Below are 42,129 nucleotides of genomic sequence, written 5' to 3'. Positions count from 1 at the left end.
CGGGTCAACGGGGGCGGGGCGCCGCAGATCGTCGCGGGGCCCACCGCGGCCCAGCGCGTGGCCGGGCGGCTGCGGGGCGGTCTGCGGGCCGCGACCGACGAGCTGGGGCCGGACGCGCGGGCGTTGCTCCCGGGGCTTGTCGTGGGGGACACCTCACGGGTGTCGCCGGATCTCGAAGAGGCGTTCCGGGCCGCGGACATGACGCATCTGCTGGCGGTCAGCGGAAGCAACCTGTCCGTGATCCTCGTGCTGCTCATCGGACCGCCCCACCTCGCCGCCAGGGCCGAGCGGCGCGGTCTCGCCGCCCGGCTGGGCATCCCGCTGCGGATGACCGCGTTGCTCGGCGGCGGGCTCACGCTCGGCTTCGTCATCGTCTGCAGACCCGACCCCAGCGTGCTGCGCGCCGCCGCGTGCGGGCTGATCACCCTGCTGGCCATTGCCACCGGCCGCCGCCGGTCCCTGCTGCCCGCCTTGGCCGCCGCCGTTCTGGTACTGGTCCTCTACGACCCCTGGTTGGCGCGGAGCTACGGATTCCTGCTCTCCGTGCTGGCCACGGGCGCGCTGCTCACCCTCGCTCCGGGTCTCGGCGCCGCGCTGCGGCGGCGCGGGCTGCCGCCGCGGCCCGCCGAGATGCTGGCCGCGGCCGTAGCGGCCCAGGCGGTGTGCGCGCCGGTGGTCGTGGTGCTGGCCGGGCGGGTGAGCCTGGTGGCGATCCCCTGCAATCTGATCGCCGAGCTCGCGGTCGCCCCCGCCACGATTCTCGGCTTCGCCGCTCTCGCGGCGGCCCCGTTCGCGTTCCCGGCCGCCGAGTGCCTGGCCTGGCTGGCGGGTTGGCCGGCCGGGTGGATCGCTTCCGTGGCCCGCGCGGGCGCGGGGCTGCCCGGGGCGGAGCTGGCCTGGCCGGGTGGCTGGACCGGCGGGCTGCTGCTGGCCGCCGTCACCGCCGTCGCCGTGCTCACCGGCCGCCGCCTGCTGAGGCACCGGCTGCTGTGCGCGCTCTGCGCGCTGTTCCTGCTGCTCGTACTCATCCGCCCGGCCCCACTGGCGCGCGTCATCTCCGGCTGGCCGCCGCCCGGTTGGCGCCTGGTGGTCTGCGATGTCGGCCAGGGCGACGCGCTGGTCCTGTCGGCCGGCCCCGGCGCGGCCGTCGTCGTGGACACCGGTCCGGAGCCGCGCGCCGTGGACCGCTGTCTGCGGAGACTGGGCGTGGTCCGTATTCCGCTGCTCGTTCTCACCCACTTCCACGCCGACCATGTGGCCGGGCTGAGCGGCGCGTTGCGCGGCAGGGCGGTGGGCGCGATTGAGACGACGCCCCTGCGGGACCCGCCGGATCAGGCCGAGTCCGTGCGCCGCCGGGCCGGGGCGGCGCATATCCCGGTGATCACCGCCGCACCGGGGGAGCGCCGCCGGGTCGGCTCCCTGTCCTGGGAGGTGCTGTGGCCACCGCCCACGGCCGTGCGCTCTGCGGAGAGGCAAGGCGCGGCCGTGCCGCCCGTGGAGGGGCCGAATGACGCGAGCGTCACTCTCCTGGTCCGCACGGCGGGCCTGACCTTCCTCCTCCTGGGCGATCTCGAACCGCCCGCACAGAGCGCTTTGCTGGCCGCCCACCCCACGCTGTCCGAGGTGGACGTCCTCAAGGTCGCCCACCACGGTTCCGCCTACCAGGACCCGGGCCTGCTCCGCCGCGTGAGCCCGCGCCTCGCGCTGATCAGCTGTGGTGCGGACAACCCGTATGGCCACCCATCACCCCGAACCGTCGCCGCGCTCCGCGCCCAGGGTGCCGCCGTGCTGCGTACCGACTCGGCCGGTCCGATCGCGATCACCGGCCCGGACCTGAGGGCGGCCGTCAGATGACATACGCCCCCGGGGCTATTCGGCCTCCAGCCACCCCTCGTACTCGGCCGCGTACGCGTCCAGCGCCGCCGGGTCCAGGGCCTTGGCCGGGTCCTCCACGACCACCAGCCACTGCGCGTCCTCCGCGTCGTCCTCGCCCGCCAGCGCGTCCCGGATCAGATGGGGTTCCTCGGCGATCCCGAAGCGGTCGGCCAGGCCCTCGGCCACCTCCTCGGCCGTGTCGCGGTCGGGCAGTACGAGGACATGGCGTACGGGGTCGAGTCGTGCATCGGTCACCGGATCATTGTCGGGCATCCGGGGAGCGGGGCTGTCGGGGTTGTCGGCGGGTCGTGGGATGCTGGACGGCGATGGCCAGGAAGACGACGACCGACGATCCGCTCGCCCCCGTGACTCTCGCCGTGGGCCAGGAGGACCTGCTGCTCGACCGTGCCGTGCAGCAGGTCGTGGCGGCGGCCCGGGCCGCCGACCCGGACACCGATGTGCGCGACCTCATGCCGGACGCGCTGCAGCCCGGCACGCTCGCCGAGTTGACGAGCCCTTCCCTGTTCGCCGAGCGCAAGGTCGTGGTGGTGCGCAACGCACAGGATCTGTCGGCGGACACGATCAAGGACGTGAAGGGGTATCTGAGCGCCCCCGCCGAGGAGATCACCCTGGTGCTCCTGCATGCCGGCGGTGCCAAGGGCAAGGGGCTGCTGGACGCCGCCCGCAAGGCGGGGGCGCGCGAGGTCGCGTGTCCGAAGATGACCAAGCCGGCCGACCGGCTGGCCTTTGTGCGGGCGGAGTTCCGGGCCACCGGGCGGTCCGCGACGCCGGAGGCGTGCCAGGCGCTGGTCGACGCCATCGGAAGCGATCTGCGCGAATTGGCGAGCGCTTGCGCGCAGCTTGTCGCCGATGTGGAGGGCACGATCGACGAGGCCGTCGTCGCCCGCTACTACACGGGCCGCGCCGAGGCGTCGAGCTTCACCGTCGCCGACCGCGCGGTCGAAGGGCGCACCGCCGAGGCTCTGGAGGCGCTGCGCTGGGCGGTGGCCACAGGCGTGGCTCCGGTGCTGATCACCAGCGCTCTCGCCCAGGGCGTGCGCGCCATCGGCAAGCTCGCCTCAGCGCCACGTGGTGCGCGCCCCGGCGATCTGGCGCGTGAGCTCGGCATGCCGCCGTGGAAGATCGACCGGGTGCGGCAGCAGATGCGCGGCTGGTCGGCGGATGGCGTGGCGGTGGCGCTGCGCGCCGTGGCCGAGGCCGACGCGGGGGTCAAGGGTGGCGGCGACGATCCGGAGTATGCGCTGGAGAAGGCGGTGGTCACCGTCGCCCGTGCCGCCCGAGCGGGCCGCTAGGCCCTTCTCCCACGGAGATCCGGCGCAGATCCGGCGGAGATCTGGCGCAGATCCATTGGAGGCCGGACAGAGGTCCGGCAGAGATCCGGCAGAAAAGCCCCGGACCCGCCCGGGGCGACCGGACGGGTCCGACGGTGACAGCCCCGCGCGGGAGCCGCTTCGGGCCGGCTGGCCAACTGGCCGATTACTTCTGCAGCTTCTCCAGCGTGCCCTTGGCGCTCGCCTTGAGCATTTCGGTGATCTCGGCATTGCTCTTGACCGGGTTGTCCGATGAGCTCGACGCGTACTGCGACCACGTCGTCTGGTACGTCATCCAGCCGTCGCGCACCCCGAGGATCACATAGGCGCTGGTGTTGCTGGTGCTCTCGTACTCCTGGGCCACCACATACGCCTCGTCGCCGACGCCGCTGACCTCGGACACCTTGTAGTGGGTGGTGGAGGTCTTCTGGTTCTTGTACGACATGTAGGTCGCCTTGAACTCGGGCGTGGGGTCCGTCTTCCGGTGCAGATACGCCGTCGTGTAGAGCCAGGCGGAGGAGTAGTCGCTGCTGGACGAGGAGCTGGGCTCGTAGTCGACGTTGCACGTCATCGAGTCCATGGCCGGGTCCTCCGAGCTGCTGTGCTGCGGATTGGTCCCGCTGGTCGACTCCTTCTCCTTGAAGGAGGCGTTCTCGATGGGGGTCAAGTCGCTGGAGGAGCACAGGTTGCCGGCGTACTGGTAGGTCCCCAGGTCGGCCTTCTTCTCGTTGCTCCCGAAGCCGCCGGTCGAGAACACGACCCCGGCCCACACCGCCGAGGCCACGACCGCCCCGCCCAGGGCCCACAGCCAGCCCTTGCCCCGGCCGCCGGGGTTGCCGGGCCCGGCGGGCGGCATGGGCGGCTGGACGCCCATCGGGCCGTACCCGGCCCCGGCCGCCGTCTCGGGTGTGGACCAGCCACCGGCACCGGGAGGCGCGGGAGGACCAGGGGGACCAGGGGGACCCGGAGGCATCGCGGTGACGGCGGGCATGGCGGGCATCGTCGGCTGCGCGTACGGATACGGCGACTGCTGCTGGGGCGACTGTCCCTGCTGCGGGCCCTGCGCGTAGGGGTTCGGCTGTGGGGCGGGTGCGCCTGGCTGAGGTGGCTGGGGCTGCTGCGGCGGCCCGTACGGGTTGGGAGACTCCCCCGGTATCGACATGACGTGAACATACCCGATAAAGGCCAAAAGCCCCACGCTGCCCTGGGGAAAGGGCAAGCGTGAGGCTTTCGGTCAAAGCTTGGTGCGCCGCACCCGCGTGGCGAACGCAGGCCGCGTGCGGCGCGGTGCCGCAGTTGTTGCTGTCGGCTGCCGGGGCGGAGCGGGTGAGAGGGACCGCTTGTGTCCGTACCGGCGGGGTGGGGCGGTAGCCCTGGGGTCAGCGCAGTGGCCCCGAGGGTCAGCCCTGGAGGCCGGCGACCTGGGTGGCCAGGGCCGACTTCTTGTTGGCGGCGCTGTTCTTGTGGATGACGCCCTTGCTGACGGCCTTGTCCAGCTTCCGGGACGCGACGCGGGCGGCGGCGGTGGCCTTCTCGGCGTCACCGGCGGCGACGGCCTCGCGGGTCCGACGGATCGCGGTCTTCAGCTCGGACTTGACGGACTTGTTGCGCAGGCGCGCCTTCTCGTTCGTCTTGTTCCGCTTGATCTGGGACTTGATGTTCGCCACGTAAAGAGCCTTCGCAGGTTCGTTGGATTTCGCTGTTTCGTTTCGCATCCGGTGCCGCGCGCGAGAGAGGCGCGAGACACAGTCGTCCAGGCTACCAGCAGGCTTCGCGGCCTCCCAAACGACGCCGAATCCGTACCGAACCCGGGCGTGGTCGCCAGTCGTGGGACCATGGACTGACTGACATCACTGACTGACAACACCGAGTCCCGCCTAGACACAGGACCCTGCGTGCCCGCGACCCCTACCAATGTGCCGGAGCCGAGCCGTACCGACCCGGCTCTCATCCGTAACTTCTGCATCATCGCGCACATCGACCACGGCAAGTCGACGCTCGCCGACCGGATGCTCCAGCTGACCGGTGTGGTCGATCAGCGGCAGATGCGTGCGCAGTACCTCGACCGCATGGATATCGAGCGCGAGCGCGGCATCACGATCAAGTCCCAGGCGGTCCGGCTGCCCTGGGCGCCCACCCAGGGCGGGGATCAGGGCGGGGATGCGGGCGCCACCCACATCCTCAACATGATCGACACCCCCGGCCACGTGGACTTCACCTACGAGGTCTCGCGCTCCCTCGCGGCCTGCGAGGGCTGCATCCTGCTGGTCGACGCGGCCCAGGGCATCGAGGCGCAGACCCTGGCCAACCTCTACCTGGCCCTGGAGAACGACCTCACGATCATCCCGGTCCTCAACAAGATCGACCTCCCGGCCGCCCAGCCCGAGAAGTACGCCGCCGAGCTGGCCCACATCATCGGCTGCGACCCCTCCGATGTGCTCAAGGTCTCCGCCAAGACCGGTGAGGGCGTGGCCGAGCTGCTGGATGAGGTCGTCAAGCTGGTCCCGGCTCCGGTGGGCGTCAAGGACGCCCCGGCCCGAGCCATGATCTTCGACTCGGTCTATGACGCGTACCGGGGGGTCGTGACCTACGTCAAGGTCGTCGACGGCACGCTGGGCAAGCGTGAGCGCATCAAGATGATGTCCACCGGCGCCGCCCACGAGCTGCTGGAGATCGGCACCAACTCGCCCGAGATGACCCCTGCCGACGGGCTGTCCGTCGGTGAGGTGGGCTATCTGATCACCGGCGTGAAGGACGTCCGCCAGTCCAAGGTCGGCGACACGATCACCCAGTTCAGCAGGGGCGCCACCGAGGCGCTGGGTGGCTACAAGGACCCCAAGCCCATGGTCTTCTCCGGGCTGTATCCGCTGGACGGCTCGGACTATCCGGAGCTGCGCGAGGCCCTGGACAAGCTCCAGCTCAACGATGCCGCGCTGGTCTACGAGCCGGAGACCTCGGCGGCCCTCGGCTTCGGCTTCCGCGTCGGCTTCCTCGGCCTGCTGCATCTGGAGGTCATCCGTGAGCGCCTGGAGCGCGAATTCGGTCTCGATCTGATCGCCACCGCGCCCAATGTGATCTACCGCGTGGACATGGAGGACGGCTCCGAGCACACGGTGACCAACCCCAGCGAGTTCCCCGTGGGCAAGATCGACAAGGTGCACGAGCCGGTCGTACGGTCCACCATCCTGGCCCCGAGCGAGTTCATCGGCGCGATCATGGAGCTCTGCCAGAACCGTCGCGGTGTGATGCTCGGCATGGACTACCTCTCCGAGGACCGGGTCGAGATCCGCTACACCCTTCCGCTCGCCGAGGTGGTCTTCGACTTCTTCGACCAGCTGAAGTCCAAGACCCGCGGCTATGCGTCGCTCGACTACGAGCCCACTGGTGAGCAGGTATCCGACCTGGTCAAGGTCGACATCCTGCTGCACGGCGACAAGGTCGACGCCTTCTCCGCGATCACCCACAAGGACAAGGCGTACGCGTACGGCGTCCGGCTGGTCGCCAAACTGCGCGAGCTGATCCCCCGGCAGAATTTCGAGGTGCCGATCCAGGCCGCCATCGGCAGCCGGGTGATCGCCCGCGAGACGGTCCGCGCCATCCGCAAGGACGTGCTGGCCAAGTGCTACGGCGGTGACATCTCCCGGAAGCGGAAGCTGCTGGAGAAGCAGAAGGAAGGCAAGAAGCGGATGAAGATGGTCGGCAGCGTGGAGGTCCCGCAGGAGGCCTTTATCGCGGTGCTGTCCTCCGACTCCGAGAGCGATGCGAAAGCGAAGAAGTAGGGCGGGCTGAAGGGCAGCGGGTCCGGCGCGCGGCGCGCCCGACCCACTGCCCTCTTTACGCGACTGCCGCCCCACGCTTCCGCACCGACGCGCCCCGAGTTTCAACAAGGTGGCCGAAGCCCCCTTACGCGGTACGGTTCCGGCCCTTACCCTGATCACTGCTCAAAGGTTACTCGCGAGTCAATAAGCGCGAGGCAAGCACTGAGGCGGGCTCCGGAGGATGCCGTGACCGACACAAAGACCTTGCTCGAGAACCGCCCGCCGTCCCTGGCGACGCACTTCCTCCAGCGCGTCGAGGCGACGCCGGACGCCGAGGCCTACCGCTATCCGGTCCCGCCCGCCTCGGGCGAGGGCCCCGACGACTGGCAGCCCCTGACCTGGCGCGAGACCGCGGACCGGGTCTTCGCCATCGCCGCCGGCCTGATCGGCCTCGGCGTCCGCCCCGAGGAGCGGGTGGCGCTGGCCTGCTCCACGCGCATCGAGTGGATCCTGACCGACCTCGGGGTGCTGTGCGCGGGCGCGGCGACCACCACGGTCTACCCGAACACCAACGCCGAGGAGACGGCCTTCATCCTCTCCGACTCCGGCAGCCGGGTGCTGATCGCCGAGGACGCGGCGCAGCTGGCCAAGGCGCGGGAGCAGCGCGAGGAACTTCCCGGGCTGGCCCATGTCGTGGTGATCAAGGCCGAGGACGCGATCCCCGCCGAGGGCGACCCCGAGGGCTGGGTGCTCTCGCTCGCCGAGCTGGAGAAGCGCGGCACGGCCCATCTCGACGACCACCCGGACGCGGTGCGCGAGTGCATGGACGCGCTCCGCGCCGACCAGCTGGCCACCCTCATCTACACCTCCGGTACCACCGGACGCCCCAAGGGCGTACGTCTGGCGCATGACACCTGGTCGTACATGGCCATCGTGATCGGCAATCTCGACGGGATCCTTTTCGCCGACGATGTGCAGTATTTGTGGCTGCCGCTGTCGCATGTCTTCGGCAAGGTGCTGACGGCGGGGCAGGTGTACGTCGGGCACACGACGGCCGTGGACGGCCGGCAGGACAAGATCATCGAAAATCTGCCGGTGGTCAGGCCCACCTACATGTGCGCCGTGCCGCGGATCTTCGAGAAGGTCTACAACGGCGTGGCGCAGCGGGCCCGCGTGGGCGGCGGCGCCAAGTACAAGATCTTCCAGTGGGCGGCCGAGGTCGCCCGCGAGTACGCCAAGACCTCCCAGGACAACTTCCGCCACACCGGAACGGCCTCGGTGCCCATGGGCCTCAAGGCCAAGCACGCCGTCGCCGACAAGCTGGTCTACGCCAAGCTGCGCGAGGCGTTCGGCGGCCGGCTGCGGGCCGCGGTGTCCGGCGCCGCCGCGCTCGCGCCCGAGATCGGCTACTTCTTCGCCGGCGCCGGCATCAACATCCTGGAGGGCTACGGACTCACCGAGACCAGCGGCCCCGGCTTCCTCAACCCCGTGGAGTACCGCACCGGCACGGTGGGCAAGGCGTTCGCGGGCCTGGAGGTGCGGGTGGCCGAGGACGGCGAGATCCTGATGCGCGGACCGTCCATCATGCAGGGCTACCACGAGCTGCCGGAGCTGACCGAGCAGGTGCTGGAGTCCGACGGCTGGTTCCACACCGGCGACATCGGCGAGCTTTCGCCGGACGGCTATCTCACCATCACCGACCGCAAGAAGGACCTGATCAAGACGTCGGGCGGGAAGTACGTCGCGCCGGCCGAGGTCGAGGGCCAGTTCAAGGCGGTGTGCCCGTTCGTCTCCAACATCCTGGTGCACGGCGCGGACCGCAACTACTGCACCGCGCTGATCTCCCTCGACGAGCCCACGCTCATGGACTGGGCGCGGGAGCACGGTCTGGAGGGCAAGCCGTACGCCGAGTTGGTGGCCACGGACGAGGTGCGGGAGCTGATCGACGGCTATGTGCGGCGGCTCAACGAGAGGTTGCAGCGCTGGCAGACGATCAAGAAGTTCCGGCTGCTGCCGCGCGATCTGGACGTCGAGCACGGTGAGCTCACGCCGAGCCTGAAACTCAAGCGACCGGTGGTCGAGCGGGAATACAAGGACCTGCTGGAGGATATGTACGCAGGCACGAGGGAGAACTGAGCGGACGTGTGCGGCCGGCATCCCGGGCGGGGGTGTCGGGTGAGTGTCGGGTGGGGCTGATGCGCCACCCGAGGCGTAACATCCGCACAGGTGCCGCAGCTCCGACACACTGTTCACCTGATTTTTCCCCTCATCGCGGCTCACTTGCGTAACTCGGCGCATATGAGGGCGGCATGTCTGCCACTCTGTCGGTGTCGGACTACGGCTTTAGGCCGGGACTGCTCAGGAGCCGCACAGTGGGGACGCCTTCTTCTGCCACACCTGCTTCTGTCACACCTGATCCGGCGCCGGGGGCGGTGCCGGGCGTAGTGCCGCGCCCCCGGCCCGGATCCGGGCCGGGGCCGGCGCTCGTGGCCGTGCCCGGGGCCGTACCGGCGGCCCGGATCGTCGCCGCGCGCACCAGCCTGCCCGGCAATCCGCTGGCGGCCTCCGCCGCGCGCCGGTTCGCGCGCACGGCCCTCGCGGACTGGACCTCGCTCGACTTCCCTGCCGTCGGCCGGATCCCCGACCAGGTCGCGGACGAGGTCGTGCTGCTGGTGAGCGAGTTGGTCACCAACGCCGTGGTGCACGCCGGGACGGCGGTCGAGGTGAGCTGTGCGCTGGACGTCTTAACCGGGGACGGCCAAGTGCCCTCCGTGGTCGTAGAGGTGACGGACCATCACCCCACCCGTTTCCTGCGCGGTGAGCCACCCGATGAGGGCGAGGACCCGGTGAGCGCCGGACACGGGCTGCGGCTGGTCGCCGAGCTCGCAGAATGCTGGGGCACGGCCTATCGCCGGGACAGCAAGACGGTGTGGTTCCAACTGCCCGTCACCACGGTCGAGGCCGTCGCCCTTCCGGGGGAACCACTTTCAGACGGCTCATTGCCAACCGATCTGCCCACCGCCTCGGGCGACGCCCTGGGTGACTCCCCCAATGACGGCCCCCTAAAGGACGGCTCCCTCAACGGCGCCTCCCTGAAGGACGATCCGCCGAGTGGCGACACACTGAACGGCGACTCGCGCGGCGACGCGTACGCCGTCGAGCTCCTGGCCCCCGACCCCCGGCGCGTCGGCGGCCGCCACGCCGACGCCGACTGGGTCCGCGAGGGGGCGCTGTCCTTCCTCGCCGAGGCGTCCGAGTTGCTGGCCGGACAGTTCGACGAGGACATGGTGACCTCGCTGGCCGCCCAGCTGCTCGTACCGCGGTTCGCCGACTGGAGCGCGGTGTGGCTCGACACGGAAGGCGGCCCGCCGCGGCTCGCCCAGGTGTGGCACGCGAGCGAGAGCCGGATCGAAACCCTCCGCCAGCTGCTCGAGAAGGAGCCGCTGGAACTGCCCGCCACCGCGCGCGGCCGGGCCGTGCCCTGGCAGTGGCCCAGCGACCCCTCCGCGTACGGCCCCGGTGGCGCGGCCCTGGCCTGCCGACTGATCGCGGGCGGGCGCACCGTCGGCACGCTGCTGCTCGGCCGGGCCGGGCTGATGCGGGTGCCGGGCGAGGTGGCCGGACTGGTCGAGGACTTCGCCCGCCGGGTCGCGCTGGCGCTCGCCTCCGCCCGGCAGTACACGCGCCAGGAGACGATCAGCCGGGTGCTCCAGCGCGGCCTGCTGCCGTCCCGTATAGCCCGGATCCCGGGCGTGGAGTCGGCGGTGGTGTACGAGCCGACCGGCGGCACCTCGGCCGGGGGCGACTTCTACGACATCTTCCCCGCGGGGAACGGCCGTTGGGTCTTCGTCCTGGGCGACGTCTGCGGCAACGGGCCGGAGGCAGCCGTGGTGACCGGGCTCGTACGGCCCTGGCTGCGGCTGCTGGCGCGCGAGGGGTACGACGTCGGGGCGGTCCTGGAACGACTCAACCGGATGCTCGGGGAGGAGGCCGTCGAGGCCGCCGTCGAGGGCGCGGCGGAGGCCGTGGCCGCGGGCGTGGGGCTGCCGGTGGGCGGCGGGGTGTCGCGGTTCCTGTCGCTGCTGTACGGGGAGCTGGTGCCGCTGGGCGAGGAGGGCGAGGACGGCATCCGCTGCACCCTCGCCAGCGCGGGCCATCCGCTGCCCCTGGTCCTCCGGCCCGACGGGTCGGTGCGCACCGTCGCCGAGCCGCAGATCCTGCTGGGCGTCGTGGACGACGTCGCGTACCAGAGCGAGACCTTCGAGCTGGCGCCCGGGGAGACGCTGGTGTGCGTGACGGACGGGGTGACGGAGCACAGATCCGGCGCCCGGCAGTTCGACGACGGGGACGGGCTGGCATCGCTGCTCGGCGACTGCGTGGGGCTGGACGCGGGGGATGTGGCGGAGCGGATCCGCCAGGCGGTGCACGCGTTCGCGGTCGAGCCGCCCGACGACGATCTGGCGATGCTGGTGCTGCGGGCGCGGTAGGAAGCGTCCGGGCGCGCGGGCCCCTCGGCCAAGGCACGGGCCGGCCCCGGCCGCCGTGCGGGCCTCCCGGCAGCGCCCCGGCCGGCCCGGTGCGCCGATGACGGACAATGGGCGCATGCCTTCCGTACTGCCCGATGGCGAGCCCATGCCCGAGGACGGCGCGCTGCCCGTGAGCGCCGTGGCCGGGGCGGCGAACCGGCCGCTCGGGTTCTATCTGCATGTGCCCTACTGCGCGACGCGCTGCGGCTACTGCGACTTCAACACCTACACCGCCACTGAGCTGCGCGGATCCGGTGGCGTGCTCGCCTCCCGCGACAACTACGCCGACATGGTCGTCGAGGAGGTCCGCCTCGCCCGCAAAGTGCTGGGGGACGACCCCCGGCCGGTCGAGACCGTATTCGTCGGCGGCGGCACCCCGACCCTGCTGGCGGCCGCCGACCTCGGGCGGATGCTCGGCGCCATCCGGGACGAGTTCGGGCTGGCGGAGGGGGCCGAGGTCACCACCGAGGCCAACCCGGAGTCGGTCGATCCGCGGTATCTGGAGCAGCTGCGGGCGGCCGGGTTCAACCGGGTGTCGTTCGGGATGCAGAGCGCCCGGCAGCACGTCCTGCGGGTATTGGACCGCACCCACACCCCGGGCCGTCCCGAGGCGTGCGTGGCCGAGGCGCGGGCGGCCGGATTCGACCATGTGAACCTGGACCTGATCTACGGCACGCCGGGGGAGAGCGACGAGGACTGGCGCGCCTCGCTGGAGGCCGCGCTGGGCGCCGGGCCCGACCATGTGTCGGCGTACGCGCTGATCGTCGAGGAGGGCACCCAGCTCGCCCGGCGGATCCGGCGCGGCGAGGTGCCGATGACCGACGACGACGTGCACGCCGATCGCTATCTCATCGCGGAGGAGATGCTGTCGGCGGCCGGGTTCCGCTGGTACGAGGTGTCGAACTGGGCCACGTCGGACGCCGGCCGGTGCCGCCACAACGAGCTGTACTGGCGCGGTGCGGACTGGTGGGGCGCAGGCCCCGGCGCGCACAGCCATGTGGGCGGTGTGCGCTGGTGGAACGTGAAGCACCCCGGCGCCTACGCGCAGGCCCTGAGCGAGGGCCGGTCCCCGGGGGCGGGCCGCGAGGTGCTGACCGGCGAGGAGCGCCGGGTGGAGCGGATCCTGCTGGAGCTGCGGCTCGCGGAGGGCTGCCCGCTGGACCTGCTGGCCCCGGCGGGTGCCGCGGCGGCGGCCCGGGCCGTGGCGGACGGCCTGCTGGAGCCGGAGCCGTACGGCGCGGGCCGGGCGGTGCTCACCCTGCGGGGGCGGCTGCTGGCCGACGCGGTGGTGCGCGATCTGGTGGACTGACACCCCGACAGGCCCGCAGGCCCCCTACGGCCTGGCCGGGCCGCCCACGGTCACATGGTCGATCAGCTCTTCCACCCGTCCCAGCAGGGCCGGCTCCAGGTCCTTGTACGAGCGGACCGAGGACAGGATCCGCTGCCAGGCCGCCCCCGTGTTCTCGGGCCACCCCAGCGCCCGGCAGATCCCCGTCTTCCAGTCCTGGCCGCGCGGCACCGTCGGCCAGGCCGGAATGCCGACCGAGGAGGGCTTCACGGCCTCCCATACGTCGATGTAGGGGTGTCCGACGATCAGTACGTGCTCGCCGGTGACCTCGGCCGCGATACGGGACTCCTTGGTGCCCGGGATCAGGTGGTCGACCAGCACGCCGAGGCGGGCGTCGGGGCCGGGGGAGAAGTCGCGGACGATCGCGGGCAGGTCGTCGATCCCCTCCAGGTACTCCACGACCACGCCCTCGATGCGCAGATCGTCCCCCCACACCCGCTCGACGAGCTCCGCGTCATGGCGCCCCTCCACGTAGATGCGCCCCGCGCGGGCGACGCGCGCGCGGGCCTGGGGGAGGGCGAGGGAGCCGGAGGCCGTGCGGCGCGGGCCCGTGGGGGCGGCGGCGCGGGGGCGTACCAGGGTGACGACGCGGCCCTCCAGAAGGAAGCCACGCGGGTCCATGGGGAAGACCCGATGTTTACCGAAACGGTCCTCCAGAGTCACCGTGGGGCCCTGCGCGGTCTTCTCGCAGCGGATCACGGCGCCGCAGAACCCGGTGGTGACCTCCTCGACGACCAGGTCGGGCTCGGCGGGCACCTCGGGCGCGGGCGCCTGGCGCTTCCAGGGCGGGGTCAGGTCCGGGTCGTACTGTCGCATCCGCATGACCCTAGTGCCGTGGCGCCGACCTCAGGAGGACATGCCGAAACGAGCCGCGAGTTCATCGGCCGAAACGAGCCGCGAGTTCATCGCGCTGCGCCCGGACGAAACGGGCGTCCACGGCGGCGCCGTGTCCCGGGACGTACACCGCGTCCTCGCCGCCGAGGGCGAGCAGCCGGTCCAGGGCGGCGGGCCACTGGCCGGGCATCGCGTCGGCGCCCGCCTGAGGCGGCCCCGACTCCTCGACCAGATCGCCGCAGAAGACCACCTCGGGCTCGCCCGGGGCCCGGCCGGGCACGAGGACGGCCAGGTCGTGGGCGGTGTGGCCGGGGCCCACGTTCGCCAGCAGGACCGGCCGGTCGCCCAGGTCCAGAGTGAGCTCCCCGCACACCAGGTGGTGCGGGCGTACGAGATGGTCGGCGGCCCCGGTCGCGGCGCCGGGGTCCGCGCCGTGCCGCACCGCGTCGTCGCGCAGCGCGTCCCGTTCGCGGCGCAGCAGCTCGTCGAGCCCGGCCGCCCCGTACACCTCGCAGCCCGCGAAGGCGGCGGTGCCGAAGACATGGTCGAAGTGGGGGTGGGTGAGGGCGATGTGGGTGGGCCGGCGGCCGAAGAGCCGGGTGACCTCGCGCCGCACCCAGGCGCCCTCTGCCAGGTCGGCGCCGGTGTCGACGACCAGGACGCCGGTCCGGCCGGCGATCGCGCCGACGGTCGCGTCCCAGCCGGGCAGCCGGCACCGGACGACGGACGGCGCGAGATCTTCCCAGCGCGCCTCTTCCCAACGGGTGTCCATACGGAGACGCTAGCTCCAGCGGTGGCAAAGCGGCGGCTCTTGCCCCGGCCACGGCACCCCGCCGTACACTGGCTGAGGGGTTCTGGCACTCGTGACCATTGAGTGCCAGGGGGAAGACCTGATGAGACGGCTGGACTGGAGGTGCGCGCGGTGCTCAGCGAACGCAGACTCGAGGTACTGCGTGCGATCGTCCAGGACTATGTGGGCACGGAGGAGCCGGTCGGCTCCAAGGCGCTCACCGAGCGGCACCGGCTGGGCGTCTCCCCGGCCACGGTGCGCAACGACATGGCGGTCCTGGAGGACGAGGGCTATATCGCCCAGCCGCACACCAGCGCCGGGCGTATTCCCACGGACAAGGGCTACCGGCTGTTCGTCGACAGGCTGGCCGGGGTGAAGCCCCTGTCCACGCCGGAGCGGCGGGCCATCCAGAACTTTCTGGACAGCGCCGTGGACCTCGACGACGTGGTGGGCCGTACGGTCCGGCTGCTCGCGCAGCTGACCCGGCAGGTGGCGGTGGTGCAGTACCCCTCGCTGACCCGCTCGACGGTCCGCCATGTGGAGCTGCTGGCGATGAGCCCGGCGCGGGTGATGCTGGTGCTGATCACCGACACCGGGCGGGTCGAGCAGCGCATGGTGGACTGTCCGGCGCCCGTGAGCGAGGAATCGCTCGCGGACCTGCGGGCCAGGCTGAACAGCCGGGTCGTGGGCCGGCGGTTCGCGGATGTGCCGCAGCTGGTGCAGGATCTGCCCGAGTCCTTCGAGCAGGAGGACCGGGGTGCCGTCTCGACGGTCCTGGCCACCCTGCTGGAGACGCTGGTCGAAGAGACCGAGGAGCGGCTGATGATCGGCGGCACCGCCAATCTCACCCGCTTCGCGCATGATTTCCCCCTGACGATCCGGCCCGTGCTCGAAGCGCTTGAGGAGCAGGTCGTGCTGCTCAAGTTGCTGGGCGAGGCGAAGGACTCGGGCATGACCGTACGGATCGGTCATGAGAATGCTCACGAGGGCCTGAATTCCACTTCGGTCGTGGCAGTCGGCTACGGTTCGGGCGACGAGGCGGTCGCCAAACTCGGCGTGGTCGGACCGACCCGCATGGACTACCCCGGAACGATGGGAGCGGTACGCGCAGTGGCACGTTACGTCGGACAGATCCTGGCGGAGTCGTAAGTGGCGACGGACTACTACGCAGTCCTGGGCGTGCGGCGTGATGCCTCACAGGACGAGATCAAGAAGGCATTTCGCCGGCTCGCCCGTGAGCTGCATCCGGATGTGAATCCGGATCCCAAGACCCAGGAGCGGTTCAAGGAGATCAACGCCGCCTACGAGGTCTTGTCCGATCCCCAGAAGAAGCAGGTCTACGACCTGGGCGGGGACCCGTTGTCCGCCGCGGGCGGCGGGGGCGGCGCGGGCGGCTTCGGCGCCGGCTTCGGCAACTTCTCCGACATCATGGACGCCTTCTTCGGCACCGCGTCCCAGCGCGGCCCGCGGTCCAGGACCCGGCGCGGCCAGGACGCCATGATCCGCCTCGATATCGAGCTGACCGAGGCGGCCTTCGGGACCACCAAGGACATCCAGGTCGACACCGCGGTCGTCTGCACGACGTGCAGCGGCGAGGGCGCGGCGCCCGGCACCACGGCGCAGACCTGTGACATGTGCCGTGGCCGGGGCGAGGTGTCCCAGGTGACGCGGTCCTTCCTCGGCCAGGTCATGACCTCCCGGCCGTGCCCGCAGTGCCAGGGCTTTGGCACCGTGGTGCCGACCCCGTGCCCGGAGTGCGCGGGCGACGGGCGGATCCGCTCGCGCCGGACGCTGACCGTGAAGATCCCGGCCGGTGTGGACAACGGCACCCGGATCCAGCTCGCCGGCGAGGGCGAGGTCGGCCCGGGCGGTGGCCCGGCGGGCGATCTGTATGTGGAGATCCACGAACTGCCGCATCCGGTCTTCCAGCGCCGGGGCGACGATCTGCACTGCACGGTGACCATCCCGATGACGGCGGCGTCCCTGGGCACGAAGGTGCCCCTGGACACGCTCGACGGCCGGGAGGAGGTCGACATCCGGCCCGGCACCCAGTCCGGCCAGTCGATCCCGCTCCACCAGCGCGGCGTCACCCACCTGCGCGGCGGCGGCCGAGGCGATCTGATCGTCCACGTCGAGGTGCAGACCCCGTCCAAGCTCGACCCGGAGCAGGAGGAGCTGCTGCGGCGGCTGGCCAAGCTGCGGGGCGAGGAGCGGCCGACGGGCGAATTCAAGCCAGGGCAGCAGGGGTTGTTCTCCCGGCTGAAGGATGCGTTCAACGGACGGTAGGCGCCCGGCCCGCCCCCGAGCCGGGTACGGATTCACGCGGAGGACATGACACGATGTCGCCATGTCCTCCGCGTTGACCGATCTCTTTCGGTACCCGATCGTGCAGGCCCCGATGGCGGGTGGGGCCTCCTGCCCGCAGTTGGCCGCCACCGTCTCCGAGGCCGGTGGCCTCGGGTTCCTCGCCGCCGGTTACAAGACGCCGGAGGCGATGTACGAGGAGATCAAGCAGCTGCGGGGGCAGACCGCCCGGCCCTTCGGCGTGAACCTGTTCATGCCGCAGCCGCTCACCGCCGACCCCGCCGCCGTGGAGGTCTACCGGGAGCAGCTGGCCGGGGAGGCGGCCTGGTACGACACCCCGCTGGGCGACCCCGACGCGGGCTCCGACGACGCGTACGACGCCAAGCTGGCGATACTCCTCGACGACCCGGTCCCGGTCGTCTCGTTCACCTTCGGCTGCCCCGCCCGCGCCGTCCTCGACGCCTTCGGGAAGGTCGGGACGCGGACGGTGGTGACCGTGACCTCGCCCGCCGAGGCGCAGGCCGCCCAGTGGGCGGGCGCCGACGCCCTATGCGTGCAGGGTGTCGAGGCGGGCGGCCACCAGGGCACTCACCGCGACGATCCGCGCGCCGACGGGACGGGCGCCGGGCTCGGTCTGCTGTCGCTGCTCGCGCTGGTCCGGGAGGTCGTGCAGATCCCGGTCATCGCGGCGGGCGGGCTGATGCGCGGCTCGCAGATCGCCGGGGTGCTGGCGGCGGGCGCGGTCGCGGCCCAGCTGGGGACCGCGTTCCTGGTCTGCCCCGAGTCGGGGGCCAACACCCTGCACAAGCGGGCCATGACCGACCCGGTCTTCGGCCGTACGGAGCTGACCCGCGCCTTCTCCGGGCGCCCCGCGCGCGGGCTGGTCAACCGCTTTATGCGCGAGCACGGCCGGTACGCCCCGGCCGCCTACCCCCAGGTGCACCACCTCACCTCGGGGCTGCGGAAGGCGGCGGCGAAGGCCGGCGATCCGCAGGGCATGGCGCTGTGGGCGGGGCAGGGGCACCGGCTGGCCCGGGAGCTGCCCGCCGCGCGGCTGGTGGAGGTGCTGGCGGCCGAACTGGACGCGGCACGTGAGGGTTTGGGCGTTAGGTGGGACAGAGGGGCCGTGTCGTGACCGCACCTGTCTTCCTGGCCGACTCCCTCGCGGGGGCGGCCGTAGGGGCGCGGCTGGCGCTCGAGGGGCCGGAGGGGCGGCATGCCGTGTCGGTGCGCCGGCTGCGCGTGGGCGAGCCGGTGGTGCTGACGGACGGGGCCGGTACGGGCGCCTTCGGCGCCGTGGCGGCCGTCGAGGGCAAGGACCGGCTGCTGGTCGAGGTGGCCGAGGTGCGCCATGAGGCGCCGCCGAGCCCGCGGATCACCGTCGTCCAGGCGCTGCCGAAGGGGGACCGCGGCGAACTGGCCGTGGAGACCATGACGGAGACCGGCGTGGACGCCATCGTGCCCTGGGCGGCGGCGCGTTGTGTCACCCAGTGGAAGGGTGAGCGCGGCCTGAAGGCGCTGGGAAAGTGGCGTGCGACGGCCCGGGAGGCGGGCAAGCAGTCGCGCCGGCTCCTCTTTCCCGAGGTGATGGACGCGATGACGACCCGCCAGGTTGCTCGGCTTCTGGCCGAATCCGACTTCGCGGCTGTGCTGCACGAGGAGGGCGCCGAGCCGCTTGCGACCGCGCCGCTGCCCGCGGAGGGCAGCGTTGTGCTGGTGGTCGGCCCTGAAGGGGGCGTATCGCCCGAGGAGTTGGCGGCGTTCGCCGAGGCGGGGGCGCGTCCGTACCGCCTGGGCCCGACCGTGCTGCGTACCTCCACGGCCGGAACGGCGGCGGCCGCGCTGCTGTTGGGCCGTACGGGCCGCTGGGGCTGACCCGCCCCGGCCCCGGATGCCCGGCGGATCATGTGGCCGAGGTTGCTCTTCCGGTTCCCCCCGCTCCGGTGGGAACCTTTTCTTATGGGGGCAATGAGGCATCAAAGGAACGCGCTCTTCGCGGTGGTGGCGGCGGCTGTGACGATCGGCGCCGTGGCGGCGTGCGAGCCCAGGGACAACACCGGGCTCAACGCCATCGGGGTGGCGGTCACCACGGACCGGGTCAGCACGCGCGCGCTCGAAAAGGGCGGTATCGACGTGCGGTGGATGACATGCAACGCGGATGTGAAGGGCAAGCACACGTCCGGCCCGTCGCAGGACGCTAAGGCATCCGTCCACTGCCGGGGCGAGACCAAGGACGACCGCACCATCAAGGTCAGCGGCACCGTCACCTACGAGCGCAAGAACGTCTGCGTTCGGGGCGATCTGACCGCCAAGGTGGACGGCCACCAGGTCTTCCAGGCCAATGTGATCGGCGACTGCAACGCACGGAAGACGGCGCATCCCAAGCCGTCCCGGAACACCACCCACCCGTGGGACCGGCGGACCACGGCGGGCAGCGCCAAGTAGGCGGGACGAGTAGGCGGGACAATCAGGCGGCAAGGGCGACAAGGGCACCGTGCGGTTCCGGCGCGCGCCCTCCGGGCGTCCCGGTAGCATCCGGTTCCGTACCAGCCGACGTTGCGTAAGGAGCCACCGGTGGCGGGAGAACCGCAGGCCGACTGCCTGTTCTGCAAAATCGTCTCGAAGGAGGTGCCCGCGACCGTTGTCCGCGAGACCGAGACGACCCTCGCCTTCCGGGACATCAACCCCCAGGCGCCGACCCACGTCCTGGTGATCCCCAAGGTGCACTACCCGGACGCCGCCTCCCTCGCGAACGCGGAGCCGCAGATCGCCGCCGACATACTGCGTGAAGCGGGTGCGGTCGCCGCCGACGAGGAGATCGACGGCGCCGGCTTCCGCGTCATCTTCAACACCGGCGCGGGCGCGGGCCAGACCGTCTTCCACGCGCACGCCCACATCCTGGGCGGCCGCGGCTTCAACTGGCCCCCCGGGTAATCCCGTTGTCCGTACGCGAACTGGTCGTCCTGGGCACCGCGAGCCAGGTGCCGACCCGGCACCGCAACCACAACGGCTATCTGCTGCGCTGGGACGGCGAGGGCATCCTCTTCGACCCCGGCGAGGGCACCCAGCGCCAGATGGTGCGGGCGGGGGTCGCGGCCCATGACATCAACCGGATCTGTGTCACCCACTTCCACGGTGACCACTCGCTGGGCCTGGCCGGGGTCGTCCAGCGGATCAACCTGGACCGGGTGCCGCACCCGGTGACCGCGCACTACCCGGCGAGCGGACAGCGCTTCTTCGAGCGGCTGCGGTACGCGACCGCGTACCGCGAAACCGTGCAACTGGCCGAGGCGCCGGTGGCGGGCGAGGGCGGGGTCCTGGCGCGGACCGCCGGGTACACACTGGAGGCGCGCAGGCTCTCCCACCCGGTCGAGTCCTACGGCTACCGGCTGACCGAGCCCGACGGCCGCCGCATGCTGCCCGAGCGGCTCGCGGCGCACGGCATCCGCGGGCCGGAGATCGGCCGGCTGCAGCGGGAGGGGGCGCTGGAGCGGGAGGGGCACACGGTCACGCTGGAGGAGGTCAGCGAGGCACGGCGCGGACAGCGCTTCGCCTTCGTCATGGACACCCGGCTGTGCGAGGGCGCCCATGACCTCGCCCAGGGCTGTGACCTGCTGGTGATCGAGTCCACTTTCCTGGACGAGGACGAGCCGCTGGCGGTCGAGTACGGGCATCTCACCGCCGGGCAGGCGGCGCGGCTGGCCGCGGAGGCGGGGGTGCGGCATCTGGTGCTGACCCACTTCTCACAGCGTTACGGCGACCCCACCGACTTCGAGCGCCAGGCGCGGGCGGCAGGCTTCGAGGGGGAGCTCACGGTGGCGCAGGACCTGATGAGCGTGGCGCTGCCCAAGCGGCGCTGACCTCGGCGCTGACCTCGGCGCTGACCGCTCAGGCCCCCGCCGCTGTCAGTGCCGTCGTGCACACTGGCCGCAGCCGTAAAAACAGCCCCACTGAAGAACCACTGAAGAACATTCGCTGAACGAGATCCACTGAACGAGATCGATTGAACGGGACCGGCAACGAGGCCGGTCCGATCTGGGAGCGCACGGTGACCACAGACCACGGCCAGCCGCTCGCGGCGGTGTACCCGGCGGAGTACCCCCTGCTCGACCCGCTCGCGGCCGTCCGCAGACCCGGTGACCCGGCCTGTGACGTCTATCTCACCGGCACGGTCTTCTTGGACATCATCTTCACCGGCCTGGACTCCGCCCCCGTGCGCGGCACCGAGTCCTGGGCCCGCGGTATGGGCTCAAGCCCCGGCGGGGTGGCCAATATGGCCACCGCCCTGGCCCGCCTGGGCCTGCGCACCTCCCTCGCCGCCGCCTTCGGCGACGACATGTACGGGGACTACTGCCGCGACGCCCTGGACCGCGGCGAGGGCATCGACCTGTCGCTGTCCCGTACGGTGCGCGGCTGGCACTCCCCGGTGACCGTGTCCATGGCCTACGAGGGCGAGCGCACGATGGTCTCCCACGGCCACGAGGCGCCGCCGCCCGAGGAGCCCGCCCCCAGCTGCCCGCCCCCGGCCCGCGCCGCCATCGCCTCCCTGGTCCCGGGGAGCCGCGAGGAGTGGGTCACCCAGGCCGTCGGCCACGGCAGCATGGTCTTCGCGGACGTCGGCTGGGACGACACCGGCCGCTGGGACCCGGCCGACCTCGCCGATCTCGAGCACTGCGAGGCGTTCCTGCCCAACGCGGCCGAGGCGATGCGCTACACCCGCACCGAATGCCCGCGCGCCGCGGCCCGCGCGCTCGCCGACAAGGTGCCGCTCGCGGTGGTCACTCTCGGCGCCGAGGGGGCGTACGCGGTGGACGGGCGCACCGGCGAGACCGCCGAGGTGCCCGCGATCGCCGTGGAGGCCCTGGACCCGACCGGCGCGGGCGATGTGTTCGTCGCGGGCTTTGTCACCGGCACCCTCGCCCAGTGGCCGCTCGCCGACCGGCTGGCCTTCGCGGGTCTGAGCGCCGCGCTGTCGGTGCAGGAGTTCGGCGGCTCGCTGTCGGCGCCGGGCTGGGTGGAGATCGCCGCCTGGTGGCAGCACGCCAAGTCGTACGACGACCAGGACCCCTCCGCGCTGCGCCGCTACGCCTTCCTGGACCGGATCCTCCCGGCGGCCGCCCGCCCCTGGCCGCTGCGCCGGGCCGTGCCCACGATCGGCTTCCGGCAGGCGTGAAGCGGGAGTGAAGCAGGGGAGTGGCAGGGGAATGGCAGGGGGGACGGGTGTGGATCCGGAGTGGAGTAAAAGCACTCGGGTCTTGTCAGTGCTCCGTCGTACCCTTGTACTCAAGGTTGTCGAGCAACGAGAACCCCGTAACAGGAGGTAGGAGCAGGCCTCAGAGCCGGCCCATGACGCAACCAACCACAGCACGCCAGGCGCATGCGCAGTTCACGGTCCCGACCAAGCACCCGATGGTCATGGTGCTGGGATCGGGCGATTCGCTGCTGCGCGTCATCGAGAAGGCCTTCCCGGCGACCGACATCCATGTGCGGGGCAATGAGGTCAGCGCGACCGGGGACCCCGCGGAAGTCGCCCTCATCCAGCGCCTGTTCGACGAGATGATGCTGGTGCTCCGCACCGGTCAACCGATGACAGAGGACGCGGTGGAGCGCTCGATCTCCATGCTGCGCGCCGCGGAGAACGGCGAGACCGGGGTGGAGACCCCCGCCGAGGTGCTCACACAGAACATCCTCTCCAACCGTGGGCGCACCATCCGCCCCAAGACCCTCAACCAGAAGCGCTACGTCGACGCCATCGACAAGCACACCGTCGTCTTCGGTATCGGCCCGGCCGGTACCGGCAAGACCTATCTGGCCATGGCCAAGGCGGTCCAGGCCCTGCAGTCCAAGCAGGTCACCCGGATCATCCTGACCCGGCCGGCGGTCGAGGCGGGCGAGCGGCTCGGCTTCCTGCCCGGCACGCTCTACGAGAAGATCGACCCGTATCTGCGTCCGCTGTACGACGCGCTGCACGACATGCTCGACCCCGACTCCATCCCGCGTCTGATGGCCGCGGGCACGATCGAGGTCGCGCCGCTGGCGTATATGCGCGGTCGCACGCTCAACGATGCGTTCATCATTCTCGACGAGGCCCAGAACACGAACCCCGAGCAGATGAAGATGTTCCTCACCCGGCTCGGTTTCGACTCCAAGATAGTGATCACGGGTGATATCACCCAGGTCGACCTCCCGGGCGGGACCAAGAGCGGTCTGCGCCAGGTGCGGGAAATCCTGGAGGGCGTCGACGACGTCCACTTCTCCATGCTCACCAGCACCGACGTGGTCCGCCACAAGCTGGTCGGCCGTATTGTCGACGCGTACGAGCTGTACGACAGCCGGAACGGAAAGTAAAACAACACTCTCATGGCGATCGACGTCAACAACGAATCCGGCACGGAGATCGACGAGCGGGCGGTGCTGGACGTCGCCCGCTACGCGTTGGCCCGGATGCGTATCCACCCGCTCTCCGAGCTCTCGGTGATCGTCGTCGACGCCGACGCCATGGAGCAGCTTCATATCCAGTGGATGGACCTGCCGGGGCCCACCGACGTCATGTCCTTCCCGATGGACGAGCTGCGCCCGCCCGCGAAGGACGACGAGGAGCCCCCGCAGGGCCTCCTCGGGGATATCGTGCTCTGCCCCGAGGTGGCCAAGAAGCAGGGGGAGGAGGCGCCGACCGGACACTCCATGGACGAGGAGCTTCAGCTCCTGACCGTCCACGGCGTCCTCCACCTCCTCGGCTACGACCACGAGGAGCCGGACGAGCGGGCCGAGATGTTCGGTCTGCAGGCCGCCATCGTCGACGGCTGGCGCGCCGAGCGCGGCATGACCGGCCCCTCCCCGGCCCCCACGACCGGATGAACGGCCCGCTGATCACAGCAGCCGTCCTGCTGGTGGTGGTCGCCTGGCTCGCGGCCTGCGCCGAGGCCGGCCTGGCCCGCACCACCCGCTTCCGCGCCGAGGAGGCCGTGCGGGCAGGGCGGCGCGGCAGCGCCAAACTGATGCAGGTCGCCGAGGACCCCACCCGCTATCTGAACGTCGCGCTGCTGGTGCGGGTCGCCTGCGAGATGGCGGCCGGCGCGGTCGTCACGTACGCGTGTCTGCGCGAGTTCGACGAGACATGGAAGGCGCTGACCATCGCGATCGGCGTGATGGTCCTCGTCTCGTATGTGGCCGTCGGCGTCTCGCCGCGCACCATCGGTGCCCAGCACCCGCTGAACACCGCGACCGCCGCCGCGTACGTCCTGCTGCCCCTGGCCCGCGTCATGGGCCCCATCCCGCCGCTGCTGATCCTCATCGGTAACGCGCTGACCCCCGGCAAGGGCTTCCGCAAAGGCCCCTTCGCCTCCGAGGCCGAGCTGCGCGCCCTGGTGGACCTCGCCGAGAAGGAGTCGCTGATCGAGGACGAGGAGCGGCGCATGGTCCACTCCGTCTTCGAGCTCGGCGACACACTGGTGCGTGAGGTGATGGTGCCGCGCACCGACCTCGTCGCCATCGAGCGCTTCAAGACCATCCGGCAGGCCCTGACCCTCGCGCTGCGCTCCGGCTTCTCCCGGATCCCGGTCACCGGGGAGAACGAGGACGACATCGTCGGCATCGTCTACCTCAAGGACCTGGCCCGTAAGACGCATATCAACCGCGAGGCCGAATCCGAGCTGGTCTCCACCGCCATGCGGCCCGCCACCTTCGTGCCCGACACCAAGAACGCGGGCGATCTGCTGCGCGAGATGCAGCAGGAGCGCAACCACGTCGCGGTCGTCGTCGACGAATACGGCGGCACGGCCGGGATCGTCACCATCGAGGACATCCTCGAGGAGATCGTCGGCGAGATCACCGACGAGTACGACCGCGAGCTGCCGCCGATCCAGGACCTGGGTGACGGCTCCCACCGGGTCACCGCCCGGCTCGGCCTGGACGACCTCGGCGAGCTGTACGGGACGGACCTGGACGACGAGGACGTCGAGACGGTCGGCGGGCTGCTGGCCAAGTCGCTGGGGCGGGTGCCGATCGCGGGCGCCACGGCGGAGGTCGAGGTCGAGGACGGCGGCCCGGACTCCGACCTCAAGTCCCTCCGGCTGACCGCCGAGTCCCCGGCCGGCCGCCGGAACCGCATCGTCACGGTCCTGGTCGAGCCGGTCCGCGCGACGGCGGAGACCGAGCCCGAGGACCAGTGACTTTGCGGTGAGTTCGAGACGGCGACACGCCGTGGCCACGGCGTGTCGCCGTCTCGAACTCACCGCAACACCGCAAGTCCAGGCCAGTGCCCGCCCCGCCTATGCTCATCCGCATGAGCGAAGCCGCACCCCTGGACCCCGAAGACCGCAAGATCATCACCCTCGCCCGCTCCGCACGAGCCCGCAACGGCGTGCCCGAGGGCGCCGCCGTACGCGACGAGACGGGCCGTACGTATGTCGCCGGCACCGTCGCCCTCCCCTCGCTCCCGCTGAGCGCGCTGCGGACCGCCGTCGCCATGGCCGTCGCCAGCGGCGCCAAGTCCCTGGAGGCCGCGGCCGTCGTGACCGAGGCCGAGGACCTTCCGGAGGAGGACCGTGCGGCCGTACGGGACCTGGGCGGGGCGGGCACCCCGGTGCTGCTGGCGGGCCCCGACGGCGGGCTGCGCACCACGCTCCAGACCTGAGCGGCCCGTAGTCACTGGCCAGACCGTCATAGCCGACGGCTATGACGGCAGGTCTTGGACGCGCGCCGGGGCCGGGCGGAAAGCTTGAGGACAGGCCGGGGGAACGCCCCCGGCCACCACCGCCGCGCACCGAGGAGCCCCAGCCCCATGACCGCCCTTCCCACCCGCACCCTCGGCGACCTGAAGACCTCCGCGATCGGCTATGGCGCCATGGTGCTGTCCCCCGGCGTGTACGGACAGATCGACGACGACCGCGCCCTGACCGCCCTGCGCTCCGCCCTCGACGAGGGCGCCACCCATATCGACACCTCCGACGGCTACGGCGAGGACGGCCACAACGAGCGCATCGTCGGCCAGGCCGTCCGGGGCCGCCGCGACGAGGTCACCATCGCCACCAAGTTCGGCTTCCGCCGCCCCGAAGGCGTCGAGGGGCACGCCTTCCCCGTCAACTACACCTACGGCGAACTGGCCGTGAACGCCGAGCCCCGCCATATCCGCCGCTACGCCGAGACCTCCCTGCGCACCCTCGGCACCGACTGGATCGACCTCTACTACCCGCACTTCCCGGACCCCACCGTCCCGATCGAGGACACCGTCGGCGCCGTCGCCGAGCTGATCTCCGACGGTCTGGTCCGCCACCTGGGGCTGTCCAACGTCACCGCCGAGCAGCTCGTCCGCGCCCACGCCGTCCACCCGGTCGCCGCCGTACAGGCCCAGTGGTCGATGTGGACCCCCGTGGACGCCGAACTGCTCGCCGCCGCCCGCGAGCTGGGCGTGGGCATCGTGGCCTGGTCCCCGCTCGGCAGCGGCTTTCTGACCGGCACGGTCCAGGACATCGCCGACGACGACTTCCGCCGCTTCATCCCGCGCTACCACGACGGCAACCTCCAGGCGAACAACGACCGCTACGCGCCGCTGCGTGCCATCGCCGCCGAGCTCGGCCTGACCCCGGGGCAGCTGGCGCTGGCCTGGCTGCTCCACCAGTACGAGCACGTCGTCCCGATCCCCGGCAGCCGCACCCCGGCCCATATCGCGGAGAACCTTGCCGCCGCCCGCGCCGAGCTCACGCCCGAGACTCTGACCCGGATCGCCGAGGCCCTGACCGCCTTCGCCCCCGAGGGCACCAGCGCCCTCCTCGGCTGACCGCACTGACCTTTAGAATCGTGCGGTCGGCGAGGGCCGGGGCATCGGGGACAATGGGCGCCATGAGTGCCGCTACGTCCCCCTCCCAGCCCGAGCCGCGGGCGACCCCGCACCGCGCGGGCTTCGCCTGCTTCGTCGGCCGTCCCAACGCGGGCAAGTCGACCCTGACCAACGCACTGGTGGGGACGAAGGTCGCGATCACCTCCAACCGCCCGCAGACCACCCGCCACACGGTCCGCGGCATCGTGCACCGCCCCGACGCCCAGCTGGTGCTGGTCGACACCCCGGGGCTGCACAAGCCGCGCACCCTGCTCGGCGAGCGCCTGAACGACGTCGTACGGACCACCTGGGCCGAGGTCGACGTCATCGGCTTCTGTCTGCCCGCCGACCAGAAGCTCGGCCCCGGCGACCGCTTCATCGCGGGCGAGCTGGCCGGGATCAAGAAGACCCCCAAGATCGCCATTGTCACCAAGACCGACCTGGTCGACTCCCAGCAGCTCGCCGAGCAGCTGATCGCCGTCGACCGGCTCGGCAAGGAGCTGGGCTTCGAGTGGGCCGAGATCGTCCCCGTCTCCGCCACCGAAGGCAACCAGGTGGGCCTGCTCGCGGACCTGCTCGCGCCGCTGCTCCCGGAGAGCCCGGCGCTCTACCCGGAGGGCGACCTCACCGACGAGCCCGAGCAGGTCATGGTCGCCGAGCTGATCCGCGAGGCGGCCCTGGAGGGCGTCCGGGACGAGCTGCCGCACTCCATCGCCGTGGTGGTCGAGGAAATGCTGCCCCGCGAGGACCGCCCCGCCGACCGGCCGCTCCTCGACATCCACGCCAACCTTTACATCGAGCGCCCCAGCCAGAAGGGCATCATCATCGGCCCCAAGGGCAAGCGCCTGAAGGAGGTCGGGACGAAGTCCCGCAAACACATTGAGGCGCTGCTGGGCACGCCGGTCTTCCTGGATCTGCACGTCAAGGTCGCGAAGGATTGGCAGCGGGATCCGAAGCAGTTGCGGAAGCTGGGGTTCTAGCGGCACTGGTCACGGCCGGTCGGAGGCCGGCGCAGCCGCCCTACGCGCCTTCCTTGAGCACCGTACGCACCAGCTCCCGCTGCGCGTCGCTCAGATTTGGGTCGGCGGCGTGGACGGTGCGTCCGTCCACCGTGATCTCGTAGTGGAAGCCGTCCGGGACGCCGCGCGTGGGCGTGATGTGCCCGGTCTCGACGGCCTGGTGGGCCAGGGCCTGCAGATGCTTGGCGTCGGGCCGGCCGGAGGTGTCCAGCTCGGCCCGGCGCTCGATACCGGCGAACCCGCCGGTGCGGGTGACGGAAATGCGCATGGATCCATCAGTACCCGGTACGGGCCGCTGCCCGCCGCAGACGCGGAGATCCGCCGAAGATCCGTCCGTACGGCCCCCGACGCGCACCGTAGGGGCTAGCGCGCCCCCGCCCGCGCCCGCAGGTCGGAGATGCCCACCTTGGCCCAGGCGTCCAGCACCGCCCGCTGCTCCTCGCCCTCCCCGTACTGCGACTGCGCGGCCGACACCGTCGCCTGCGCGAAGTCGGCGAAGTCCGCGTCGGTGGCCAGCTCCCCGCCGGTCAGGGTGGCGTACCAGATCTTCCCGGCCCGCTCCCAGGCGTGGCCGCCGAGGGCCTTGGCGACGAGGTAGAAGGCGTGGTTGGGGATGCCGGAGTTGATGTGGACACCGCCGTTGTCGCGCGAGGTGCGCACATAGTGCTCCATCGTCGCCGGCTGCGGGTCCTTGCCGAGGACGTCGTCGTCGTACGCCGTGCCGGGGGCCTTCATGGAGCGCAGCGCGACGCCGGTGACCCGGTCCGCCAGCAGCCCGGCGCCGATCAGCCAGTCGGCCTCGTCGGCGGTCTGGCCGAGCTGGAACTGCTTGGTGAGCGAGCCGAAGACATCCGACAGGGACTCGTTGAGCGCGCCGGACTGGCCGAAGTACTCCAGGTTGGCCGTGTACTGGGTGACGCCGTGGGCGAGCTCGTGGGCCGTCACGTCGACCGGGATGGTGAAGTCCTTGAAGATCTCGCCGTCGCCGTCGCCGAAGACCATCTGCTCGCCGTTCCAGAAGGCGTTTCCGTAGTCTTCGCCGTAGTGGACGGTGGCCTTCAGCGGCAGCCCGGAGTCGTCGATGGAGCGCCTGCCGTACGCCTTGAGGAACATCTTGAAGGTCGCGCCGAGGCCGTCGTACGCGCGGGTCACGGTGTCGTCGCCGGTGGCCTGACCGCCCTCGGAGCGCATCTTCTTCCCCGGCAGGTTCTCCTGGCGCTCGGCGTCGAAGATGGTGCGCTTGGGCTTGTCGGAGGGGGCTCCGGTGGGGGCGGCGGCGCCGCGGACGGTGGTGATACGGCGGCGGGTGCGCTCCAGGGCGTCGCGCTCCAGGGTGCGGCGGGCGGGATCGGCCAGCGCGGGGTCCTCGGCGCGGGCCAGTTTGTCGAGGACGTGCGGCGGCACGATGGTGCAGAAAACAGGGGTGCGGGAAACAGCGTGGTTGTTCGCGTTGGCGTCCATGCGAGGCAATGTGGCAGTCTGTGCATCGCTTGTCACGCCTTGGCGTCACGATTCCTGAAAACGAGTGGTTGATGACCAATCGTGCCAAGTGAGAGTGACGAATACGTCATCCCGCATAGTGATACGGGTCGGCCGGTCCCCGGGGTCTCGGTTAGGCTTCTACGCATCATGCGTTTTGGGCTGCTTCTTCTTAGCTGCCGCGGCGAGGGCCTGTAGTCGTAGGCCGACCCCCTCCCCGCGGAGTTCGGTGTTGCGGTGTATTCGCCCCGTCGGCCGCCCAGCGGACATACGAGGAGCCCCACGCATCATGAGCACGTCTGATCATTCCGCGAGCGCCCAGAGCCCCGTCGGCCGTCGTACGCCGATCACCGCCGCGACCGTGACCCAGCGCCCGTCCGGGATGCCGATCCACAAGTACGGCCAGTACGAGGCCGTGGACATCCCCGACCGCACCTGGCCGAACAAGCGCGTCACCGCCGCCCCCCGCTGGCTGTCCACCGATCTGCGCGACGGCAACCAGGCCCTGATCGACCCGATGTCCCCGGCCCGTAAGCGCGAGATGTTCGACCTGCTGGTGCGCATGGGCTACAAGGAGATCGAGGTCGGTTTCCCCTCGTCCGGGCAGACCGACTTCGACTTCGTACGGTCGATCATCGAAGAGGGCGCGATCCCCGAGGATGTGACGATCTCCGTCCTCACCCAGGCCCGCGAGGAGCTGATCGAGCGCACCGTGGAGTCCCTGCGCGGGGCCCACAAGGCGACCGTCCACCTGTACAACGCCACCGCGCCCGTCTTCCGCCGGGTGGTCTTCCGGGGCTCGCGTGAGCAGGTCAAGCAGATCGCGGTGGACGGCACCCGGCTGGTGGTGGAGTACGCCGACAAGATCCTGGGCGACGAGACGGTCTTCGGCTACCAGTACAGCCCCGAGATCTTCACCGACACCGAGCTGGACTTCGCGCTGGAGGTCTGTGAGGGCGTCATGGACGTCTGGCAGCCCGAGGACGGCCGCGAGATCATCCTCAACCTGCCCGCCACCGTCGAGCGCTCCGCCCCCTCCACGCACGCGGACCGCTTCGAGTGGATGTCGCGCCATCTGTCCCGGCGCGAGCACGTCTGTCTGTCCGTCCATCCGCACAACGACCGCGGCACCGCCGTCGCCGCCGCCGAGCTGGCGATCATGGCGGGCGCGGACCGTATCGAGGGCTGTCTGTTCGGGCAGGGCGAGCGCACCGGCAACGTCGACCTGGTGACGCTGGGCATGAACCTCTTCTCCCAGGGCATCGACCCGCAGATCGACTTCTCGCAGATCGACGAGATCCGCCGCACTGCCGAGTACTGCAACCAGATGGAGATCCACCCGCGCCACCCGTACGCGGGCGATCTGGTCTACACCGCCTTCTCCGGCTCCCACCAGGACGCCATCAAGAAGGGGTTCGAGGCGATGGAGACGAGCGCGGCCGAGCAGGGCAAGACGGTTGACGAGATCGAGTGGGCGGTCCCGTACCTGCCGATCGACCCCAAGGACGTCGGCCGTTCGTACGAGGCGGTCATCCGCGTCAACTCGCAGTCCGGCAAGGGCGGCATCGCCTATGTCCTGAAGAACGACCACAAGCTGGACCTGCCGCGCCGGATGCAGATCGAGTTCTCGAAGATTATTCAGGCCAAGACCGACGCCGAGGGCGGCGAGGTCACCCCGGCCCAGATCTGGTCGGTCTTCCAGGACGAGTACCTGCCCACCGACGACAACCAGTGGGGCCGGATCTCGCTGCGCACCGCGCAGGCCTCGTCGACGAGCGAGGGCACGGACGCGCTCACCGTCGAGGCGGTCGTGGACGGCGCCGAGACCGTGCTGACCGGCTCCGGCAACGGCCCGCTGGCCGCCTTCTTCGACGCCCTGGCCGCCATTGACGTGGACGTTCGGCTGCTGGACTACTCCGAGCACACCCTCAGCGAGGGCGCGGGCGCACAGGCCGCCGCGTATATCGAGTGCGCGATCGACGGCAAGGTGCTGTGGGGCGTCGGCGTCGACGCCAACATCGTGCGGGCCTCCCTGAAGGCCGTCGTCTCGGCGGTAAACCGCGCCGGCCGCTGACCCGCCGGCCCCCGCCGCCGGGGCCGCGTCAACCGTGTAAGGCACCACGAAACGCCTTCACCCGCATGGGCCCCGCCCGCCGTGTACCCGGATGTCACGGCGGGCGGGGCCGCGTCTTTGGCCTGTTGTCTCCGTTCGGGGTACTGACGCCGCATCATAGATGTGGCTAGCATCACGTCAGCGCGGCAACGTGGCCGAAGCGTTATGGAGGTGTGACGTGGCGCACGCGCAAGCCCGACGCGGCCGGGATCTGTGTGTGATAGGCGTTCGCACTCTGTGGCGGACCGTGGGCGACGGCGAGTTCTTCTGCCCCGACTGCGGAGGCGACCGGAACTATCGCCGCCGCACCGGCCGCCGCCGTATCGTCGTCCTCGGCCTCCCAGTGCTGCCGCGCGGGCCGGTCGCGCCGGTCGTCGAATGCGCTGCCTGCGGCGGCCGCTTCGGCACCGAGGCGCTGGACCACCCCACCACCACCCGCTTCTCCGCGATGCTGCGCGACGCCGTGCACACCGTGGCCCTCGCGGTGCTCGCCGCGGGCGGCACCGACTCGCCCGCGGTGCGGCAGGCCGCGGTCGGCGCGGTGCGGGCCGCGGGGTTCACCGACTGCGGCGAGGAGCAGCTGCTGGAGCTCATCGAGGCGCTGGCCGCCGACACCGGGCGGCTGCCCGGCGCCGCCGCGTACGACGCCGCGACCGCCGCGGCCGCGGGCACCGCCGGACAGGGCGGGCGGGACGTCGGGCGGGACGGCCTCGACCCGTGCGGCACCGCCCTGGCCATCGAGCTCCACGAGGCCCTGGAGCCGCTGGCGCCCCACCTGGCACCGACGGGGCGGGAGTCGATCCTGCTGCAGGGCGCCCGGATCGCGGTGGCCGACGGGCCGTACCGGCCGGCGGAGCGCGCCGTGCTGGAGACCGTGGGCCGGGCGCTGATGATCTGCCCCGACGACACGGCCCGGCTGATGGCCGCGATCCGCGCGCCGTTCTGAGCAGGGGCGGTCCGCTGTGATCTGCGCCGGTCCGCTGTGAGCCGGGGCGGTCCGTTCTGAGCAGGGGCGGTCCGCTGTGATCCGCGCCGGTCCGTGGTGATCCGCGCCGGTCCGCTGTGAGCCGGGGCGTTACTCCCCCGGGAGTAATCCGGCCCGCCGCGCACCCGGCGCAGTAGCCGCCATCTCCCTCGTCGGCGCGATGATTCGCCCGCCCGGCGCCGGGAGCCTGGAGGGCATGCAGACCACACAGCCGACGCATACGACCGCGCCACGAAAACCGGAGGGACCGGAAGAGCCAGGCCGTGCCACCGGTCGCCGCCGCGCACTGCCGTGGACGGTCATCGCCGTATGGGTCCTGGTGCTCCTGGCCGCCGTGCCCTTCGCGGGCAAGCTGGGCGACGTCAAGCGCGATACGGCGGTCGACTATCTCCCCGCGAGCGCCGACTCCACCCAGGTCGCCAAGCTCCAGGCGGCGCTGCCCGGCGGCGACACCACCGACCTCGTCCTCGTCTACCGGCGGGACGGCGGGCTGACCGCCGCCGACCGCGAGGCGGCCGCCGCGCAGGTCGCCCGGGTCGTGGACCGCCACGCGACCGTCCAGGGCAGGGCACCGCAAGCCATCCCGTCCCGGGACCGCACCACCGTGATGTACCCGGTGGCGCTCACCGGGCTGACGGACGAGACGGAGCGCGCCGACGCCGTCAAAGATGTACGCGCCGAACTGGCCGACCATCCCAAGGGGCTGAGCGTCCAGGTGGGCGGCCAGGGTGCGCTGCGCGCCGACTCGCAGGAAGTCTTCGCGTCCACGGACGGCACCTTGATGTTCGCCACCGTCGGCGTCGTCGCCGTGCTGCTGATCCTCACCTACCGCAGCCCGCTGCTGTGGCTGGTGCCGCTGGTGGTCGTCGGCGCCGCCGCGATGGCCTCGATGGCCGTCGTCTACGGACTGGTCCAGGGCTTCGACCTCGTCGTCACCAGCATGAGCTCCTCGATCATGACCGTCCTCGTCTTCGGCGCGGGCACCGACTACGCCCTGCTGCTGGTCTCCCGCTACCGCGAGGAGCTGCGCCGCCACCGGCTCCCGTACGACGCGATGCGCGCCGCCGTACGCGGCTGCGGCCCCGCCGTCCTCGCCTCCTGCGGCACCGTCGCGGCCGGGCTGCTGTGTCTGCTCGCCGCCGACCTCAACAGCAGCAGCGGCCTCGGGCCCGTCGGCGCGGTCGGCGTGGTGTGCGCGCTCGCCGCCATGCTGACGCTGCTGCCCGCGGTGCTGGTGCTGCTCGGGCGCCGGGTGTTCTGGCCGCTGATCCCCGCGTACGGCAGCGAACCCCGCGCCCGGCGTGGCCTGTTCGCCGCCATGGGGAGTTCGGCGGGGCGCCGGCCCGGCACCGTGCTGGTCGCCGGAGGCGCGCTGCTGGGCGCCCTCGCGCTCGGCATCCTCAACCTGCCCGGCGACCTCAAGCAGGCCGACACCTTCACCGAGCGGCCCGAGTCCGTCGTCGCCATGCGGACCCTCGCCGACGCCTACCCCGGGAGCAGCAGCCAGCCGATCAGCGTCCTCACGCGCAGCGAGCGCGCCGGTGACGTGCTCGACCGCGCGGGCGGTACGGAGGGCGTCGAGCGGGCCGAGCGGGGCCGAAGCGGCGGCGGATGGACCGAGATCGACGTCTACGCCAAGGCGCCCCCGCAGTCCGCGGGGGAGCGGGACACCATCCACGCCCTGCGCGACGGACTCCACCGCATCCAGGGCGCCGACGCCCACGTCGGCGGGGCCAGCGCCCAGGAACTCGACCTGGAGGACACCAACTCCCGCGACCGGGCGGTCGTCGTCCCGCTCGTCCTCCTCGCCGTCCTGCTGATCCTCGCCGCCCTGCTGCGCAGCCTGGTCGCGCCGCTCGTCCTGGTCGTCGCCGTGGTCGCCGTCTGGGGCGCGGCGATGGGCCTCGGGGGCCTCTTCTTCGAGCCGGTCTTCGGCTTCGCGGGCATCGACCCCGGACTGCCGCTGCTCTCCTTCGTCTTCCTGGTCGCCCTCGGCGTCGATTACGGCATCTTCCTGATGCACCGCATGCGGGAGGAGTCCCTGCGCGGCGCGGATGTCGCGGAGGCCGCGGTCACCGCCCTGCGCACCACGGGCGGCGTGATCGCCTCGGCGGGCCTGGTGCTGGCCGCGACCTTCGCGGTGCTGGGGTCGCTGCCGCTGGTGATGCTGGCCGAGATGGGGTTCGTCGTCGCGGTCGGGGTGCTGCTGGACACCTTCCTGGTCCGGACGTATCTGGTGACCTCGGCGAGCCTGCTGCTGGGGCGCTGGGTGTGGTGGCCCGGAGCGCTCTCCCGCCGCCCGGCCGCCCCCGGGGCCGTTGCCCCAAGGCGGGCGGTGCCCGCAGCCCGGAGATGAGGGGATGAGCGGCGAGATCCCCCTGGCCCGAGCCGGTTTGCCCGGCTCGGGCCGGGACTCGCTCGGGACGACCCGTCAGGATGGACCCGTGCCTCCACAGACCCGCACCGAGCCCGAGCGGCGGACGGACCCCGCCACGCCGCCCGGTCCGAGACGCCGACTGCCGGCGGCGCGTTTGCCGCGCGCCCTCCACCGCCGCCGCGCCGCGGCCGGGACCCCCGCCGAGGCCGTGTCCCGGCGGCGGGTCGACGCCGCGGTCGCGGCGGCCGTGCTGGCTGTGCAGTGCGCGCTGGCGCTGTTCGCGCACGTGGACGGCGACCGCCGCCTGGACGCGCTCGGGTGGGCGCTGCTCATCGGCAGCGCCCTGGCACTGATCGGGCGCCGGCACAGCCCGATGCTCGTCACCGTGGCCGTCGTCCTCATGGTCGGGCCGTATCACGCTCTGAACTACGAGCACGTCGCCGTCGTACCGGCCGGGCTCACCGCCCTCTACACCCTCGCCGTCCTCGGCCCGCCGCTGCGCTCCCTGCTCACCGTCACCTTTGTTATCGGGCTCATGGTCACGGTCATGTCGTGGGGCGGCAGACCCCATGGCGCGGTGGACATGCTGCGCAGCTCCGGCTGGGTGCTGTCGGTCGTGTTGGTCGGCGAGGCGGTGCGGATCCACCGCGCGTACATCGCGGCGATCGTCGAACGGGCCGAGCGCGCCGAGCGGACCCGCGAGGAGGAGGCGGCCCGGCGCGTCGCGGAGGAGCGGCTGCGGATCGCCCGCGATCTGCACGACCTGCTGGCGCACAGCATCACGCTGATCGGCGTCCAGACCTCGGTCGCCGCCCATGTCCTGATCGCCGACCCCGACCGGCTCGACCGCGGGACGCTGGTCAAGGCGCTCGACTCCATCTCCGACACCTGCCGCGACGCGCGCGCCGAACTGCGGGCCACCTTGCAGGTGCTGAGGGCGGGGGAGGGCGGCGAGGCCGGCGCGGCGGACGGGGCCGACGGTGTGGGTACGGGGCCGCCGCCCGGGCTCGCCGGTCTTGCCGACCTGGCGGCGGCCGCGGAGGCGGCGGGCGTACGGGTGCGGCTGACCGTCGACGTGGACGAGTCGGACCTGTCGCCGGCCGTGGGCGCGGCCACGTACCGCATCGTGCAGGAGGCCCTGACCAACGCGGTCCGCCATGCGCCCGGCACCCTGGTGCGGCTCACTGTGGCGCGGGAGGCGGTTGGCGGCCTGCGCGTCGCGGCCGTGGACGACGGTCCGCCGGGTCCGCCGGGTCCGTCGGGTCCGTCGGGTCCGTCGAGCTCGTCGGGCTCGTCGGGGGAGGGGCCGCCGTCGCCCGCGGCGGAGGACCCCGACCGGCCGCAGGGCTACGGCCTCGTCGGTATGCGCGAACGCGCCCGCAGCGTGGCGGGAACCCTGGCCGCCGGGCCGCGCCAGGACGGCCCCGGCTTCGCCGTGACGGCCGTCCTCCCGTACGGCAGGTCCGCCCGGGAGCGCGTAGCGCCGCCCGGGCACGGCCCCTCGCCGATCTCCATACCACCGACAGAGGGAACCGTATGAGCGCGACGAAGCCGACCCCCAGCGCCCCCATCAGGGTGCTGCTCGCCGACGACCAGACGCTGGTACGCGCGGCCTTCGCCATGCTGATCGAGTCGGCTCCGGGCATGGAGGTCGTCGGACAGGCGGGCACGGGCCGGGAGGCGGTCGAACTGGCCCGCACCGCGCGCGCCGACCTGGTCGTCATGGACATCCGCATGCCTGATCTCGACGGCATCGAGGCGACCCGCCGCATCGCCGCCGACGACGATCTCGCCGGGGTCCGGATCCTCGTCCTGACCACGTACGACACCGATGACCACATCGTCGAGGCACTGCGCGCGGGCGCCTCCGGGTTCCTGGTGAAGGACACCCGGCCCGCCGATCTGCTGGACGGGATACGGACCGTGGCGGCCGGTGAGTCCCTGCTGTCCCCCGGCCCGACCGCCCGCCTCATCGCCCGCATGCTGCGCATCCCGGCCGCCCCGCCGCCCGCGGCCCTGGCCGCCGCGGGTCTGGGCGCCCTGTCCGACCGCGAGCGTCAGGTCCTCACCCTCGTCGCCCGCGGCCTGAACAACGCGGAGATCGCCGAAGCGCTCGGGCTGTCGCCGCTGACCGCCAAGACCCATGTCAGCCGCATCATGGGCAAGCTGGACGCCCGTGACCGGGCCCAACTGGTCATCGCGGCCTATGAGTGCGGCCTGGTCACCCCGTCCCGCTCCGAGGCGCCCTGACCGCTCATCGTAGGAACCCTGATCGTCGGACCGAGACCGTCGGATCCGGACCGGCGGCTCAGGCCGCGTGCTCGTGCCAGGCGTAGGGCGCGAGCTGTTCGTCCAGCGGGGCGTCGGTCAGCCGGTTGGCCAGGGTCGACATGGTGTAGGCGCCGATGCCGAGCACCACTTCGAGGGCGTTGCGCGGGGTGTAGCCGTGCGCCAGGAAGGCGTCGAGGGCGTCGGGGCCGACCGCCCCCGCGCGCTCCAGGACCTCGATGGTGAAGACCCGTACGGCTTCGAGCCGTTCGTCGGCCAGGGGCCGCCGCTCGCGCAGGGCCGAGGTGAGTTCGGCGTCCGCGCCGAGCGCGGCGAGCTTGCCGGTGTGCATGGCGACGCAGACGTGGCAGGCGTTGCGGGTCGCGACGGTGAGGATGACCACCTCGCGCGCCAGCGGGTCCAGGGTCGTCGTCTCGAACAGCCCGCTGAGCTTGAGGAAGCCGTCCAGCAGCTGGGGCGCGGCGGCCAGCCGCCCGACGGGCGCCGGGAGGTAGCCCATGCGGCGGGCCACGGCCTCCATGAGGCCGCGCGAGGCGGCCGGGGCGGACTCCGGGGTGTGATCGACGAACGGGGTGGACGGGTGCGTGGGCATGACGGATCCCCTTGACCTAGGATAGACAACGTGGTTGTCGAAAAAGTAAACCAGGTTGTCGAGTTGCGCAATGACCAATGACGCCCAGGGCACGCCGCCCGCCCAGGACCGGCCGGGCTACGAGCTGCCCCTGCTGCTGTTCGCCGGATTCCGGTCCATCATCGATCAGTTGCACGCCGAACTGGCCCGCCAGGGCCACCCGGAGGGCCGCCCCGCCCACGGCTTCGCCATGCAGGCCATCGGCCGCGACGGGGCCACCGCCAGCGAGCTCGGCCGACGGCTCGGCGTCTCCAAACAGGCCGCGGGCAAGACGGCCGACCGCCTGGAAGTGCTGGGCTATGCCGTCCGGGCCGACGATCCGGCGGACGCCCGGCGCAAAGTCATCCGGCTGACCCCACGCGGCCTGGACGTGCTGGCCAAATCGGCGGCCGTCTTCGATGAGTTGCGCGCCCAGTGGGCGGCGGCGCTCGGCCCTGAGCGGCTGCGCGACCTGGAGGACGATCTGCGCGTCATGGTGCCGCCCAGCGGCTTCCGTCTCGATGTGGCCGGGTGGTTCGGCCCCTGACCTCACCACCGGCGGCGCGAGCCACCAGTTTCCGCATCATGTCGGCGCCCGCCACGACGGCGGCAAGGTGCAGCACTGTGGCAACGGCAAGGTTCTCCGGTTGCGTGACTTCGGACGAGTCGGCCGGGCGGACCCGCAGCGGCTACCTGCTGACCGGTATGGGCGCGTGGTGGGCGCTGGTCGGCGCCGCCGCCCTCTGGACGCTCGTCCGGGCACGCCCCGCCGGCTTCCCTCCTCTGTCCGCCGGAACTCCAGCCTCGAACCCCACCCCGCGCGCCCGCATCCACCGCCGGAACCACCCGGCTCCCCCATCCGGCGGAGCCCGTTGCTCGTCAGCCAGGCACTGGCTCACCGGCTCCCTCGCCGTCCGGGGCACCCACCCCGAACAGCTCCAGGCACGGCTCGAGGCCCGCCACCTCCACCGGGACGGTCCGCCGCGCCTCCCAGTCGGCGCGCTCCAGGCGCAGCCGCTGGAGGGTGCGGGCCTGCCCGCGTACGGAGATCACCTCGCTGCCGTCCGGGCGGTAGCCGATCCGTCGCGAGACGCCCAGCGAGCGCGGGTTCTCCAGCATCGCGGCCGAGATCACGCTGCGCGCGCCCAGCCCCTCGAAGGCCAGGTGTGCCACCGCCGCCCGCATCTCCGTGCCGATGCCCTGCCCTTGGTGGGCCAGGCCCAGCCAGGAGCCCGTCTCCGCCTGCCGGGTCACCGCGAAGTCGGTCGCGAACAGGTCCTGGCGGCCGACCACCTTGCCCTCGTGCAGCACCGCGAAGCTCATGTTCCACTTCTGCGGGCTCCACTGCGCGATGGTGCCCAGCAGATGCTGGAAGGTGCTGCGCCCCACCTGCTCCGGGGGGTTGTCGGTCCATGCGAAGGAGAACGGCATCTCGGCGGGGTCGTGTACGCCCGCCACCGCGAGGGCGGCCATCTCGTCGAGGAGTTCCAGGTCCGGGAGGCGTAGTTCCAGGCGTGGGGTGGTGAGCCGCAACCCGTAGGGCGGCCAGTAATGGAGTTCCATGACGAGAGGCTGCCGGACGCCGGGTCGCCCGTCGAACCAATTTCGTCAACCGAGGTTGACACCCTCCGTCATGTCAACCTACATTGACACCATGACCGAGGCAACGAACCTTGCCGAGCGGGCCGGCGACCAGGACCCCCGGGTCGGGCTGCGTGCCGTCGCCGCGCTCCGCCGGCTGTTGGAGCAACTGGAGGCCGTGCAGGTGCGCAGCGCCCGCGCGAAGGGCTGGTCGTGGCAGGAGATCGCCGCCGAGCTGGGCGTCAGTCGGCAGGCGGTCCACAAGAAGCACGGGAGGCGTTGATGTTCGAGAGGTTCACCACCAGCGCGCGCCAGGTCGTCAAGGGCGCCGTAAAGTACGCCGACGGCACGGGCAGCGGCACCGTCGGCGAGGCGGAGCTGCTGCTCGCGCTCCTGGACCGTACGGGCACCCCCGCCGCCGACGTCCTCACCGCCCTCGGCGCGGCCGGCCGGCGTGCGGCGATCGAGCGCGACCTGGCCGCGGTGCGCCGCCGCGGCGGCATCTCGGCCGCGGACGCGAAGGCCCTGGCCGGGCTCGGCATCGATGTCGAGGAGGTCGTCGCGCAGGTTGAGCGGGTCCATGGCCCGGGCGCCCTCGCCGAGCCCGCGGAGACCACCCGTCGGCGCGGCCGCCAGCTGCGGCGCCCCTTCACACGGGAGGCCAAGTCGGTCCTGGAGCGGTCCCTGCGGATCTCGCTGGGCCGCGGCGACAAGTACATCGGCGATGAGCATCTGCTGCTGGCCCTGACCGCCCGCCCGGGCGTCGCCGCCCATGTGCTCGCCGACCACGGAGTCACATACGTCCAGGTCGAACGGTTCCTCACCGGCCGCCGGGCCGAGGCGGGCTAGGAGTTCCACCGTCCAGGCCGCCGCCCAGGCCGCGGTGGATCGCGGCGAGCAGCGTCCGGTGCAGGGCGGACGGCCGCCGGTCCGCGCGCCGGACGGCGAACACCGGCAGCCGCGGCCGGGCGTCGGCGATCCGTATCTCGCGCAGCGAGCCGGCGGCCAGCTCGGCCGCGACCGAGGCGCGGAACAGCAGCGCGGCGCCGAGCCCGGCCCGTACGGCATGTTTGATCGCTTCGGGGTGGCCCAGCTCGATGACCACGCTGCGGTCGATGACGCCGAGCTCCGCGAGTTCGGTGTCCTCGATGTCCCGGCGGCGGGAGCCGCGCGGTGTGGAGACGAAGGGCATCCGCGCGAGGTCGGCCAGCCGGACCGAGGAGTCCGCCATGCCTCCCGCCTCCGCCGCGCCGACCAGGACGAGGTCCTGATGCCCCACCAGCTCACCGGACAGGCCCTGACCGGTGGGGATCCGGTGGGCGATGGTCACGGCCAGGTCGCACAGGCCCGAGGTGACGGCTTCCCAGATGTGGTTGGGGTCGAGCACATGCGCGGCGATACGGGCTGCCGGGTGGGCCGAAGCGAAGTCGACGAGGACGGGCGGCAGCAGATAGCTGCCCACCGTCATGCTGGTGGCCACCGCCACGGCTCCCGCGGTCCCGTCGGCCAGCCCGGCGAGTTCGCGCTCCAGCTCGGTGCCGCGGCGCAGCGTGTCGCGCGCCCAGCCGTACGCGGCACGGCCGGCGTCGGTGAGCTCGAGGCGCTGCCCGGCACGGTCGAAGAGCCGTACTCCCAGGCGCTGTTCCAGGGACCGTATATGGCCGCTGACCACCGGCTGGGAGACATACAGCCGGCCGGCGGCGCGGCCGATCCCGCCCAGCTCGACGACCGTGCAGAAGACCTCCAGCTTGTGCAGCGAGATCCGGTTGTCCACCCGGGCGGCCCCTTCCCCCGTGCATACGTCATAGCCGTTTGGCTATGAACACCTCACCATAGTCGTCTTTGTTTGCCGCGAAGATGCCAATTAGCCTGGCAGGAGCGGCCATTCGGATCCGCATATGAGGGGGAGTGAGGCGAACCCATGATTCCGGTAGGCGAGTTCATCTTCCACGGCGGCGACGGCTGTCCGCTGTACGCCACCACGGTCGGCCGGCCCGACCACGCCGGCCCGCCGCTAGTGCTGCTGCACGGCGGGGGCCCGGACCATCGCAGCCTGCTGCCCCTGGCCCGGCTGCTGGCCGACCGTGTGACGGTGGTCCTCCCCGACGTACGGGGCTACGGCCGCTCCGTCTGCTCCGATCCGTACCGGCACACCTGGGCGCGGTACACCGACGACGTCATCGCGCTGCTCGACCACCTGGAGGCGCCCGGCGCCGCCCTGGGCGGCACCGGCCTCGGTGCCACGGTCGCCCTGCGCACCGCGCTCACCCACCCGGACCGGGTGACGGCCACCGTCCTGATCAGCCTTGAGGACATCGAGGACGACGAGGCCAAAGCGGCCGAGACCGCGTTCCTGGACGCGTTCGCCGTCCGCGTCCTGGCCGACGGGCTCGAGGCGGCGTGGGCGCCGATCCTGGAGACGATGCCGCCGGTGATCGGCTCGATGGTGCGCGACGCGTTTCCGCGTACGGACCCGGCCAGCGTCGCCGCCGCCGCGCATATCGGCCACGACCGGGCCTTCCGCGACATCGCCGAACTGGCCGCGGTGCAGACGCCCACCCTGGTCGTGCCCGGCACCGACGCGCGCCACCCGACCGAATTGGCGGCGCGCGCCGTCGAGATCATGCCCCGCGGCCGGCTCGCTCCGGTGGGCGTTTCGCCGGATCTGCGCACCGCCGCCGACCTCGCCGAGGCGGTGGCCCCGGCCGTCCGGCAGTTTTTGGACTCCGTGCCACAGGTGCGCTGACCTGCGGCGAAGCCCACGATCTACAGCTGGTGTAGGGGTGTTGTTTCCATCCTCGTAAAGATCCGTATTCCGTCGTCCCGAACTATGCCCAGGGGATAGTTGACGGCCATGCGCCGTGTGTAGGGACGGGGGGAAGTTCAAGATGTCCTTCGACGAGGAGTGGGCCCAGCTCAAGGCCGCCGCGCAGGAGGAGCACTCGGCGGCGGGGCGGTCCAGCGGTATGCGGCCGCATCAGCACGACGGTGGCGGTGGTGGCGGCGGTGGCGGGGTCACCCCGTTCGGCGGGCTGTGCACGTCTCCGGCGCAGAATAAGACGGCGGACGGGGTGATCGAGGACGAGCTGGAGC

Annotated in this window: 39 protein-coding genes and 1 pseudogene; 30 read left to right on the top strand and 10 right to left on the bottom strand. The window is 71.8% G+C overall.

What is annotated here, in order from left to right; translation table 11 throughout:
- On the top strand, window positions 1–1,854 hold a 1,854-nt coding region (locus CCN51_RS26855), incomplete at its 5' end, for a ComEC/Rec2 family competence protein (protein ID WP_086860162.1).
- 15 nt (window positions 1,855–1,869) lie between these two features.
- Here the strand turns inward: CCN51_RS26855 and CCN51_RS26850 are convergent.
- Entirely contained in the window at window positions 1,870–2,148 is a 279-nt protein-coding gene (locus CCN51_RS26850; protein ID WP_014179719.1) for a hypothetical protein, read from the bottom strand.
- A gap of 53 nt (window positions 2,149–2,201) precedes the next feature.
- Here CCN51_RS26850 and holA point away from each other — a divergent pair, with 53 nt between their 5' ends.
- A complete protein-coding gene (holA, locus tag CCN51_RS26845; protein WP_014179720.1) occupies window positions 2,202–3,188 on the top strand; it encodes a DNA polymerase III subunit delta in 987 nt (328 codons plus the stop codon).
- Between the two features lie 184 nt (window positions 3,189–3,372).
- Here the strand turns inward: holA and CCN51_RS26840 are convergent, their stop codons facing one another.
- Together CCN51_RS26840 and rpsT are read right to left on the bottom strand one after the other, a co-directional pair.
- A complete protein-coding gene (locus tag CCN51_RS26840; protein ID WP_238545471.1) occupies window positions 3,373–4,368 on the bottom strand; it encodes a hypothetical protein in 996 nt (331 codons plus the stop codon).
- A gap of 238 nt (window positions 4,369–4,606) precedes the next feature.
- Window positions 4,607–4,873 (bottom strand): 30S ribosomal protein S20, encoded by a 267-nt coding sequence (gene rpsT / locus CCN51_RS26835; protein ID WP_014179722.1) that lies wholly within the window; start codon window positions 4,871–4,873, stop codon window positions 4,607–4,609.
- Window positions 4,874–5,101: 228 nt separating this feature from the next.
- Between rpsT and lepA the strand changes: the two genes are divergently transcribed.
- The 4 genes from lepA (at window position 5,102) to hemW (ending at window position 12,799) form a co-directional block, all read left to right on the top strand.
- The gene (gene lepA, locus CCN51_RS26830) at window positions 5,102–6,985 is read left to right on the top strand and encodes a translation elongation factor 4 (protein WP_014179723.1); all 1,884 of its coding nucleotides are present in this window, start codon (window positions 5,102–5,104) and stop codon (window positions 6,983–6,985) included.
- A 225-nt stretch (window positions 6,986–7,210) separates the two neighbouring features.
- On the top strand, window positions 7,211–9,100 hold the full coding sequence (locus CCN51_RS26825) for an AMP-dependent synthetase/ligase (RefSeq protein ID WP_014179724.1): 1,890 nt from the start codon (window positions 7,211–7,213) through the stop codon (window positions 9,098–9,100).
- Window positions 9,101–9,450: 350 nt separating this feature from the next.
- Window positions 9,451–11,451, top strand: coding sequence for a SpoIIE family protein phosphatase (locus tag CCN51_RS26820; RefSeq protein WP_014179725.1), 2,001 nt, complete (start codon window positions 9,451–9,453; stop codon window positions 11,449–11,451).
- 115 nt (window positions 11,452–11,566) lie between these two features.
- A complete protein-coding gene (gene hemW / locus CCN51_RS26815) occupies window positions 11,567–12,799 on the top strand; it encodes a radical SAM family heme chaperone HemW (protein WP_014179726.1) in 1,233 nt (410 codons plus the stop codon).
- Between the two features lie 24 nt (window positions 12,800–12,823).
- On the opposite strand, the gene CCN51_RS26810 is transcribed toward hemW, so the two are convergent.
- Window positions 12,824–13,654: a DUF3097 domain-containing protein gene (locus CCN51_RS26810; protein WP_043491616.1), complete on the bottom strand. Its 831-nt coding sequence runs from the start codon at window positions 13,652–13,654 to the stop codon at window positions 12,824–12,826.
- A 61-nt stretch (window positions 13,655–13,715) separates the two neighbouring features.
- Complete coding sequence (locus CCN51_RS26805; RefSeq protein ID WP_014179728.1) at window positions 13,716–14,444, bottom strand: MBL fold metallo-hydrolase; 729 nt, start codon at window positions 14,442–14,444, stop codon at window positions 13,716–13,718.
- 150 nt (window positions 14,445–14,594) lie between these two features.
- On the opposite strand from CCN51_RS26805, the gene hrcA reads away from it, so the two are divergent.
- From hrcA to era, 14 genes are all read left to right on the top strand, one after another.
- The gene (gene hrcA, locus CCN51_RS26800) at window positions 14,595–15,611 is read left to right on the top strand and encodes a heat-inducible transcriptional repressor HrcA (protein ID WP_043491618.1); all 1,017 of its coding nucleotides are present in this window, start codon (window positions 14,595–14,597) and stop codon (window positions 15,609–15,611) included.
- Complete coding sequence (gene dnaJ / locus CCN51_RS26795; RefSeq protein ID WP_014179730.1) at window positions 15,612–16,748, top strand: molecular chaperone DnaJ; 1,137 nt, start codon at window positions 15,612–15,614, stop codon at window positions 16,746–16,748.
- A gap of 61 nt (window positions 16,749–16,809) precedes the next feature.
- Entirely contained in the window at window positions 16,810–17,901 is a 1,092-nt protein-coding gene (locus CCN51_RS26790) for a nitronate monooxygenase (protein ID WP_014179731.1), read from the top strand.
- Complete coding sequence (locus CCN51_RS26785; RefSeq protein WP_014179732.1) at window positions 17,898–18,641, top strand: 16S rRNA (uracil(1498)-N(3))-methyltransferase; 744 nt, start codon at window positions 17,898–17,900, stop codon at window positions 18,639–18,641. The genes CCN51_RS26790 and CCN51_RS26785 overlap by 4 nt, the downstream gene beginning before the upstream one ends.
- A 93-nt stretch (window positions 18,642–18,734) precedes the next feature.
- Entirely contained in the window at window positions 18,735–19,211 is a 477-nt protein-coding gene (locus CCN51_RS26780; protein ID WP_043487619.1) for a hypothetical protein, read from the top strand.
- 129 nt (window positions 19,212–19,340) lie between these two features.
- Window positions 19,341–19,700, top strand: coding sequence for a histidine triad nucleotide-binding protein (locus CCN51_RS26775; RefSeq protein WP_014179734.1), 360 nt, complete (start codon window positions 19,341–19,343; stop codon window positions 19,698–19,700).
- Between the two features lie 5 nt (window positions 19,701–19,705).
- Window positions 19,706–20,626 carry a ribonuclease Z gene (locus CCN51_RS26770; protein ID WP_014179735.1) on the top strand — a complete coding sequence of 307 codons (921 nt, stop codon included), beginning with the start codon at window positions 19,706–19,708 and terminating at the stop codon, window positions 20,624–20,626.
- Window positions 20,627–20,814: 188 nt separating this feature from the next.
- Window positions 20,815–21,939, top strand: coding sequence for a carbohydrate kinase family protein (locus CCN51_RS26765; protein ID WP_238545472.1), 1,125 nt, complete (start codon window positions 20,815–20,817; stop codon window positions 21,937–21,939).
- Between the two features lie 173 nt (window positions 21,940–22,112).
- Entirely contained in the window at window positions 22,113–23,114 is a 1,002-nt protein-coding gene (locus tag CCN51_RS26760; RefSeq protein ID WP_014179737.1) for a PhoH family protein, read from the top strand.
- 12 nt (window positions 23,115–23,126) lie between these two features.
- On the top strand, window positions 23,127–23,624 hold the full coding sequence (gene ybeY, locus CCN51_RS26755) for an rRNA maturation RNase YbeY (protein ID WP_014179738.1): 498 nt from the start codon (window positions 23,127–23,129) through the stop codon (window positions 23,622–23,624).
- Window positions 23,621–24,937: a hemolysin family protein gene (locus tag CCN51_RS26750; RefSeq protein ID WP_014179739.1), complete on the top strand. Its 1,317-nt coding sequence runs from the start codon at window positions 23,621–23,623 to the stop codon at window positions 24,935–24,937. Before ybeY ends, CCN51_RS26750 begins: the two co-directional genes overlap by 4 nt.
- Before the next feature lie 101 nt (window positions 24,938–25,038).
- Complete coding sequence (locus CCN51_RS26745; RefSeq protein WP_014179740.1) at window positions 25,039–25,401, top strand: cytidine/deoxycytidylate deaminase family protein; 363 nt, start codon at window positions 25,039–25,041, stop codon at window positions 25,399–25,401.
- A gap of 147 nt (window positions 25,402–25,548) precedes the next feature.
- Window positions 25,549–26,544, top strand: coding sequence for an aldo/keto reductase (locus CCN51_RS26740; protein WP_014179741.1), 996 nt, complete (start codon window positions 25,549–25,551; stop codon window positions 26,542–26,544).
- Window positions 26,545–26,597: 53 nt separating this feature from the next.
- Window positions 26,598–27,563 carry a GTPase Era gene (gene era, locus CCN51_RS26735; RefSeq protein ID WP_078610645.1) on the top strand — a complete coding sequence of 322 codons (966 nt, stop codon included), beginning with the start codon at window positions 26,598–26,600 and terminating at the stop codon, window positions 27,561–27,563.
- 40 nt (window positions 27,564–27,603) lie between these two features.
- Here the strand turns inward: era and CCN51_RS26730 are convergent, their stop codons facing one another.
- Both CCN51_RS26730 and CCN51_RS26725 read right to left on the bottom strand, forming a co-directional pair.
- The gene (locus CCN51_RS26730) at window positions 27,604–27,870 is read right to left on the bottom strand and encodes a protealysin inhibitor emfourin (RefSeq protein ID WP_014179743.1); all 267 of its coding nucleotides are present in this window, start codon (window positions 27,868–27,870) and stop codon (window positions 27,604–27,606) included.
- A 95-nt stretch (window positions 27,871–27,965) separates the two neighbouring features.
- Entirely contained in the window at window positions 27,966–29,063 is a 1,098-nt protein-coding gene (locus tag CCN51_RS26725; protein WP_014179744.1) for a M4 family metallopeptidase, read from the bottom strand.
- A 307-nt stretch (window positions 29,064–29,370) separates the two neighbouring features.
- Between CCN51_RS26725 and leuA the strand changes: the two genes are divergently transcribed.
- The 5 genes from leuA to CCN51_RS26700 all read left to right on the top strand — a co-directional run bounded on the left by leuA (window position 29,371) and on the right by CCN51_RS26700 (window position 36,806).
- Complete coding sequence (gene leuA / locus CCN51_RS26720) at window positions 29,371–31,155, top strand: 2-isopropylmalate synthase (protein ID WP_014179745.1); 1,785 nt, start codon at window positions 29,371–29,373, stop codon at window positions 31,153–31,155.
- A 217-nt stretch (window positions 31,156–31,372) separates the two neighbouring features.
- Window positions 31,373–32,140, top strand: coding sequence for a TerB family tellurite resistance protein (locus tag CCN51_RS26715; protein WP_043487622.1), 768 nt, complete (start codon window positions 31,373–31,375; stop codon window positions 32,138–32,140).
- A gap of 235 nt (window positions 32,141–32,375) precedes the next feature.
- The gene (locus tag CCN51_RS26710; protein WP_078610646.1) at window positions 32,376–34,535 is read left to right on the top strand and encodes an MMPL family transporter; all 2,160 of its coding nucleotides are present in this window, start codon (window positions 32,376–32,378) and stop codon (window positions 34,533–34,535) included.
- Between the two features lie 175 nt (window positions 34,536–34,710).
- On the top strand, window positions 34,711–36,096 hold the full coding sequence (locus CCN51_RS26705; protein WP_014179748.1) for a sensor histidine kinase: 1,386 nt from the start codon (window positions 34,711–34,713) through the stop codon (window positions 36,094–36,096).
- A complete protein-coding gene (locus CCN51_RS26700; protein WP_014179749.1) occupies window positions 36,093–36,806 on the top strand; it encodes a response regulator transcription factor in 714 nt (237 codons plus the stop codon). The genes CCN51_RS26705 and CCN51_RS26700 overlap by 4 nt, the downstream gene beginning before the upstream one ends.
- 58 nt (window positions 36,807–36,864) lie before the next feature.
- On the opposite strand, the gene CCN51_RS26695 is transcribed toward CCN51_RS26700, so the two are convergent.
- Window positions 36,865–37,437, bottom strand: coding sequence for a carboxymuconolactone decarboxylase family protein (locus CCN51_RS26695; RefSeq protein ID WP_014179750.1), 573 nt, complete (start codon window positions 37,435–37,437; stop codon window positions 36,865–36,867).
- A gap of 70 nt (window positions 37,438–37,507) precedes the next feature.
- Between CCN51_RS26695 and CCN51_RS26690 the strand changes: the two genes are divergently transcribed.
- Window positions 37,508–38,002: a MarR family winged helix-turn-helix transcriptional regulator gene (locus CCN51_RS26690; protein WP_014179751.1), complete on the top strand. Its 495-nt coding sequence runs from the start codon at window positions 37,508–37,510 to the stop codon at window positions 38,000–38,002.
- A 332-nt stretch (window positions 38,003–38,334) separates the two neighbouring features.
- Here the strand turns inward: CCN51_RS26690 and CCN51_RS26685 are convergent, their stop codons facing one another.
- Window positions 38,335–39,018, bottom strand: coding sequence for a GNAT family N-acetyltransferase (locus tag CCN51_RS26685; RefSeq protein ID WP_014179752.1), 684 nt, complete (start codon window positions 39,016–39,018; stop codon window positions 38,335–38,337).
- A gap of 91 nt (window positions 39,019–39,109) precedes the next feature.
- On the opposite strand from CCN51_RS26685, the gene CCN51_RS26680 reads away from it, so the two are divergent.
- Both CCN51_RS26680 and CCN51_RS26675 read left to right on the top strand, forming a co-directional pair.
- On the top strand, window positions 39,110–39,319 hold the full coding sequence (locus CCN51_RS26680; protein ID WP_043491624.1) for a helix-turn-helix domain-containing protein: 210 nt from the start codon (window positions 39,110–39,112) through the stop codon (window positions 39,317–39,319).
- Complete coding sequence (locus CCN51_RS26675) at window positions 39,319–39,885, top strand: Clp protease N-terminal domain-containing protein (protein ID WP_014179754.1); 567 nt, start codon at window positions 39,319–39,321, stop codon at window positions 39,883–39,885. Before CCN51_RS26680 ends, CCN51_RS26675 begins: the two co-directional genes overlap by 1 nt.
- On the opposite strand, the gene CCN51_RS26670 is transcribed toward CCN51_RS26675, so the two are convergent.
- Window positions 39,857–40,810 (bottom strand): LysR family transcriptional regulator, encoded by a 954-nt coding sequence (locus CCN51_RS26670; RefSeq protein ID WP_014179755.1) that lies wholly within the window; start codon window positions 40,808–40,810, stop codon window positions 39,857–39,859. The genes CCN51_RS26675 and CCN51_RS26670 overlap by 29 nt on opposite strands.
- A 147-nt stretch (window positions 40,811–40,957) precedes the next feature.
- Here CCN51_RS26670 and CCN51_RS26665 point away from each other — a divergent pair, with 147 nt between their 5' ends.
- Window positions 40,958–41,782: an alpha/beta fold hydrolase gene (locus CCN51_RS26665; RefSeq protein WP_014179756.1), complete on the top strand. Its 825-nt coding sequence runs from the start codon at window positions 40,958–40,960 to the stop codon at window positions 41,780–41,782.
- 142 nt (window positions 41,783–41,924) lie between these two features.
- Window positions 41,925–42,129: pseudogene (locus tag CCN51_RS26660) on the top strand (hypothetical protein); the annotation flags it as partial.

The sequence above is a fragment of the Streptomyces milbemycinicus genome (genome assembly GCF_002154605.1).
GTDB lineage: Bacteria > Actinomycetota > Actinomycetes > Streptomycetales > Streptomycetaceae > Streptomyces > Streptomyces milbemycinicus.
The sequence above is the reverse complement of the archived record's forward strand: the minus strand, read 5'-3'. Positions and strand labels throughout refer to the sequence as shown.

Coding starts and splice junctions, on each gene's coding strand:
- CCN51_RS26850 (WP_014179719.1), bottom strand. CDS start 2,148: ATGCCCGACAATGATCCGGTGACCGATGCACGACTCGACCCCGTACGC.
- holA (WP_014179720.1), top strand. CDS start 2,202: ATGGCCAGGAAGACGACGACCGACGATCCGCTCGCCCCCGTGACTCTC.
- CCN51_RS26840 (WP_238545471.1), bottom strand. CDS start 4,368: ATGTCGATACCGGGGGAGTCTCCCAACCCGTACGGGCCGCCGCAGCAG.
- hemW (WP_014179726.1), top strand. CDS start 11,567: ATGCCTTCCGTACTGCCCGATGGCGAGCCCATGCCCGAGGACGGCGCG.
- CCN51_RS26810 (WP_043491616.1), bottom strand. CDS start 13,654: ATGCGACAGTACGACCCGGACCTGACCCCGCCCTGGAAGCGCCAGGCG.
- CCN51_RS26805 (WP_014179728.1), bottom strand. CDS start 14,444: ATGGACACCCGTTGGGAAGAGGCGCGCTGGGAAGATCTCGCGCCGTCC.
- CCN51_RS26790 (WP_014179731.1), top strand. CDS start 16,810: ATGTCCTCCGCGTTGACCGATCTCTTTCGGTACCCGATCGTGCAGGCC.
- CCN51_RS26780 (WP_043487619.1), top strand. CDS start 18,735: ATGAGGCATCAAAGGAACGCGCTCTTCGCGGTGGTGGCGGCGGCTGTG.
- CCN51_RS26760 (WP_014179737.1), top strand. CDS start 22,113: ATGACGCAACCAACCACAGCACGCCAGGCGCATGCGCAGTTCACGGTC.
- ybeY (WP_014179738.1), top strand. CDS start 23,127: ATGGCGATCGACGTCAACAACGAATCCGGCACGGAGATCGACGAGCGG.
- CCN51_RS26750 (WP_014179739.1), top strand. CDS start 23,621: ATGAACGGCCCGCTGATCACAGCAGCCGTCCTGCTGGTGGTGGTCGCC.
- CCN51_RS26745 (WP_014179740.1), top strand. CDS start 25,039: ATGCTCATCCGCATGAGCGAAGCCGCACCCCTGGACCCCGAAGACCGC.
- CCN51_RS26740 (WP_014179741.1), top strand. CDS start 25,549: ATGACCGCCCTTCCCACCCGCACCCTCGGCGACCTGAAGACCTCCGCG.
- era (WP_078610645.1), top strand. CDS start 26,598: ATGGGCGCCATGAGTGCCGCTACGTCCCCCTCCCAGCCCGAGCCGCGG.
- CCN51_RS26730 (WP_014179743.1), bottom strand. CDS start 27,870: ATGCGCATTTCCGTCACCCGCACCGGCGGGTTCGCCGGTATCGAGCGC.
- CCN51_RS26725 (WP_014179744.1), bottom strand. CDS start 29,063: ATGGACGCCAACGCGAACAACCACGCTGTTTCCCGCACCCCTGTTTTC.
- leuA (WP_014179745.1), top strand. CDS start 29,371: ATGAGCACGTCTGATCATTCCGCGAGCGCCCAGAGCCCCGTCGGCCGT.
- CCN51_RS26710 (WP_078610646.1), top strand. CDS start 32,376: ATGCAGACCACACAGCCGACGCATACGACCGCGCCACGAAAACCGGAG.
- CCN51_RS26700 (WP_014179749.1), top strand. CDS start 36,093: ATGAGCGCGACGAAGCCGACCCCCAGCGCCCCCATCAGGGTGCTGCTC.
- CCN51_RS26695 (WP_014179750.1), bottom strand. CDS start 37,437: ATGCCCACGCACCCGTCCACCCCGTTCGTCGATCACACCCCGGAGTCC.
- CCN51_RS26690 (WP_014179751.1), top strand. CDS start 37,508: ATGACCAATGACGCCCAGGGCACGCCGCCCGCCCAGGACCGGCCGGGC.
- CCN51_RS26685 (WP_014179752.1), bottom strand. CDS start 39,018: ATGGAACTCCATTACTGGCCGCCCTACGGGTTGCGGCTCACCACCCCA.
- CCN51_RS26680 (WP_043491624.1), top strand. CDS start 39,110: ATGACCGAGGCAACGAACCTTGCCGAGCGGGCCGGCGACCAGGACCCC.
- CCN51_RS26675 (WP_014179754.1), top strand. CDS start 39,319: ATGTTCGAGAGGTTCACCACCAGCGCGCGCCAGGTCGTCAAGGGCGCC.
- CCN51_RS26665 (WP_014179756.1), top strand. CDS start 40,958: ATGATTCCGGTAGGCGAGTTCATCTTCCACGGCGGCGACGGCTGTCCG.